44 protein-coding genes, 1 tRNA gene, 1 pseudogene and 1 riboswitch are annotated in these 54400 nt (G+C 50.8%); of the genes and pseudogenes, 1 reads left to right on the top strand and 45 read right to left on the bottom strand.

The annotated features are described in order from the left end of the window. The coding region (locus KKC1_RS10695) for an Ig-like domain-containing protein (RefSeq protein WP_238134281.1) at positions 1–2313 on the bottom strand (2313 nt) is incomplete at its 3' end. Positions 2314–2424: 111 nt separating this feature from the next. Beyond that, a pseudogene (locus KKC1_RS17570) lies at positions 2425–2622 on the bottom strand (Ig-like domain-containing domain); the annotation flags it as partial. Positions 2623–3505: 883 nt separating this feature from the next. Here KKC1_RS17570 and KKC1_RS17080 point away from each other — a divergent pair. Next, the gene (locus KKC1_RS17080) at positions 3506–4891 is read left to right on the top strand and encodes a helix-turn-helix transcriptional regulator (protein WP_088554448.1); all 1386 of its coding nucleotides are present in this window, start codon (positions 3506–3508) and stop codon (positions 4889–4891) included. Between the two features lie 484 nt (positions 4892–5375). Here KKC1_RS17080 and KKC1_RS10680 read toward each other — a convergent pair whose 3' ends face one another. The 43 genes from KKC1_RS10680 to KKC1_RS10470 all read right to left on the bottom strand — a co-directional run. Beyond that, the gene (locus KKC1_RS10680) at positions 5376–8249 is read right to left on the bottom strand and encodes a cytochrome c3 family protein (RefSeq protein WP_192868199.1); all 2874 of its coding nucleotides are present in this window, start codon (positions 8247–8249) and stop codon (positions 5376–5378) included. A gap of 551 nt (positions 8250–8800) precedes the next feature. Then, positions 8801–9457 (bottom strand): response regulator transcription factor, encoded by a 657-nt coding sequence (locus tag KKC1_RS10675; protein WP_088554445.1) that lies wholly within the window; start codon positions 9455–9457, stop codon positions 8801–8803. Further along, positions 9429–10889 carry a sensor histidine kinase gene (locus KKC1_RS10670; RefSeq protein WP_088554444.1) on the bottom strand — a complete coding sequence of 487 codons (1461 nt, stop codon included), beginning with the start codon at positions 10887–10889 and terminating at the stop codon, positions 9429–9431. Before KKC1_RS10670 ends, KKC1_RS10675 begins: the two co-directional genes overlap by 29 nt. Positions 10890–11017: 128 nt before the next feature. Next, a tRNA-Pro gene (locus tag KKC1_RS10665) sits at positions 11018–11094 on the bottom strand. A gap of 104 nt (positions 11095–11198) precedes the next feature. Further along, entirely contained in the window at positions 11199–13076 is a 1878-nt protein-coding gene (locus KKC1_RS10660; protein WP_088554443.1) for a sigma-54-dependent Fis family transcriptional regulator, read from the bottom strand. A gap of 30 nt (positions 13077–13106) precedes the next feature. Continuing rightward, positions 13107–13331, bottom strand: a complete 225-nt coding sequence (locus tag KKC1_RS10655; protein WP_088554468.1) for a MoaD/ThiS family protein — start codon at positions 13329–13331, stop codon at positions 13107–13109. An 11-nt stretch (positions 13332–13342) separates the two neighbouring features. Beyond that, a complete protein-coding gene (locus tag KKC1_RS10650) occupies positions 13343–14443 on the bottom strand; it encodes a radical SAM protein (protein WP_192868198.1) in 1101 nt (366 codons plus the stop codon). A gap of 67 nt (positions 14444–14510) precedes the next feature. Then, positions 14511–16304: an aldehyde ferredoxin oxidoreductase family protein gene (locus KKC1_RS10645; RefSeq protein ID WP_088554441.1), complete on the bottom strand. Its 1794-nt coding sequence runs from the start codon at positions 16302–16304 to the stop codon at positions 14511–14513. A gap of 729 nt (positions 16305–17033) precedes the next feature. Next, entirely contained in the window at positions 17034–18197 is a 1164-nt protein-coding gene (locus tag KKC1_RS10640) for an iron-containing alcohol dehydrogenase (protein WP_088554440.1), read from the bottom strand. A 650-nt stretch (positions 18198–18847) separates the two neighbouring features. Beyond that, positions 18848–19327 carry a hydrogenase maturation protease gene (locus KKC1_RS10635; protein WP_192868197.1) on the bottom strand — a complete coding sequence of 160 codons (480 nt, stop codon included), beginning with the start codon at positions 19325–19327 and terminating at the stop codon, positions 18848–18850. A 60-nt stretch (positions 19328–19387) separates the two neighbouring features. Further along, positions 19388–20674, bottom strand: a complete 1287-nt coding sequence (locus tag KKC1_RS10630; RefSeq protein ID WP_088554438.1) for a Ni/Fe hydrogenase subunit alpha — start codon at positions 20672–20674, stop codon at positions 19388–19390. Beyond that, positions 20671–21441 carry an NADH-quinone oxidoreductase subunit B family protein gene (locus tag KKC1_RS10625; protein ID WP_238134279.1) on the bottom strand — a complete coding sequence of 257 codons (771 nt, stop codon included), beginning with the start codon at positions 21439–21441 and terminating at the stop codon, positions 20671–20673. Before KKC1_RS10625 ends, KKC1_RS10630 begins: the two co-directional genes overlap by 4 nt. Further along, positions 21425–22279, bottom strand: coding sequence for an FAD/NAD(P)-binding protein (locus KKC1_RS10620; RefSeq protein WP_088554436.1), 855 nt, complete (start codon positions 22277–22279; stop codon positions 21425–21427). The genes KKC1_RS10625 and KKC1_RS10620 overlap by 17 nt, the downstream gene beginning before the upstream one ends. Before the next feature lie 4 nt (positions 22280–22283). Beyond that, positions 22284–23342 carry a 4Fe-4S dicluster domain-containing protein gene (locus KKC1_RS10615; protein WP_192868196.1) on the bottom strand — a complete coding sequence of 353 codons (1059 nt, stop codon included), beginning with the start codon at positions 23340–23342 and terminating at the stop codon, positions 22284–22286. A 320-nt stretch (positions 23343–23662) separates the two neighbouring features. Continuing rightward, on the bottom strand, positions 23663–24340 hold the full coding sequence (locus KKC1_RS10610) for a response regulator (protein WP_202820040.1): 678 nt from the start codon (positions 24338–24340) through the stop codon (positions 23663–23665). 13 nt (positions 24341–24353) lie between these two features. Then, positions 24354–25442 (bottom strand): sensor histidine kinase, encoded by a 1089-nt coding sequence (locus tag KKC1_RS10605; RefSeq protein WP_088554434.1) that lies wholly within the window; start codon positions 25440–25442, stop codon positions 24354–24356. 275 nt (positions 25443–25717) lie between these two features. Continuing rightward, entirely contained in the window at positions 25718–26005 is a 288-nt protein-coding gene (locus KKC1_RS17075; protein ID WP_272946670.1) for a CC/Se motif family (seleno)protein, read from the bottom strand. 81 nt (positions 26006–26086) lie between these two features. Beyond that, entirely contained in the window at positions 26087–27142 is a 1056-nt protein-coding gene (locus KKC1_RS10595) for a copper amine oxidase N-terminal domain-containing protein (protein ID WP_088554432.1), read from the bottom strand. Positions 27143–27201: 59 nt separating this feature from the next. Continuing rightward, entirely contained in the window at positions 27202–28443 is a 1242-nt protein-coding gene (locus tag KKC1_RS10590; protein ID WP_088554431.1) for an aspartate kinase, read from the bottom strand. Positions 28444–28469: 26 nt separating this feature from the next. Next, complete coding sequence (gene thrC, locus KKC1_RS10585; RefSeq protein WP_088554430.1) at positions 28470–29519, bottom strand: threonine synthase; 1050 nt, start codon at positions 29517–29519, stop codon at positions 28470–28472. Further along, positions 29519–30817: a homoserine dehydrogenase gene (locus KKC1_RS10580; RefSeq protein ID WP_088554429.1), complete on the bottom strand. Its 1299-nt coding sequence runs from the start codon at positions 30815–30817 to the stop codon at positions 29519–29521. Before KKC1_RS10580 ends, thrC begins: the two co-directional genes overlap by 1 nt. A 19-nt stretch (positions 30818–30836) precedes the next feature. Then, complete coding sequence (locus KKC1_RS10575) at positions 30837–31325, bottom strand: ACT domain-containing protein (protein WP_088554428.1); 489 nt, start codon at positions 31323–31325, stop codon at positions 30837–30839. 342 nt (positions 31326–31667) lie between these two features. Beyond that, positions 31668–32777, bottom strand: coding sequence for a homoserine O-acetyltransferase MetX (gene metX / locus KKC1_RS10570; RefSeq protein ID WP_088554427.1), 1110 nt, complete (start codon positions 32775–32777; stop codon positions 31668–31670). A 62-nt stretch (positions 32778–32839) separates the two neighbouring features. Next, entirely contained in the window at positions 32840–34117 is a 1278-nt protein-coding gene (locus tag KKC1_RS10565; protein ID WP_088554426.1) for a homocysteine synthase, read from the bottom strand. Positions 34118–34235: 118 nt separating this feature from the next. After that, positions 34236–34353, bottom strand: a riboswitch (SAM riboswitch). A gap of 95 nt (positions 34354–34448) precedes the next feature. Beyond that, entirely contained in the window at positions 34449–35525 is a 1077-nt protein-coding gene (locus tag KKC1_RS10560) for a DUF763 domain-containing protein (protein WP_088554425.1), read from the bottom strand. 128 nt (positions 35526–35653) lie between these two features. Further along, positions 35654–37132 (bottom strand): stage IV sporulation protein A, encoded by a 1479-nt coding sequence (spoIVA, locus tag KKC1_RS10555; protein ID WP_088554424.1) that lies wholly within the window; start codon positions 37130–37132, stop codon positions 35654–35656. Positions 37133–37356: 224 nt separating this feature from the next. Then, positions 37357–38391: an NAD(P)H-dependent glycerol-3-phosphate dehydrogenase gene (locus KKC1_RS10550; protein ID WP_088554423.1), complete on the bottom strand. Its 1035-nt coding sequence runs from the start codon at positions 38389–38391 to the stop codon at positions 37357–37359. Between the two features lie 20 nt (positions 38392–38411). Further along, a complete protein-coding gene (gene plsY, locus KKC1_RS10545) occupies positions 38412–39011 on the bottom strand; it encodes a glycerol-3-phosphate 1-O-acyltransferase PlsY (RefSeq protein ID WP_088554422.1) in 600 nt (199 codons plus the stop codon). A 48-nt stretch (positions 39012–39059) separates the two neighbouring features. Next, entirely contained in the window at positions 39060–40373 is a 1314-nt protein-coding gene (gene der, locus KKC1_RS10540) for a ribosome biogenesis GTPase Der (protein WP_088554421.1), read from the bottom strand. A 3-nt stretch (positions 40374–40376) separates the two neighbouring features. Beyond that, on the bottom strand, positions 40377–41732 hold the full coding sequence (locus KKC1_RS10535; RefSeq protein ID WP_088554420.1) for a DUF512 domain-containing protein: 1356 nt from the start codon (positions 41730–41732) through the stop codon (positions 40377–40379). Positions 41733–41802: 70 nt separating this feature from the next. Further along, on the bottom strand, positions 41803–42270 hold the full coding sequence (locus KKC1_RS10530; protein WP_088554419.1) for a DUF3189 family protein: 468 nt from the start codon (positions 42268–42270) through the stop codon (positions 41803–41805). Then, positions 42267–42743, bottom strand: coding sequence for a DUF3189 family protein (locus KKC1_RS10525; RefSeq protein ID WP_088554418.1), 477 nt, complete (start codon positions 42741–42743; stop codon positions 42267–42269). The genes KKC1_RS10530 and KKC1_RS10525 overlap by 4 nt, the downstream gene beginning before the upstream one ends. 12 nt (positions 42744–42755) lie before the next feature. Then, complete coding sequence (locus KKC1_RS10520) at positions 42756–42953, bottom strand: capping complex subunit for YIEGIA (protein ID WP_088554417.1); 198 nt, start codon at positions 42951–42953, stop codon at positions 42756–42758. A gap of 35 nt (positions 42954–42988) precedes the next feature. Then, positions 42989–43879, bottom strand: coding sequence for a YIEGIA family protein (locus KKC1_RS10515; RefSeq protein ID WP_088554416.1), 891 nt, complete (start codon positions 43877–43879; stop codon positions 42989–42991). A gap of 19 nt (positions 43880–43898) precedes the next feature. Then, positions 43899–45200 carry a stage II sporulation protein P gene (spoIIP, locus tag KKC1_RS10510; RefSeq protein WP_088554415.1) on the bottom strand — a complete coding sequence of 434 codons (1302 nt, stop codon included), beginning with the start codon at positions 45198–45200 and terminating at the stop codon, positions 43899–43901. Further along, the gene (locus KKC1_RS10505) at positions 45181–45948 is read right to left on the bottom strand and encodes a DUF1614 domain-containing protein (RefSeq protein WP_088554414.1); all 768 of its coding nucleotides are present in this window, start codon (positions 45946–45948) and stop codon (positions 45181–45183) included. Before KKC1_RS10505 ends, spoIIP begins: the two co-directional genes overlap by 20 nt. Positions 45949–46102: 154 nt before the next feature. Further along, positions 46103–48319, bottom strand: coding sequence for a bifunctional 4-hydroxy-3-methylbut-2-enyl diphosphate reductase/30S ribosomal protein S1 (locus tag KKC1_RS10500; RefSeq protein ID WP_088554413.1), 2217 nt, complete (start codon positions 48317–48319; stop codon positions 46103–46105). Between the two features lie 243 nt (positions 48320–48562). After that, a complete protein-coding gene (cooS, locus tag KKC1_RS10495) occupies positions 48563–50488 on the bottom strand; it encodes an anaerobic carbon-monoxide dehydrogenase catalytic subunit (RefSeq protein ID WP_238134278.1) in 1926 nt (641 codons plus the stop codon). A gap of 194 nt (positions 50489–50682) precedes the next feature. Then, entirely contained in the window at positions 50683–51339 is a 657-nt protein-coding gene (locus KKC1_RS10490; protein WP_088554412.1) for a Crp/Fnr family transcriptional regulator, read from the bottom strand. 119 nt (positions 51340–51458) lie between these two features. Next, positions 51459–52052, bottom strand: coding sequence for a lysophospholipid acyltransferase family protein (locus tag KKC1_RS10485; RefSeq protein ID WP_088554411.1), 594 nt, complete (start codon positions 52050–52052; stop codon positions 51459–51461). Then, positions 52052–52726 carry a (d)CMP kinase gene (gene cmk / locus KKC1_RS10480; RefSeq protein WP_088554410.1) on the bottom strand — a complete coding sequence of 225 codons (675 nt, stop codon included), beginning with the start codon at positions 52724–52726 and terminating at the stop codon, positions 52052–52054. The genes KKC1_RS10485 and cmk overlap by 1 nt, the downstream gene beginning before the upstream one ends. 42 nt (positions 52727–52768) lie before the next feature. Then, entirely contained in the window at positions 52769–54061 is a 1293-nt protein-coding gene (gene aroA / locus KKC1_RS10475; RefSeq protein WP_088554409.1) for a 3-phosphoshikimate 1-carboxyvinyltransferase, read from the bottom strand. 25 nt (positions 54062–54086) lie between these two features. After that, positions 54087–54400 (bottom strand): ACT domain-containing protein (locus KKC1_RS10470; RefSeq protein WP_143288736.1); only part of this gene is annotated, 314 nt, incomplete at its 5' end.

Raw genomic sequence — 54400 nt, 5'->3', positions numbered from 1 at the left:
GGCAATAGGGGTTCCTCCCGGCGGGGCGACGGTAACACCATTCAGATTCTCGCCCGCCTGGACAAGCTCGTCAAATTCTACGGTTATTGCAACGTTAACCGGGACTCCCGTAGCGCCATTCCCAGGTGCTTTTTCGACAACCGTGGGCGGCGTGGTGTCGGGTGCGGGACTGACGATGATCGATAGCTGCCGGGTTGCAGTCGCGCCGCTCTGGTCAGCGACCTGGACCGTAAAGCCCCAGTTGCCTGCCGACAAGGGCGTGCCCGAAATCTGCCCTGAACTGCTTAAACTCAGCCCGTCCGGCAGGCTGCCGTCAACCAGGCTCCAGGTATAGCTTCCCACCCCGCCGGCAGCCGCGAGTTGGGCGCTGTAGGCTTGCCCCTCCGCGGCCGGCGGAAGCTCCGCAGTGGTTATCGCAAGCGGGATGACTTGATCACCTGTGGTGAACCTCCAGGAGCCTGCAAAGGAATTCCCCTCACTGTCGGTTACTATACCGGCCGAAATTGCAACCTCGTACGTTGTAGCAGGTCTGAGGTTATAAGTAGGGTCTATCACCAACGTATCATTATTGATAACTGTGGTTTGCACTCTGGCAACCTTATAAACTATTTCATAATAGTCCTCGGGGTTGGTAATGTTTATATAACCCTGGTAGTTGTCGCTCAGTTGTACCGGTTCTTTGAACACGATAACGATTGGCGCATCTACGGCCACACCGGTTTCGTAAGGCACCGGGCTGCGAGTGACCACCGCCGGGCCGCTGCCCGTATATTCTGTAGCCACATTTAAGGAAAAGTTCCTGTATACCGCCTGGGTCCCGTTGCTGGCCTCCAGGGCGAAGCTAAAGCTGCCCGCCGCGGTAGGAGTACCGTACAGGGTTATGCCGGATAAAATCTCCACCCCGTCAGGCAATGAACCGGAATAAAGGGACCATTCGAGGATACTCCCCACATTAGGCTGCATGGGTAATTCGGCCAGGTACTCCAATCCGACATAGCCGTCACCCAGCATGGGCGCGGCAATGTCTAGTTCTCTGGTAATCTCTTCGCCCGCAGACTCTGCCACCAGCCAAGGCTGGAAGTCGATGCTCCCGTCAACAGTATCACCATAGTTGATACCATCATGACTTGGGCCGTGGGGGTTACCCCAGAAATTAAGCGATGCTTCCACCTCGTTCGACCCTTCGTGGTCTATTCCGTAGCCGTTGTCGATTATATTGTTCCATTTTACTTCTACCCTAGAACCATCTGCATTCGGTCCCAACTCAATACCGGCACCTGTGTTGCCGGAAATAATGTTTTTCTGAATATAAACGGTTCCTCCTGTATGCTCATCCACATACACGCCATCTATACAACCGGAAATTATATTGTTTTCGATGTACACAAGCCCATCCTGCATGCCGGTAATCGAAATCCCGTGAGCGGCCCCGGTAATGGTGAAGCCTGTTATCCTCCGGGTCCCGTAAGAACCCGGCACCGGCTGAAGGGTGAAGGCATCACCACTCGCAGGGTGGATGATAGTAGCTTCCGGACCGTTGACCGAAGTGATGGTTACATCCTTGGTGATCACAACATTCTCGTTATACGTACCATCGTGGACGACAATGGTATCGCCGTTCCTGGCCGCCTGCAGCGCACGAGTTATCGTTCCGTAGGGGTTAGTATCACTGCCGTCTCCTTCCGTATCACTGCCGCTATCATCCACATAGATTACTGCGGGAGGAATTGCTGCGGTGGTAAAATGCAGGAGCTCGAAATTCGAAGTGTTGTACATGTTGCCCACAGTGTCCTCTACGGCCCATGTTGGCAGGTAAAGGGTATACTGTGTAGAATGCTCAAAAGTAGCGTGATTAATGGTGAGGGTATTCCCCTCGATTACACAACTGATCCCCCCCACCATATTTCCGTCATTGTCCCAAATTTCAATAAGATTAAGTTGATCTCCCTCCCGGACAGGCTCGCTGAATGTTATTACAATGGGTTCATCCACCGCAACGTCGACTGCCCCATCATCAGGCGAGGTGCTGGCGACAATTGGGGCTTGGTTATCCACGTAGGCCCAAGCTAAAACCTCGTCCATCCCGTCATTGTCGGGATCATAGGAAACGGTAAAGCTGTCATTGTATGCGGTGACGCCCAGAATATCGTTGCTGTCATCCGAACTTCCTGACGGGGATGACAGGCTGAAGCTGCCTGTAAACTTGCCGCCGCTACCGAAAAGGCTTACATTGATAGGAGCTGATGGCCAATTGTCGCACGCTACCTCTACGGTAACACTTCCGCTCCCCTTTGCCTCGTCGTATAGAGTCACGTAAACGGTTTCATAGGACTTATAGGTATCCCTGTCAAGCTCCATGTAGACCGTCTTGAAGCTCCACGTCACCTCTGCATTTGGGTTGCCTGCCCGGTCCACGACCGCCCCGGCAGGAACAGTTACAGTATAGGTTTCACTCCAGGCCAAGGATGAATATAACGTAAGAACCAGCGTGTTGCCGCCGATAATCTCCTTAGAAGCAATGTTCTGGTAGTTGCCGTAATGATCGACAATCCTAATATTGCCGGATTCACTACCCCAATTAATCGGCTCGTCAAAAACAACGTTTACAGTGGAAACACCCGGGTCTACCCCCCTCGCATCCCTAAGGGGGGATAAAGAAGTGTATTGCGGAGGATCGTCATCGACAGTTGCGGTATCACCGTAATTAGCACCATAAGTAACGAAGATTATGTCTCCATTGGTGACCTGCAGCTGATCGCTAGTATCGTTTGACCCGCTAGCAACGAGAGTAAAGGTTCCCCTGAAAGAACCCGTGGCGGCATCGGTTTCGGTAAGCCGGACCGTAATGCCGGCTGCATCGCTTGTGCTGGTTACCGTAATGTCCACCGTCTCCACTGCCGAATTATCTCGATTGGCAGAGAAATCTGTAACACTTACGGTAACCGTGGAGCCTGTGTTGTAATACTCTTTGTCAAGCTGTACCGTAATGTTCTGGGCTACCGCTTCCGGCGCGCCGGCTGCGAGAATGCCCGCCACAAGGACAAAACCAACAAGGACAACTAACCACCCGTAACTTTTTCTTTGTCGTCGCACTTGGCGATCCACCTCCCTGATTCCTGGTTACTTGAACATAGGGTTTTTGAACTGCGGGGTCCCGGCCTATCCCTTATAACCCCTGATAATGGTTAAGGTAATCCCCGTCTAACGTTCAGCGCCTTCCGGTACCCGAAAAGATTGGAGCAAGGAGAATACCGGTACAGCTTCCCCGCCAGACAGGCAAAACTTCCCAAGTATTATACGGCGGCTTCTGTTTCATTTCAATCACCCTAGGGGGGTGATATTGAGATAACCCCCGGGGTGATTTTTCGAATTTTCCAAAAGGATTCAGGAAACTTCTGTCAAATATATCGGATATATGGATACATGAGTACAGGTTGTTATTTTTTTCATGCCTGGTCGACAATTTCTATCACCCTACGGGGATACGTAGTCTGGGGTGTTTTCGTTGAAATCCAAGTGTCTTTCGATCAAGACCTTCTGGCCTCTGGCGGCAACGTTAGGTTGCGTCTATGGTTGTGCCATCACCTTTCCCGTGTTTGGACCTGCACTGAAAGCTTCTGTTAAGGATTCCAGTTTTGTCCCTTTAAGCATCAATGGCCTGCTGTTTTTATCACTGGGGCTCATCCCGAAGCCGGGAACGGTGTTAAAATGGGAACGACACTCGAACTACTACCTAGTGCTGGCAGCATTAGGTGTAGTTTTGAGCAGCCTGTGGTTCCTGTTGCCTTCTCCCCTCAGGTTCGTTACCACCGGATTGCTAGGAATGGCACTGGCCAGAATAGTCGTTTTCTGGTCCCAATCATTTTTAACCCGGATCCCTGCTACATCTAGGGGTTGCGTTTTGGGGTTTTCCCTGTTTCTGGCCTACTTAGCGCTTTATCTTTTCACCGTTACCATTCCGGTACTTAATTCCGCTCTGGCTCCTGGCCTCTCTTCCCTCCTGGTTCTAGGTTCCGCATTTTTCCTTAAATTTCCGGGCCGCCCTTCAAGCGACCGGGCCCTGTTGGATCAAAAAAAGACCACTCAGGGTATGTCTCGTCCCATCCCCCGTATCAATAAATGGCGCCTTTATGCCGTGATTTTCGGGATTTACATTACCGCAGGTATTACCTACGCCGGTGTCTATCCTCGCTTTGAACCTTACGCCGAAATAGAACGTTTTTACAATGTGCTGCCTTTCATGGCAACGGTTTTCCTGGCCGGAATGCTGGCAGATGCGGCGGGTAGAAAGCTCCTCCTCTACCTCGGCCTTGCTTCGCTAGGCGTTTCCTTTACCTTTTTCGCCACTGTAAAAGGAATCCCGGGGTATTTTCTGACGCAGACAGCACTGCAGTCAGGTTGGGCTTTTTTGGACCTTTTTGTCTGGGTCATCCTGGCAGATTTGGCTGCTGCCAGCAACCAGACCGAACAGTTTCACCACGGCCTAAGCGCTATGCTACTGGGTGTGCTGCTGGGTTCGCTTGTTTCCCTTCTTTTGGTCAACCTTACCGTGTCGCCAGCATTTCTAACCGTCGTGGCGCACATACCTCTCTTTATGGTCGTGGCCTTCCTATGGGCGATTCCCGAAACTCTTTCCCGGCAGCCCAGCTCCCCCGATATCAACTGCGTGGACATTTCGCTTCTGGAGTGTTTTCATTCCCTGACCCCCCGGGAGCTGGAAGTAACCCGGCTTCTGTTACAGGGAAAAACCAACAAAGAACTCTGCCAGGAACTTTCCATTTCTCCCAATACCGTTAAAACTCACCTGCGGAACATCTTTCGCAAGACGGGTTTCCCCAACCGGGATCATATGATTAGGGAAGTTGAAAAGCTCCTTGCTAAAAGAAACTAATCCGGCCTGGCCCCACCGGGATGCAGGCCAAGCTCCAGAAGGGGTGAGCTTAACCCGTGCCAGAATGCATAAGCCCGGGGAAAACCCCCGGGCTTTGCTACTGCGTTTCTTCGAATATCAACAGCAGGTGCGAACCTGCACTATACCGCACGAACACGCTTCTCAAGAGCAGTTGGCCTTTCTCAACCAGTCCTTCCAGCGTCTCATTAATACTACCTCCAAACAATTTGTCTCGCCCTTTGAATTTTTTCCTGAATTAACCATGCCGACACTCACAATAAACCACAACAGCCCGTTTGGTAAAACCATTTAGAGTAGCATTTTCCCCCACCAGTTTGGCCCAAACCATACCCATGAAAAGACAAAAGGGCGGCCTGTCTCTAGACCGTCCCATTCAAGTCAAGAACCGTCCCCGGCTTGAACGTCCCCGGCTTGAAAAATTAAGAGCACACCCCAAAAAGGGTGCGCTCCTATGTTATACGGCTTATTCAATGGGTCCCGGATTGCTTTCTTGAGCTCCGTCAACTGTATCGTCGGTATCTCCATCGTTGTTCAGGTCATAAATACTGCTGAAAGCGTGAGAGCGAATATCCCACTTGTTGGCGCTCTTGGCAATCCGCGGCATGTAGGCGTCTACATCTACGAAGGTGTCGTGGCAGGAAGCGCAGATGGATTCCGCAGTGAACTTCAACTGTATTCCGTCAGTGTACTGGTCATGGGCGCTGTGGCAGGTAGCGCAGTCCATAATCTGGGCGGCATAGTGTTCGGACTGGATGAAGTCGATGTACTGCTGGTGGTGTCCCTTGCTGAAGTTATTAGCCCACAGGTGCTTACTGTATGAGCCGTCTCCCGATGCATCACTCTCTACCTTCAGGTCGCTTACAACTACCGGATTGCCGTCCTTATCAAATACTGTGTAGCTGGCCTTGGTAAAGGTAATCGGCTGGTAGTTTGCAACAATCAGAAGTTGATCCTGTCCGGGTACGAAGCCGTATGCGTCGGAACGTCCTGCATAGTTGCGGTTGCTACCACGGATATGGCACTGACCGCAGACGTCCAGCTTCTGGGCCAGGCTCAGCTTGGCCGGGTTGATGATGTTTTCCGGAGTAGGATACTTGACGTGGTTAGCGCCGGGTCCGTGGCAGGCCTCGCAGGTAATACCGGTGTCACGGAAGTACTGGTCTTCTATTGTAGGATCGTAAGCCGTATTTACAGCGTCAATGTTAATACCGGTGGCGTGGCAGGAACCACAGCCGACATCCCAGTCTTTATCGTCGGTAATAGCCTTGTAAGCTGCCCAACCGGCGGTTGTGCCAGCGTACCCGGTGGTCCACATAACCGCGTTACCGCTACCGACTCTTAGACCGTCGTCCACACCGTCGCTGCTCCAGCCATTGCTCTCGAGGAGGCTGTCCTGGAAGACGTAGCGCTGCTTCCACTTGACACCAAGGGTATAGAGTACGTTGTCGGGAGTAATCGCGCTTCCCGTTCTGCCATCGATGGACGGATCGGCGAAGCTGCTGGTGGCCCAGTTCTGCAGGGCTTCTGGACGGAAGTTGGTGAAGTAGGTCCATTCGGTGGCGTTTCCGTTGGCGTCAACGGTTCCGATGTCCGCCGCGTCAACACCCGCTGCCAGCAGTTCAGACTCGGTAGGAGTACCAGTCTCAACAGGCATGATCTTCTGGGTGTGCTTGACCCGGTTGACCCAGCGGTCAAAGGCATCCTGATCGTAGGCCATTACTATACTGCTGGCATCCGGCCAGGCGCCGCTTGTCCACTTGACGTATACCTTGAATACGTCAGTCTCGTGCTGTTCTTTGTAAGGTGCGGCTTGCTCCTCATGACACTTGGCACATTCCTTCCAGCCGACATAGTTGTTAAACGCCAGGGTAGATTTCTGCGCATACAAGCCGTTTTGGGTGGTGGCAGTAGTTGTTACGGACATTCCAGTGTTAGCAGCATATCCTTCGTTGCCGTCGCCCTTCTTATGGCAGGTCTCGCATACGCCCATGTTGGGCTTCCGCTTCAGGGCGGAGGAACCGGCAATTTCCTTGAGGTTCTCCAGCGCGATGTCGCTGCTGGTGCCCGGTCCAACAGTAGCGTTCCAGTAATCCTGGTCAACACCGTGGGCCACGTGGCAGGTCAGACAGGTTACCCGGTTGTTCTCTTCAAAGTCCAGGCCGGGTTCGCTACCATGCCAGTTGAAGCCCACTTGGTGACGGTAAGCTTCGGAATAGGTACCGTTCAACATTTCACCGGAACCGTTGGGCTCTGTATCAGTGGTATCCTTGTAGACGTTCTCCGTATTGTAGTCGGTATGACAGGCGCCACAGAAAGTGTTCAGGCCGGAAATATGGGTTACGCTTTCCGTAGCTTCCAGGTAGTTACTGATGATCATCTTGACCTGGATGGCCGGTGTACCGTAGACCCGGTCGCCAACACCGCTCAGATCTACGCCAGTAATTACGGTGTAGCCGTTGCTGTTGTCTACCTTAGCTCCCCAGCTCACCTTGCCATTGTCATACACATTTACTCCGTACGGATAGCCCTTAATCAGCAGGGCAGGTTCGCCGTTGAAGTACACTTTGTAGCCTACGCCAGTCTCATAGACCACACCCGTGGTGGTTGCATCAATGGTAATGGATCCCAATTCACCCAGGTAGGTAAAGCCTCCGGCGGGCTTTCTCGCCGTAGCTACACCGTTCGGATCGGGATGCAGGATCCGCGCGTTGCCGCCCTGTCCGTGCGGGCTGTGGCAGCTCTCGCAGCCAAATTCGGTAGCCCACTGGGTAACAGTCTTGCCGTACTCGGTAGTTCCGGTAACCGCAACGGTGCTACCGCCGGGTGCAGCCGAGATCTGAACCGCACCGGTTACGTTGTGGTTGGACAGGTAAGCTTCCGCGCCGGTACCGAACTTACCGCCAAACGTCCGGGCAGTCGTATTCCCGATGTAACCATCCTCAACATTGTAAGTGGTAGTTACCGTACCGTCGTGGCAGGCCATACAGGTTTCATAGACGTTGTACCACTGCAGCAAAGAGGGACCTACCGCGGTGTGCGTTGCGTGACAGGAAGCACACGCGTCGGTGTCCTTAGAATAGTTACTGTGAATCCTGTAGTTGGCCGGTGCCTGTTCGTTAGGCAGGTAGATTTCAAAAGGATAATTGGTAGTACCGTCACCGCTGAACGCGTCCTTGCCCAGGTTGCCTACACCGTTATACACATATTTGCCCGTGGAGGTGTAGTACGACGTGCCTGTAGCAGGGTCACGGTACTTCGCCTGCTCTGCCCAGGCAGCTCCCGCGAAGACGGCTACCAGCACCAAGCTCAGGACCAGAGCCAAGCTCAGTCTTCGCATTAACTTTCCTCCTCCTTTATTAATTGGCGGCGCTTCGTCATGCCTGTTTCCGCTACCCTCCCTTCCCGGCCCGATTGACGAAACACCTTTTATGGTAAAAGCGGCCTGCGGCCACTTTACCATCAATGGCTAAGAGATGTCCCCGAAGGAGGAACATTTACATTCTTTTTTCGGTTTTCAAAGAACTGACAAATGTATGCGGAAAATTGTGAATTATGTCACTTGGGGAAGTTAATTAAATATGGCTTGCTACAACCACTTTCTATTCTAGCATCCTTGTCCCACATTGCGCATTGGACAAACTGCCTGAATTTGCCAGGCCTTTGGTAACCACCTGTTCCTCCCCATGGACATCCTTTCTTTCCTTCTAGCAGGTATTTTGGTCCTACTTTCTTAGGGCCTAAAGTCCCTTATTTATGTCTAAAACCCGCGAAATAAATACCCAGCCGGGAAGATCCAATGAGATAGCGGGAAACCGGACAACGGGAAAGGGGACAGGTACCCAGCTTAAGCAAAAAAAATCCCGCTAAAGCGGGAACTAGGATCCAAGATTACTTGAGGTCATTCAAGCGCAGCTTTTTACGCACCGCAAAGGCGGCCGCCTCTGCCCGGTTGCTCAAATCCAGTTTGCTTAGGACTGCGCTGACATAGTTTTTTACTGTTTTGGGGCTGAGGAACAACTCCTCGGCAATCTCCCGGTTGGTTTTCCCCTCAGCGATTAAGGCCAGGATTTTTTTCTCCTTCTCATTAAGAACGGCTAACTCGTCTTCCTGACTGCCGGCCGCGTTTTTCATCATCTGCAGCACTTTCCCGGTAATGGACGGGTCGAGGAGAGATTCGCCCCTGCCCACTCGCTTCACGGCATTTATCAACTCCGTGCTGGAAATCTGCTTCAGTATATACCCGCTGGCACCGGCCATGATAGAAGCCATGATGGCTTCATCATCAGAGTAGGAAGTGAGCATGACCACCCGGGTGTTGGGGTTTTCCGAAAGAATCTCCCGGCAGGCTTCGATGCCGCTGCCTTCGGGGAAGCGCACGTCCATGAGGATTACATCCGGAGAGTACTGCCGTGCTTTTTCTATTGCTTCCTCCGGGGTAGCCGCTTCCGCCACCACTTCCAGACTCGGGTCGCTGCGCAATATATAACCTAGACCCACCCTGACCATTTCATGGTCATCAACCAGCATGAGTTTTAGCCGTTCCATTTTCTTCCCTCCAGTACGGAATAGTTATTTCTATTTCGGTTCCCTGTCCTTCGCTGCTGACGATCCTCAGCGTACCCTTCAGGCTCTTTACCCTCCGGGCAATATTTTTTAATCCTTGCTTTCCTTCCTGTTCCGCCCTGGTAAGCACCTCGTCTACATTGAAGCCCTTCCCGTTATCAATAATTTTCATCTCTACCTGTTCCGGTCCCAGCCTGACCCGGATTTCAGCTTTGCTGGCCCGGGCATGTTTTTGAATGTTGGCTAAAGCTTCCCTGGCGATGTGATACAGTTGATTTCGTTGAAAAGGGGTTAGCTCACGGCTGTCAGTTTCTTCTACGATAAGATCCGGCGCCACCGTAGAAGTGACGGCGAATTCGGCTACCAAGTCCTGGAGTTCCTGCCGCAACTGGGTATCCCTGAAGTAATAATTGGGCAGGTCCATGATGTAATGTCTTATATCCCGGATGGTTTCATTCAGCTTGTTGATGGAAAAGTTAAGATGACTCAAGGCAGCCTGTACCTTTTCCCCTTTAGCAAGCAGGTTCTTGCAGTGCTCCAGCCGCAAACCTATGCCATAGAGGGACTGGATGGTTCCGTCATGTATCTCCCGGCTGATGCGCTCTCTTTCCTTTAAAATTGCATGCCGGGTTTCCGCCTCCTCAATACGCTTGCGGCTTTCTACGTCAAAAATTTTCAGGATGCGGATAATACAGAAGGAAATACCGATACCGCAAATGAGCCGGAAAAACTGTACGGGCAAACCGGTAACGGCCATGAAGGATTCATAATTCAACCAAGAGGCCGGAAAAAAATTGCTCTTCGGAACGATCAGTCCTGTCAAGAAACCATAAGCCGCAAAATATATGGAAGCCCAGCGCATACTCTCAGTCAGGAAGGGCATTTGGAGCTTCTTGAGTTCGGCCACCTGGAGGTAAAGACCGTAAGCGGACAGCATAGCCGCCGGAAAACCCAGCATATAGCGGGCCAGCGCACTCATCCTACACATCCAATCAACAGGGTCAGATAAAACCCCATACAGGGTGACAACAGATACGCTCCAAATTATAAAAAGGGTTACCGGAACCGCTTCCAGCCATCTGGACAGGCCCAGTGTGTGTATCAGAAGCCTGACCCCGAAGAAGAACAGGGCCAGATAGGAAAAGGCCAGCAGGACATGCGCCCCGATCCTTAGCTGCAGGATGGTTTCGGGACGGTATATTTCCCGCCAGATGGGCAGGAAAGCCGGCGTCCAGTCGGCAAGGCCATGTAACAGGCCGAAAATACCTAGAAGCCATAACGGTCGCGCAAGGATAAAGTTGCTACCGTTCTTGTTCTTGATAAGGATGGCAAAACCCATCATAAAATAGACCAGGCCGTAGACAAAATAAATCAGAGGAAAATGCAGCTTAACAGCCTCATAAACCAAATTCATGTGTTCAGGCTCCCGTCCAGTTAATCTTATTTATGTAAATTGGACAAAAATCTTTATAATCCTACTTAAAAGGGCGTAAAGCCTAAAAATTAAAAGGACAGGCCCTTAAGACCTGTCCTTCTACCCTATGGTCGGAGCGACTGGATTTGAACCAGCGACCCCCACCACCCCAAGGTGGTGCTCTACCAAGCTGAGCCACGCCCCGACATGCTCCACTTGTGTCGACAAACTATATTTTAACGGGTGCCGAGCCAAAAGTCAAGGCCATAGACCATCAAGTTTCTAGATGGACCAGAGTTTCGTTTACCGTCAGGGTTTTATTCCTAATTCTTTCATCTTCCGATATAAAGTGCTCCGCCCGATACCTAAAAGACGAGCAGCAGGGGCAATCTTCCCCTCGGTTTGGGCTAAAGCCTGCAGAATCGCCTCCCTGGTTTGTCGCTTTAGCAGGGACTGCTGCATACCTGCCTCAGAGCCAGCTGCATTTTTTATTTCGGCAGGTATATCTTCTACCGTCAGGAGAGGTCCGTCTGCCATGGCGACCATGCTTTCAATACAGTTTTTCAGCTCTCGAACATTGCCCGGCCAAGAATAGGCAAATAAATACGTATATACTTCCTCTGCTATCCCCAAAGGTGGCTTCCCTAATGTCTGGCAGGTTTGGCGAACAAAGTAAGGCACCAGATCCCATATATCTTCCTTTCGGTAGCGGAGAGGAGGTACATCAATGGTTATCACTTTCAGCCTGTAGTACAAATCCTGACGGAATAACCCTTCAGCGACTAGGTCTGATAAGTTCTTATTAGTAGCCGCAATAACCCGAACATTAATTTTGCGCGCCTTGGTGTCTCCAATTCTAAATACTTCCGCTTCCTGCAGCAGCCTCAGCAGCGCTGCCTGCGCATTGAGAGCCATATCGCCGATTTCATCTAAAAAAATAGTACCTCCATCGGCCAGCTCAAACTTTCCCGGCCGTCCGCCGCGCTTGGCTCCTGTAAAAGCCCCATCGGCATAGCCAAAAAGTTCGCTTTCGATCAAAGTGGAGGGTAAGGCGGCACAATTAACGCCGATAAAAGGACCTTCTCGCCAGGGGCTGGCTTCATGAATGTAACGGGCGACGATCTCCTTTCCGGTCCCGCTTTCTCCCTGAATGAGCACCGTAGATTTGGTCTGCGCCGCTTTAGCCGCCCTCTCAAAAACTTTCCTGGTTATTTCACTGCGTCCTACCCATAAAGGCGTTTCCGCCTCTTTTTTATCGGCTGGATTTACTTGCAGTACCCCCACAACGCCCACCGTATATCCCTCATCATCTGTTACTTCACGCAGCCGCGGCCTGATTCTTAGGCCCGACTTCTTTTCCACCTCAAGCTCCAGATCCCCGCCATCAATTTTCCAGTTCTTGTTCCCACAAAAAACATCTGAAGCCGGGCGGCCGATAATTTCTTCTCGACGGCGACCCAGCAACTGAGCCCCTGCCCGGTTTATTTCAGTAATTACTCCGTCCCCATCGATAGCTATAAAACCTTCACGCAGCATCTCTGCGGCCAATCGAATTCCTTGCTTGCAAAAACGAAAATTACGTTTGAGTTCTATAAGCTGCAGATTCTGTTCTATCATCCTCGCTCCCATGACGACTATTTCTAATAAACGTTCTTTCTGGTTCGCTGCTTCACCGGAAACATCCAGAACTCCTACAATATCGCCTCTGGAATTCCGCAGCGGTGCCGCCCAGCAAGACAAAAAGTGATTCTCCTGCACAAAATGTTCCCAGCCCCGCACCTTTACCGGAGCCTTTTCCGCCAGAGAAGTACCAATAGCATTTGTACCCTTAATATCTTCCCGCCAGTTGGCTCCGGGAGACAGATATACCTGCTGGGCCTTGGTCATAAAAGGAGGATCTCCCAATGCTTCCAGGATATATCCTTCGCCGTCACAAAGTAGCACCATGTAATTTAAGCCTTTTAACAGGCGAAAGACATAAGGCAAAACCGGTTTTCCCGCTTGAATTAAATCTTCCTGGGCCTGGCAGCGTTCCCGTAACCGGGGTTTGGATAAAATTTCGTTGCTACCCACACGCTGGTAATCAACTTCCAACGCCTTGCAGCGCTGCCAGGACCGGTAAATTGTGGGATCGACTTCATCTACCGGCCCTTCACCGGTGACAAAACGCCGCCAGACATCGCTCATATTTATACTACCTCCAATTCCGTGGCTTTCTTACCCGCCTCCCAGCGGCGGAAACAGGGATAAAGTATCCCCTTCACTCAACTGGTAATCCAGTTGGGCGTGGCGACCGTTGACTAAAATCAAGGCCGCTTCTTCCTCAGCAATGTTCAAATCTTTAATTACCTCACCGACGGTGGTCCCGGGATTATATTCCCTGGTTTCCACCTTAAACCTTCCTGTACGCAACGTAGCAAATAATTTTACCGTTATTTTCACAATACCACCTTCTAAGGACATAATATCATACCTCTGGCCCAAAGACAATCGCCGCAGGCGGGCCGCCCGCCATCGCAGTCTCCTTCCGCCCGGTTAACGACATCACAACCGTCGAGCAGCTCGCAGTCAGGGCAGGAAGGATATAGACTATTGGCCACCCGATAACGAAACTCCAGGTAATCTTTCTTGCTCCAGATTTTTTCAAGGCTTTCGGTTGTCAATTTACCAAAATGGAAAGGTGCCACATCTTTGGTGCGACCGTAAAAATATTCTTTACAGCCATGCAAAAAGCGATAACATGGACTCACCCTGCCATCCCAGCTAATTACCGTACTTTGCCCCTCCACGAAGGCACAATGGCGTTCAGTTACCGGCCGGTGCTTGGGGAGTTGCAGCGAAACCCGGTGAAGCAGGGCCAGGTTACGGGCTTTAGCCAGTATTGTCTCGTCTTTTTCTGAAAGTTCAGGATCAAACAACGCCTGGCCGACCTGTGCCGGTGTTGTAACCATTAAATGGCTGACCAGTAATTTTTCTACATGGCATTGAGCGGCCAACTTGATAAGTTCCGGTAATTGCTCTTTATTTTTCTCTTGCCAAACTGTTTCCCACCACCACGTAACTCCCGGTGTTTCCCGGATGGTATGGCCTAGTTCCAATAGTTTCCGGCTAACTTCGCCCGCTTCCGTCCCTCTAACCCGTTGCTGCACCGTTTTGTCCGCCCCATCCACGGAAACAATTATCCTCTCGACACCCAGCTTGGCCAGCTCTACGATTTCCACGCTCGTCAACAGCAATCCATTGGTTGTCAAAACAATTTTTCCCTGGAACGCAACACGCAGACGGCCCAGCCACTCCCAAAAATGACTGTGTAATAAGGGTTCCCCCAGACCACCCAGAACTATCTCCTGCAAATACTGGAATCGGGGTAGCTCGTGCAACAATTTAGAAAAGATGATTTCTTCCATTTCGCCTTGGCGCCCGGGCCAACTGTGGCGGTAACACATAGAGCAAGATAAGTTACACCGATTGGTCAGTTCCACGTAGAGTTTGCGTAAGGTGGGCCCGGGTTTGAAAACCACTTCCCAGTCTGTGTTGCTGTATGGTCGAAACATCATACTCCACCTTTTGGGAAAAAAGGACTTTCCAGCAGGAAAGCCCTCATTTCCATTTCTGAATTTTTTACAGCCCTAAAGCCTGTTTCTTTTCAGAAGTAGGAACACCAGTTTCGTCCCAACCTCTTATTTGATAGTAGGCCGGCAGCAGTTCTGACAGGCGGTGTACATGCCCTTTAGAAGGACCTTCAGGAATGGGTTCTTTTAGCAACCGCTCGGGTAAGGTATCATCCTGGGCCCCGTAACCTTCCTGCAGGTTGAAAATCCGTTCATTATTCCAGATCCGTTCTCCGCAGGTCAACAGTTCATCAACGTCAAGGTTCAACCCGGTAGCTGCATTGTACAAATCAGCGTAGTCTTGGGCACTAAGGGCAAAGGACGTGAAGAGGCACAGCCCCATACTATCAATAACCGCCGTCAAGTCCTGGAAGGTCTTAACCCACTCGGCCTTACCCTCCACGGCAAAGCGGTCCAGTTGTTCGGGAACACCCAGTACCTCAGGAGATATCATGTAGCCCCGGACATGGCAGCCGCCCCGGTTAGAAGTAGCGTACTGCAAACCATGGCCCTGCACACCCCGCGGGTCGTAGGCAGGCAGTTCCTGCTTTTTCACCGTCATGGCCACCTCGGGATGACCGTACGCTTCGCACAGCCGGGCAGCGCCCAACGCCAACTTGGCACCAAACCCTTCTCCTAGACCCATCTTTCTGGTCCATTCAACAATGGCTTCGCCGCTGCCCCACTTCAGTTCGGGCCCGTCTAATTCTTCCGGTTTGATATAACCCCGCTGGTAAAGTTCCATAGCCGCGGCAATGGTAGCGCCGGCAGAAATAGTATCCAAACCCATTTCATTGCACCAGTTGTTGGCCTTAATTATCGCTTTAAGGTCAGATACACCGCAGTCGGAGCCGTAGGCCCACACCGTTTCATATTCCGGGCCGCCTCCTTCTTCTCCGTCAACGCGGCAGTAGCGGCCACAGGCGATGGGACAGCGATAACAGGGATCCCTCTTTACCAGATATTTCTCCGCCAAGGTTTCACCGGAAATTTCATCGGCCGGGGCAAAATAGGCTTCTTGGAAGTTCTTGGTGGGGAATATACCGTTTTCATTGATCACATTTACCAAGACGGCAGTACCGTAAGACGGCAATCCTTGGCCGGTTACCGAATGCTCTTTGATCTTTCTCATAACACCGCTAACTACTTCTCTAAACCTATCCGGTTGGGCTAATTCTACCTTACCACTGCCCCGTACCACTATGGCTTTTAGGTTTTTCGAACCCATCACTGCACCGACTCCCGAACGGCCGGCGGCCCGGTAGCGGTCATTCATCACCGCAGCAATGGGGGAAAGGTTTTCCCCGGCAGGACCGATGGTCAGAACGCGGGCTTTTGGATCACCCACCTCCTCCAGCAATAAGTCGGTTGTTTCACCCACCAGCTTGCCCCAATACTTGGCCGCCGGCCGGATTTCTACCTGGTCGTCCTTGATGTAAATATAAACAGGTTCTTTGGCCTTTCCTTCCACAATTACCATATCATAGCCGGCAAATTTAAGTTCTGCTCCCCAGTACCCTCCCGAGTTGGAAGAAGCTATGGTGTTGTTGAGGGGGGATTTGGTCACTACCATATAACGGCCGGAAGTAGGAGCAGGGGTTCCGGTCAGCGGACCGGTAATGAAGAAAATTTTATTTTCCTCACCGAGCGGGTCAATACCGGCCGGAATCTCCTCGGCCAGCATTCTGCCGCCGAGTCCCCTCCCTCCAACAAACGCTTTGGCTTTATCGACAGGCAGAGGTTCAGTGACAATCGACCCTGTAGTGAGGTTCACCCGCAAAATTTTTCCTGCATATGCATTCATGTCGATCTTCCTCCTTTTACTATTTACTATAATTCTATACTCTCCCGTGTTAAAAGAAATTACCAAGCTCTTCTGAAAAATTATAATGCACTTTTGTAGATTTGGATCACATCATCCGGCGTTGCCTTCCGGGGGTGGTGAAGCTCAGGCATCTTTCACAGCATTCTAGACCATGGCAAGAATATCTTCTTCTTTGGTTCCTAATTCCTTGAGACCGCCAGGAATACCTATATCCCGGGACAACTGCCTGATGGCTTCCAGGGCTTTGTCCGCGGCTGCCCGCACAGATAAGCCTTCAATATTTTCACTTATAGCTTCAGCAATATCTAAGCCTTTTCACCTCCCCCAGCAACTTTGCCTGCTCGCATGCCCCTTAAAGCTGACACCCGCATAGAAAAAGGCGTAAACCTGGTCAAGATATCCTTAATTTCATTGTTGCAAAAACCATGCCATTATTTGCAGTTCTCATAGTTTTCAAAATTCACGGCCTATTTTTTCGATTGCTTAAGCCTCAAGAAATATTGTCCGGGGCAACAACTGTTTTATAATGACACATCCGCTTCCGCAAAGTGTTTCATAATATTACATTATTCCGCTGTTCCTCGAAAAATTCCCAACTACCCCGGTACATACCGCGAAAACAGGGTATGGCCCGGCTTGCGCCCGGGCCATACCCTGCTCTCGATTTTTGAGCTTTGACGGTTTGGCTGCTTACTAAATTTTGGGAAATTATAGTGCGTTTTTGTAGATTTGGATCACATCATCCAGTGTTGCCTTCCGGGGGTTGGTGAAGCTGCAGGCATCTTTCATAGCATTCTGGGCCATGGCAGGAATATCTTCCTCTTTGACTCCTAATTCCTTGAGACCGCCAGGAATACCTATATCCCGGGACAACTGCCTGATGGCTTCCAGGGCTTTGTCCGCGGCTGCCCGCACAGATAAGCCTTCAATATTTTCACCCATGGCTTCAGCGATATCTGCAAAACGCTGGGGGTTGGCGATCAAGTTGAAGCCTTCTACGTGAGGCAACAGAACAGCGTTACATACGCCATGGGGCAGATTATAAACACCACCCAACTGGTGAGCCATAGCATGGACATAACCTAGCCCGGCATTATTAAAAGCCATACCTGCCAGAAATTCGGCATAGGCCATCTTATCCCGGGCTTCAAAATCATCACCATTGGCCACCGCCCGGCGCAAGTACTGACTGATCAGCCTGATAGCCATCAAAGCCGCAGAATCGGTAACAGGAGTAGCATCAGTGGAAACGTAAGCTTCTACTGCATGGGTTAAAGCATCCATCCCTGTTGCCGCCGTTAAGGAAGGAGGCTTCTTCATCATTAACAAGGGATCATTTATGGCCACGTTAGGCGTGCATCGCCAATCGACAATAGCCATCTTTACCTTGCGTTCAGTATCGGTGATAATACAGAACCGGGTCATTTCACTAGCCGTCCCCGCAGTGGTATTCACTGCAATCAAAGGAACCATCGGCTTGGTAGATTTGTCTACTCCCTCATAATCCCGAATGTTGCCGCCGTTAGCAGCAACAATGCCTATACCTTTCGCACAGTCGTGGCTGGAACCGCCTCCTACCGAAACTATGAGATTACAACCTTCTTTTTTGAACAGCTCCACCCCATCATGAACGTTTTTATCAGTGGGATTGGGCTCAGCCCCCGGATAAATTACTACCTTAACTCCTGCCGCTTCGATAATATCGGCAATTTCTCGCGCCATACCAATTTTATCCAAATAGGCATCGGTTACTAGTAAAGCCTTTTCACCCCCTAGCAACTTCGCCTGCTCGCCTACCTTTTTGTGCGCGCCTGCCCCCATGAGGTTGACTGTAGGCATGAAATAACCGTGAACTCGGTGGACAATAGCCATGTGAATCCTCCTCCTTATTTTTTAGTTCTGTTGTTTAACTATCTGCCCCAAGGGCTTAAATAACCTTTTGTGAAAGTGTAGACATGAACATGCTGTTTGTTAAAAATAATGCTGAAGAGCCTTCTATTTATTCTTTATCACCTCCTGTAACCTAGTATTAATATTTATTGTCCTACTAATGCAAAAATCATGCCATTATTAGAGTTATCAGAGTTAAAAAAAAGCAGCTCGGGCTTTTTTGAAACCAACAGAGCAAAAAAGTGTTTCCCGGAAAGACAAAACGTTTTATAATGGTGCAGTCTCCTTCAATTAGTGTTTCATAACCATACACTTCCCACCTATAAAAATTCCTCGGCCAACCCGGCCGAGGAATTTACCATCTTCCTCCAGCATTACCCTTCTTCCGAGGGTGAATATGCCCCGTAAACAGGCAGGTTTTCCAGCTCCCGGAACGTCGCTCCCCTGCTCCTTCTCAACCGGTTACTCAACAGCGATTCACATGATAAAAATTGTATCAAACACCCTGAGTTCTTTCATTGCAATTAGTCCTTAAAGACTCTGTTGCCAGTTATTTACCTTGTAACCATATTATGCTACTACCGGACATAAACTCAATGCACCTTGTGTAGGGCTCGTACTTCTTACAAAGGTCAGTCCGCAGACGGGCAATTGCTAATTTCCGCCATCACGGCTTCCACTGCTTTTGGAACGGCAGCCGCTACTGAAGGTGACAGTTCCGTCCTCCATGGGGCTTGCCGCTCCACCTGAATTCCGATAATTATGATCTCCTTCGGCATTCGTTCAGGTTCCAGCCGCCACCCTAGGTTTAGGGTGTAAAGCAGATCCATTCCATGCAGTGAACACCCAATACGGGCGTGGCGGGGCAACTGGCTTCCATTAAATCTCAAAACCGTCCCCGGCCTCTCACCGGCCACCACTGCATCCACGATGATGGCCCGTTGGGTATCACGGATGAGATCCAAAAGGCGCAACCCCGGAACACCCGCTTCGATTACTTTTACAGCAGGCGGAAGCCGGCGAGAAAGCAGCTCTCGCACCACATGAATTCCCACTCCGTCATCGGAGGCCAGCAAGTTGCCGCATCCTACCACAACTTGTGCTTCGAGCATAACCATTCCTCCAGTCCGGAAATGCCTTCGAACCGAGCGCCTTGGGCAGGGAGCAGGTTCTTATTGTCGCTTAATCTCCAATCTCAGGAAGTGAGTAGAACAGGAAAAGCAGGGGTCATAATTACGGATGACCATTTCGCACTTCAGCCTGGCTTCTTCTTCGGGCAAATTAATGACTCTCGGTACATATTCCCTCAAATCCTGTTCCATATTGTTCACATTATGGGCAGTGGGCGTAACGATATCCGCCGCCTCCACCAACCCCTCGTCATTGATGCGATAACTGTGGTAAAGAACTCCCCGCGGGGCCTCGGTAATCGCAAATCCTTCTCCGCCCTTGACTTCAAAGCTCCGGTCTTCTTCTACCGGATCAAGCCGCTCAATGATTTCGATGGATTCGTCTACGCTATGCACCAATTCGATAGCGCGGGCAAGGGCGCTGTAAAAGGGGTTGAAGTTTGGAAACTGCACACCGGTTTCCAGAGCAGCTTTTTGGGCATCGGGAGAAAGCCGGTCGAAGTTCAGGTTAACCCGCGCTAACGGTCCTACCAGGAAGGACCCGCGCCCCACGATGTACGAATGAAGGGCATTCGAATGGGGCACATGCTTCTCCTTGATATGATTTCTGTACTGCCAAACCGGGATGTCCAGCCCTTTGGTAGAGACCAGCCTTCCTTCATTAATGGCATACTCATTGGTACTTCTGAGAGCCACGTGTTCGCAGTCCCGCGTTAAATCTGGCACCTGTAGCGAGCCGATAAGTTTGACCGTTTCCAGGGCATCTTGTTTCGCCTGCTCCAGACGCAGCAGAAAGTCCCTCAGCACCTTCCGGGACGGCACCTTGGTAAATCCGTTTACCGCAGCCGTGACCGGGTGTACCTCGCGCCCGCCGATGGCAGCGGTAATATCATTACCCAGGCGTTTCATGCGCAGCGCCCGCTCCACCACCGGTCTGTAATCCTCCACCATGGACAGGGCGCTTTCGTAACCTAGAAAATCAGGTGCTGCCAGCATATAAACGTGCAGGGAATGACTTTGAATATACTGGCTCAAGGCTAACAGTTTCCGCAAATCCCGGGTTTGCTGGCTCACTTCAATGCCCAGGGCATCTTCGATAGCCTGTAATGAAGTTATCTGGTGTGACACAGGACAGATGCCGCAAATACGGGAGACCAGTTCGGGTACCTCTTCAAAGCGACGACCCACCAGGAACCCCTCAAAGAACCTTGGCGGCTCAAAAACGTTTAGCATCAAGTCCTTTATCTTTCCGTCGGACAGAGTAATCTTTAGCGCCGCCTCACCTTCCACCCGCGCCAGATAATCGACTTGAATTCGTTCCAGCGTCATACCGCGTCAGCTCCTTTAGCAAACTCGGGATTCATACCGGCAAACTTGCGAAACTTGAGAACGATATCCCGCTTGTGCAGCCCATACTCCTTAAAAGTCTCAGCAAGGGACTCAGGGTTAGGATCGTTGGCCGGGCCGCGGCATCCTTCGCACGGTTTCTGGTGCGACGGGCAAAGGGCCCCGCACCCGGCAGTTGTCACTGGCCCCATGCAAGGCTCGCCCTTAGTTACCGCCAGACACACGTTCTCATGTAGCTTGCACTCCACGCACACGCTGTGCGGCCGCAGGTACGGCCTTACCCCCAGTAGTATACTTTTTATAAATTCTACAAGCTCGTCTTTACTTACCGGACAGCCTTTCAGGTAGGCTTCCACCGGAACATAATTATCGATTCCGTAGGCAGTGGTAGAATGAATGGCCGAAAGGTCTTCATAAACTATACTTTCTACCACGCGCTGCGGCTTCCAGTTCTTAATGGAAGGGATGCCGCCAAAACACGCGCAAGTTCCGAACGCAACCAAAATCCGGCACTCTTTACGGGCCTGCTTGAGCCTGGCGATCTCCTCGCCGCAGGTTACGGCACCTTCCACCAAGCCGATGTCATAGGGACCAGGCTTGTTATCCCGTTTGGCCATCACGAAATAATGGATATCCACCGCTCCCAACAAATCGAACAGGATAGGTTCCAGGTTAACAATTTCCAGCTGGCAACCGGCACACGAGCTTAGCTTATATACGGCAACGGAAGGCTTATTCAATCGCCACACCTCCCAACGTTTCTTCGGGAAGGGCCGCTAGTTCCGCCAGGGCAAAAACAGGGCCGTCTCGGCAAACGAATTTGGGCCCGATTTGACATTTGCCGCACTTGCGTACGCCGCAGTTCATCCTGCGCTCCAGGGAAACGTAAATTTGTTGCTGGTTAAATCCCCGCTGTAACAGGTTCTTCACTACGAACTGCATCATGATTTCCGGACCGCATGTTAGAACCAAGGTATTTTCAGGCGTACTTTCCATCTCCTGAAAAAGTGTCGTTACTACGCCCACCCTGTGCGGCCATTGCCTGTCTCCCGTTATCCGGTCCACCGTAAACAGGACGCGAAATCTGTCCTGCCTGGACCAATCCGCATACTGGTCGGTATAAAGCATGTCGTTCGGTGTACGCGCACCGTAGAGGATCTCCACTTTTCCGAATTCCGCCCGGTGTTTTATCAGGTGTAAAATGACGGGACGCAGGGGCGCCAGCCCAATTCCTCCGGCAACAATAAGCACGTTTTTGCCCTGCATCAAGTCAATGGGCCATCCCGTACCGTACGGACCCCGCACCCCGACGATAGCTCCTTCTTGCAACGTTGCCAGTTTATTAGTCACGTTGCCCACATGCCGCACCGTGTGCTGAAAGCTGCTCCGGTTGTCGGGATCAGAACTGATGGAAATGGGAGCCTCGCCAATGCCGAAAATGGTAATCATATTGAACTGGCCCGGCTGAAAGAAGTAATCCGCCTGTATATTTGCATCTTTGAAAGTCAGCGTGTAAGTAGTAGTATCATGTGTTTCTTTTTTGATTTCCTTAATCACGGCAGGTTCCGGTCTAAATGGGTTGAGCATGCCCCTATTCCCCCCTCATACGCACGATGATTTCCGTAATATCAATTTTTTTCACGCATGCGGAAATACACCTTCCACATCCGACACAGCCCAAGGTCCCGAACTGGGGCTCGTAATAGAGAAGCTTATGATAAATCCGCTGCTTGATGCGCGCATCTCGGTCCCTGCGGAAATTGTGGCCAAGGGCCACCTGCGCGTATTCCAACAGCATGCAGCTGTCCCACTCCCGTTGCCGCCTGCCACTTTTCAGGCTTAAGTCGATCTTATCTACCACGTTATAGCAAAAACAAGTGGGGCAGACCATAGTGCAGGATCCGCAGGCCAAGCAGGACTTAATTAACTCCTCCCATATGGGGTGACGGAAATTTTCTTCCAATAATTCGTGTAAACCCTGGGTAAGCAACCGCTTGCGAAACTTCTTGCGCGCATTGTCCAGACGTTTTTCTTTTTCCACCATCTTTACCCGGGGGGCAAGCGCCAAACCAGTCCGCTCCACGATGCCGGTTCCGCTCTCACTGCCCACTTCCACTAAGTAGCTGCAACCCAGATCCGTAAGCAGGAGATCGTACCCCTCCTTTAGTGAGGGTCCCGTGTCAAGGGAATGGCAGAAACAGTTTTTTCCTACCTGCGTGCAGTTCAGGGCAATGATCAAGGTCTGTTCCCGGTGAGCCATATAATACGGATCCGGATACTCGCTTCCGTAGGCCTTATCCAGAATACTAATGGCATGGACATCGCAGGGGTGAACACCAAATAGGACCTGCCGCTTATTTATCCTTTCCTCCTCCGTGATTCCCCCGTCTTCCCGGAAGGAAAACAGGGTCTGGAAAGGTCGGTGCAACACTTTTTTCGGCGGCAGGATGGTGGTTTCATAGTCAAGTCGCACCTGTTCCGGATCACGAATCTCACTAAAAACAAATTCGCTCCCCTTGGCTACAGGGCCAACCACCACAAATTCTTCCATCAACTGATCTACAAAATCATAAAGATGATCCTTAGGCAAAAGCGCCAGCGATCCGATTCCGATACGCTCGTTGAATCCCAAATGCTTTGCAATGGCCAAGGCTGAAAACACCTCCTGATAATGCATCGTTTCCCCAATCACCTGGTCGGATCCGCCTTTCCCCTTACCGCCTCCCCTCCTGCCAGCCGCCTTATCGCCTCGACAACATAAAACTCTATGCGGAGTATCCTCGGGCCGGAACTTAAGCGTCTGCAGCATGTGAAAATAGGCACAATCTCTTTTGCAAAAACTCCCTTTCTTGCTGATATTTAAGGCAGGACCTTTTTTTAATAATATGGTAGCATACCAAACCCGGGCGATTACAGAACCAAAAAGGGCTATTTTTATAGTCCTTTTGGGCTATACCTAACACCACGAGATTACAAGATATGCTGAACCAGTCCCTGTTGCACGGCGTGTACGGCTGCTTCAGCGCGGTTTTTGGAGCGCAATTTTTCCATTATCTTCCGCAGGTGGTTCTTAACCGTGTTTTCGCTGATGCACAGAGCCTCGGCAATTTCTTTGTTGCTGGCGCCCTTTACAACCAGTTGCAATACCTCTTTCTCCCTGGGGGTGAGCAGTTCGCCGGGACTGCGCGAGGCGGCGAAGATCGTACCGTTGGTACGGGCAGTCCTGGCCGCTACGCTGCGGAGTAACCGACCCAGTTCTCGCGGAAGGCAAGGTTCTTCTCCCCGAGCCACTCCCTGCAACAATTCAAAAAGCTGCCTAGGTTCCATGTCCTTCAGCAGGTAACCTTTGGCTCCAGCCTGCAGGGCCTGCAATAAGTGCTCATTATCAGCAGAAACGGTAAGGATTACTATATTTACATCTGGGAGTTCCTCTAGGATCAGCCGTGTCGCCTCCAAACCATCACAGTGGGGCATGTGAATATCCATGAGGATTACGTCAGGCTGCAGGCTACGGGCCTTCACCACTGCCTCATACCCATCGCCAGCCTCACCAACAACCTCAAATTCCTTACGGTTTTGCATGAGCGCCATGATTCCTTTCCGGATCAGCGTATGGTCGTCAACCAAGAGGATTCTCAACTTTTTCACCCGCAGCCCCTCCTCAGGATGGATTGGCCAACAACAGCGAAACTTCCGTACCGCGCCCCGGGCTACTGCGAACTTTCAGTTCTGCCTCAATGCTTCGAGCACGCTCCCGCATGGTCCTCAACCCTAGGTTTCCGCTTTGCTGCTCTACCCTGGAAAGGTCGAAGCCACGCCCGTTATCCCGCACCACAAGGACGAACCCATTATCCTCTACCGCACAAGAAATTAAAATACGGTCGGCCTCTGCATGCTTCCATACATTGGTAAGGGCCTCCTGTACGATACGCAACACCTGTATTTTGGTATGTAAATTGAAATTTAGCTTTTCCGAATCCCGTAAGTCAATGCAGACATCAATACCGGTACGCGATTGAAACTCCAGCGCATACTGGTAAATTAGCGTTGCCAGTGACGCGCTCAATGCCCCGGGAGCGCGCAAACTGTTCATACTCTCCCGCAAATCCTGGTAAGCCTTGCGGGCAACCTGCCAGAGTTCCTCAATTGTTAACCGAGATTCGGAGATGGTGCCGTGAATAAGCCCTTCCCGCAATACCTCCAGTTTTAGAACTATATACGCAAGGGTTTGCAGCACGCCATCATGAATTTCCCGGCTGATACGGTCCCTTTCCTCCAGCACCGCTGAAGCTATTCTTCTATCATATTCCTGAAGCTGTATGGCAGTATCAGTAAGTAATCGACAAAATGGTTGTACCAAATCTTCCCTACCCGGAAGAACTTGGTCCGCCGACGCATAGAGTACACACGCCACACCCAGTCTGCTGTTTTCCAAATCCAAGGGGAGGGCTAACGCCACTTTAAACCACTCGGCCAGGCTATGATGCTGCTCTTCCAACGCCTTAATTTCATACCACAGCAGTTTTTCTTTGCCCATCTCCGCATCCAAATAACCTGCGAGAAACAAGGCCGCTTGATATATATCATCGAAGATATTAACGGCAGCAGCCAGAAAGAGGTTCTCCCCTTTTTGCTCTCGCAAGGCAACAAATCCCGCTTTTCCACCAAAGGTTGCTACCAAGCATTCCAGAGCATTTTGTAACGCAGCAGCACCGCATCCCCAAATACTGGATGCCGCTCGAGAGGGCATTTTATACCTCCAGTATTGTCATAAACTTAATTTTCGAAAAATTTGTGAAAAAATTCACTATATACTTATTTGTCTTTTTCGTCGCTTTTCAACAATATCCTTCTAAAAATTGTCTATAGGTTAAAAGTCGTAATTTTTCAACAAATAAGCTAAAAGCCCACCTTGAAACACAAGGTGAGCTTTCCTAACTTGCGGCATTGAAAAAACTACTAAGCCCAGGTTTGAAGAGGCACCCGGTTGTCGGGGGGCTTTATCGCTACCATCCCCTTGATAATTTAAACCTGCAGCCCCGATACCTCCAGTTGCTTAAAGAAGGCTATACCGCGCAAAGATATTTCCAGCCCTTCCGGCTTTACGGTGATGTTCCGGGGAAGGTAAACGTTTATTCCTTCGGAAACCAGCTTCTGATACGACTTGGAGTTGTTAGGCGTACCTGCGAACACGGCAGGAATCATCTGCGTCCCGCATCAGCCACCACCGACTTTCATAATATCAATCGTAACCTCTCCGCCTTTCTGCAAGATATATTTCTTGGCTTCCTCGGTAAATTTAACTTTCGGCAACGAAATCTACTCCTTTCGCTATTACACAAATACTTTTTTTATATTTTACTCATATATTAACCATTCGGTCAAGATTTTCGATTACCTTATTTTACCAAGGTCAAAATCAAAGGTAAATTTTTCTCCCTGGGAAGACAGTACTACCAGCTTCACAGAAGAAGCGGTATCTATACGGCGGGAAGAAAACTCCAACCGGATCTTAACCCGGTGCCGGTTGCCGCTGATAAATTCTTCCTCGGTTCTTTGGCCAACGGGAACTATCCGGTTATCACGCTGTTCCAGGTAAGCCCGGTACTTGACCGGTGCCTCGCTTTTCTTCCGGTTAAATGAAAGGTAAAAGATCAACTTATCCCGGTGTTCCGTCAAAATCTTTTCAATTCCCTTTTCGGTTAGTGAGCGATTGGTTTTGGCTGCCGTGCGAGCCATTTGAGCCAGGGCGCTGAAGGCGGTTTCCAGCCGGGCTACGGGAGCATCGGCCTCCTTGCCTGCCCTAACCGTCCATTCCCGGAAAAAACTCGTAAGTCCCGCATACCGGTAGGCCCTGCCGTAGTTAATCGCTTCCCGGATAAAGGGCTCCCGGAACCGGCTGTAAATACTTTGCGGCTCTACGCGCAGTTGGTTGCCGGAACTGTTAATAAAAACACTACCACTGGCGTCGTCCCATTTCACCATGTAGCCCAGGCCTTCGCTGAAAAACCTGAGAGGTGCATACGTCCGGTTATTTATCAGCACGGGAGGTATCTCCAAGGAAAAGGGGCGGCCGTTGCGAAAGGCGGTAAACTCGTTTGCAATCAGCCTTATTTCATCCTCTCCCCTGGTGACTGTAATGCTGCGCGTATCCTCTTCCCAGCCTACCCGGGCACCCAGAAATTCCGCCAGCACCCGCAGAGGAATCATGGTACGTCCCTCACAGCCGGGGCCTTTGAATACTAGAGCCGGAGGATAAAAATAAACTCTGGCGCCATCAACGTATACCGGAATTTCATGCGTCGGGTCGGCAGTATAAAAGCGAACCTTACCTGCTTTACTGCCGGTGATATATACCCTTACCGATTCCTCTCCCCCGGCTACCTCTGGATAGGTTAAGAAAAGGCAAAAAATAAAAGCCGAGAGCCACCACCAATAAATTATCCGCATAACTACCACTCCCGTAGATGTATATGTGCAGGGGCTCCCGGTTAGTACTGTTTAAACTGTTACGCGGTAGCCTGGTTATCTTTCTCCTTTGCCTCCAGGCCAAATTTTTTGTGCAGAGCTAGAACTGCCTTTTGGATTTCCTGGGCATCGATAATACAGGAAACCTTGATTTCCGAAGTACTGATCATCTGAATGTTGATATCTTCCTCGGCCAGCGCCTCAAACATGCGGGCCGCCACACCGGGGTTGGTGATCATTCCGGCTCCTACGATGGAAACCTTGGCCACTGAATCATCGTAGCTAAAACCGCTGGCCCCAATTTCCCCTTTTATTCTCTCGATGATGCCCACAGCCTTTCTCAGGTCGTCTTTACCAATAGTAAACGAAATATTATTTATTTCGTTGCGCATCTGGCTTTGAACAATCATATCCACATTTATGCTTTCCCGAGCCAGGGCGGAGAACAGGCGGCAGGCAATTCCCGGCCGGTCGGGAACATCAAAAACGGTAATCTTAGCCACATTCAGGTCATGGGCTACCCCACTGACTACCATTTCCTTTTCCATGTCACTTACCTCCTCCACTATTGTCCCTTCGTTATAGTTAAAGCTGGAACGAACGTGCAGCCGGACGTGGTATTGTTTGGCAAATTCCACCGCCCTGGGCTGCAGGACCAGAGCTCCCAGACTGGCCAATTCCAGCATTTCATCATAGGAAATACGGGATAATTTTCTCGCAGAGGGAACCAGACGGGGATCGGCAGTGAAAACGCCGTCTACATCGGTAAAGATTTCGCAGACATCTGCCTTTAGAGCAGCAGCGATGGCTACGGCAGTGGTGTCGGAACCACCCCGGCCCAAAGTGGTAATTTCATTATCCATGGTAATGCCCTGGAAGCCGGCAACTATAACTATCTTTCCTTCCCCCAGTTCCTTCAAAAGGCGATCTGAACTTACCTCCAGAATTTTAGCCTTCGTATGAACATTATCCGTTAGTATGCCTGCCTGGGGTCCGGTCAGAGATATCACCGGGTAACCTAAAGCCTGAATGGCCATGGCCAGCAGAGCTATCGACTGTTGTTCTCCGGTAGCCAAAAGCATGTCCATCTCCCGATCCGGAGGATTTTCCGTAACCTCTCTTGCTTTGGATATCAGTTCATCGGTAGTATCTCCCATAGCCGAAACTACCACTACCACCTGGTTGCCTTTCTTGTAGCATTCAACCACCCGCCGGGCAACCCTTCTGATTTTTTCCGCGTCAGCTACTGAGCTGCCGCCGTATTTTTGTACCACTAATGCCATAGCTCCATGACCTCCTCACTTCTTCATCAACCTAAGACAATTTCCAGTACCGCTTCCTCGTCCACCGGGACCGATACAGGTTCCGTTATCTGTTTAATAGCAATATCCGGATCTTTCAGCCCGTGGCCCGTCAAAACGCATACCACTTTATCCGTAGGCTTGAAGTACCCTTTACGCGCGTATTTAATTACCCCGGCCAGGGAGGCGGCGGAGGCAGGTTCGGCAAAAATACCCTCCCGGCTAGCCAACAGGCTCTGCGCCTGCAGTATTTCTGCATCGCTGACACAATCAATGAATCCGCCCGACTCTTGGGCAGCGTTAACCGCCCCCTTCCAGCTGGCAGGGTTGCCGATACGAATGGCAGTAGCCACCGTTTCCGGTTTCGGCACTACTTCGCCCCGTACAATGGGAGCGGCACCCTCCGCCTGAAATCCAATCATTCTGGGCAAAGACGCAATTTTACCTTTCTGATGGTACTCCTTGAAACCTTTCCAATAGGCAGTTATGTTACCGGCATTTCCCACGGGAATAGCCAGGTAGTTGGGTGCTTCTCCCAGTTGGTCGCAAACTTCGAAAGCAGCGGTCTTCTGTCCTTCAATGCGGTAAGGATTGATGGAGTTCACCAAGGTAATGGGATGCTTTTCGGTTATGCTCCGGACAATTTTTAAGGCGTCATCAAAATTACCCTGCAGCGCAATAACCCTTGCGCCGTAGATTAAAGCCTGGGCCAGTTTACCTAAAGCAATGTTGCCTTCGGGGATAACCACACTGCATCTCAGGCCACAGCGAGCCGCGTAAGCCGCTGCTGCCGCCGAGGTGTTGCCGGTAGATGCGCACATGACGGCCCGGGAACCTTCTTCCAGCGCTTTGGCCACCGCCATGACCATACCCCGGTCCTTGAAAGAACCCGTGGGGTTCATACCTTCGTATTTGAAGTAAATTCGGACACCTAGCTCCCGCGAAAGGTTCTCGGATTTAATGAGAGGGGTATTCCCTTCATTCAAAGTAATCAACGGTGTTTTATCAGTAACCGGCAGGTATTCCTTGTATGCTGCCAGAACTCCCGGCCAGACCATTAGTCTTCGCTCCCTTCTACTCTAATAACGTTACCTACAGAATCAACCGTGGATAAATTCCGGATGATAGTAAGGGCATCCCTGAGATTTTTCTCCTGTACTTGGTGGGTAATCAAAACAATCTCTGCCCAATCCTCTTCCCGGCGCTTTTGAATAACCGAAGCCAGGCTTACGTCCATATTTCCGAATACACTGGCAATGCCGGCCAGCACTCCCGGTTGGTCCTTCACCTTTAGACGCAGGTAAAATTTAGTCTCAACTTCGCCAATAGGTTTGATCCTCTTCTGGGTAAAACAGGTGCAGGCAATCCTTCCCGTTACACCGAGATTCAAGTCCCGGGCAACTTCTATAATGTCGCCTACCACGGCGCTGGCAGTCGGCAGTTCTCCGGCACCCCTGCCGTAGAACATGGCCTCTCCCACGGCATCGCCCCGGACGAAGACGGCATTGAAGACATCGTTAACCGCAGCCAGCGGATGGCATACCGGAATCAAAGCCGGGTGAACCCTGACCTCCACCACGCCGTCCTTTTCCCTGGCGATACCCAGCAGTTTAATAACATAGCCGAGTTCGCGAGCGTACTCTATATCTTCCCTACTGATCTCGGTAATGCCTTCTACATAAACATCCCGGAAAGTAACCCGCGTACCAAAAGCTATCGAGGCCAGGATGGCTATTTTGCGGGCCGCATCGTAGCCTTTCACATCGGCCGTCGGGTCGGCTTCGGCATAACCCAGTTCCTGGGCCTGCTTCAGTACCTCCTCAAAATCGCTGCCCTCAGTGGTCATTTTAGTAAGAATGTAGTTGGTAGTACCGTTAATGATTCCCATTACTTCCTCAATGCGGTTACCCGCCAGGCATTCCTTTAAAGGCCGAATAATGGGAATGCCGCCGGCTACACTGGCCTCAAAAAACAAGTCGGAACTGTGCTCCGCAGAGGCTTCAAAGAGTTCTTTCCCGTATTCGGCAAGCAGGTCTTTATTGGCCGTAACCACATTTTTACCGCGGTGGAGGGCTTCCAGTACATAGTCTTTTGCCGGCTCAATGCCTCCCATCACCTCGACCACAATATCAATATCCTCATCTTCCAGAATGTCCTGGACTTCGGTAGTAAGAAGGGAAGGGTCGACCTCCACCCGCCGCGGCTTGTTGATATCCCGTACCAGAATCTTTTTAACTTCTATTTTTTTACCTACCTTTTGTTCAATGTCGCTACTGTTTTGCGTGAGGACCTTGAGTACTCCGGTGCCTACCGTACCCAGGCCCAACAGACCTATCTGGACAGAATCTTTGCTCACCTTCAGACCTCCTTGCAATTCAGCTTTGCCCCACTATTTCTACCTTTTTTACTCCGTCGAGATGGCGCAGCTTATACAATACGTCCTCCAAATTTTCCCGGAGTTCCGCCGTCTCCAGGGATATGGAGACATGAGCCAGTCCCTGGAGGGGGATGTTTTGATTAATGGTGAGAATATTGCCCCTAGCACCGGCAATAGTGTTGAGTACTCGTGAAAGCACTCCCGCCCTGTGTTCCAGGGTGAGAGATAGAGTGACTATTTTCTCCTGGGCCGCCGTATAAAAGGGAAAAACGCCGTCCCTGTACTTGTAGTAGGCGCTGCGGCTCAGTCCCGCCTTGGCCACTGCTTCATTGACCGTTTTGGCTTCGCCCTTATCGAGGAGCATTTTAACCAGAGCGGTCTTTCGTATGGCTTCCGGCAGGATGCTCTCCCTCACCAGGTAAAACCGTTCTCCTCGCTCCGCCGTAGATAATCCCCCCTCGAGAATGTGTTTACGGAGAATATACATCCATCCTCATACGGTAGACATTATAACATGACTCGACCGGGGGAGCAATAGTTTTCTATTTGTGCGTCTATTGTTCACAATAAATTGGAGGAGGTCGCCTTCGCCTACATCCCCCAGTCCCCAGCAAGTGGCTCTATTGTTCCCGGCGAAGCGACATTAAATCGAGCAGGAGCCAAACTTGGCGAGAGCGAGGCCGGAGGCGGGCCCGAGCGCAGGAGGCGCGAGGCCGGCAACCTGAGCCAAGGATGGCGAATTTGCCGGGGAGCCCGCCGCAGGTCGAGATCGAGCCCTAGTTTGGCCTGCGCAGATTTCCGGAGCGAGCGGGAACAATAGAGCCCTATTTTATATACTCTCGAGAAACCCCCGGATTATCGGAGTCATCATATCAAACTCAATGAGGAAGGCGTCGTGGCCGTAAGGAGAATTCAGTTCCATATAGTACGCGGGCCTTCCTGCCTCCCGCAGTATTTCGGCAACTTCCTTTTGATAGTGAGGCGGGTAAAGGATGTCCGAACGGATGCCTATCATCAGACATTTGGCCCTGATGCGTTGTAACGCTTCCTTGTACGAAGGGTAGCCCCGCCCCACGTCGTGGAGGTCCATCGCCTTGGTTAGATAAAGGTAGCAGTTGGCATCAAAACGCTTAACCAGCTTCATCCCCTGGTAATGAAGATAATTTTCTACCTCAAACCGGCTGTTGAAGGAGTAGTAGCCCCCGTTTTGTTTGCCGTTAAAGGCCCGACCGAATTTAAAGTTCCATGACTCATCGCTCTTGTACGTAATGGTCCCGATCATGCGGGCCAGGGATAAACCTCGAGCAGGGACTTCCCGTCCGTAGTAATCCCCGTTGTTCCAGTTAGGGTCCATGATTATGGCCTGACGCTGCACTTCATTATAGGCAATGGCCTGGGCGGACAGGCGTCCGGAGGTGGCAATAGGTATCACACTATCCAAAAAATCGGGATAAGTTACCGCCCACTCCAGGGCCTGCATACCCCCCATCGAACCGCCGATAGCACAGACAAGTCTCTTAATTCCCAGAGTATCCACCAGTTTCTTCTGCAGCCGAACCATGTCACGGATGGTAACCACCGGAAAGGACATCCCGTAAGGTTTACCTGTTTCAGGGTTGACGGAAGCAGGCCCCGTGGTCCCGTAACACCCGCCCAATACGTTAGAACAAACCACAAAGTATTTGTTAGTATCTATGGCTCTTCCCGGCCCCACCAGGGGATCCCACCAGCCCGGCAGTTTGTCCTGGGGATCATGTTTCCCGGCTACATGGGCATCTCCGGTAAGAGCATGAAGTACCAGCACCGCGTTGGTACCTTCAGCATTCAACTGGCCGTAAGTTTCGTAAGCAACGGTAACTTCCGGAAGTCGGGCACCGCTCTCTAACTGAAACTCGCCAAGGTTGACATATTTAGTTTCCACAATTCCTACTGCAGGCATGTCGGTCACCTACCTTAATTAAGAGAACGCCGCCCGTCTTAGGCAGCTATCTCTGCAGACGACTAACCGTTTAACGCCTGGTCTAAGTCTTCCATCAGGTCATGCACATCTTCCAGGCCGACAGAGAGCCTAACCATATCCTCCGTAACCCCGGAAGCAATCTGTTCTTCCCTGCTAAGCTGCTGGTGAGTAGTGCTGGCCGGGTGGATTACCAGAGACTTGGCATCTCCTACGTTGGCCAGGTGGGAGAAAAGCTTCACTCTCTCGATAAAGGCTATACCTGCCTCCTTGCCTCCTTTAATGCCGAAGGTGAGAATGGCCCCGCACCCCTTGGGAAGGTACTTTTTCGCCTTTTCGTAGGAAGGATGTTCAGGTAGCCCAGGGTAATTAACCCAGCTTACCTTAGGATGTTCTTTGAGGAACTGGGCTATCTTAAGGGCATTCTGGCAGTGGCGTTCCATCCGCAGGGGCAGCGTTTCTAAGCCCTGCAGAAACAGGAAAGCATTAAAGGGGCTGAGACAGGCACCTATATCCCTCAGTAGCTGCACCCGGGCCTTAAAAATATAAGCCAGGTTCCCCGCCGCCTCGGTATATTTCAATCCATGGTAACTGGGATCCGGTTCGGTCAGTTCCGGAAACTTCCCGTTGGTCCAGTCAAATTTACCCGAATCAACGATAATTCCTCCAATAGCGGTTCCGTGCCCTCCGATAAACTTGGTTGCCGAGTGGACTACTATGTCCGCCCCGAACTCAAAGGGACGGCACAGGTAAGGGGTGGCAAAGGTATTGTCAACTATGAAAGGTATCCCCGCTTCATGGGCAATCTGGCTCACCGCTTCAAAGTCAATAATGTCCAACTTGGGATTACCAATAGTTTCGGCATAGAGCGCCCGCGTCTTTTCAGTAATGGCCTTGCGGAAATTCTCCGGGTCGGAAGGGTCTACAAACTTGACCTTAATTCCCAGCTTGGGAAGGGTTGTCGAAAAGAGATTATAAGTCCCCCCATAAAGACTGCTGGCCGACACGATCTCCTGCCCCGCCCGGGTTATATTGGCAATAGCATAGGTAATTGCCGCCTGCCCTGATGCTGTGGCCAGCGCGCCGACGCCTCCCTCCAGGGCAGCAACTCTTTTCTCGAATACGTCGGTAGTCGGATTCATCATGCGGGTGTAGATATTGCCCGGTTCCTCCAGGGCAAAAAGCCTGGCGGCATGCTCCGTGTCGCGGAACACGTAAGAAGTCGTCTGATAGATGGGAACGGCTCTGGCTCCGGTAGTCGGGTCCGGCTCCTGTCCCCCGTGTACGGCAAGAGTGTCAAAACGAAATTTGCTGTTCGTCATTTTGTTTCCTCCTTTTTTTGAATTTAGCTATTCCCAGGCGGGATACCAGCCTAAAAGGCAATTAAAAAAGCCTCTTCTGAGATAAGAAGAGGCAGCTTGGCATTTTTCCAGCTTACCCCTCTTATCTCTCAGGAAGATAACCTTCCTGCAGGAATTGGCACCTTTCTCGCTGACCTCTAATGCGAGAAGGTTGCCGGGTTTCATCGGGCCAGTCCCTCCACCTCTCTCGATAAGAGTTGAAAGCCTCGTATGCAGTTTTTAGGTTATAGTGAATTTTACTATACAGCATTTTATAGTTAATGTCAAGATATGACCGAACAGACAATAAAAATTATTTTTCCCAAAATTCCGCCAGAGCATTTAACTTTTTAAGCGCCTGCAGTTTATCCGAACGCCCTATTCGGGCTTCGCTCAGACTCCTGCGCAAAATTTCAATTGATTTCTCATACACTTTCCGGTCCACGGGAAACGGGTGGCCGTCCTTCCCTCCATGGGCAAAAGAATATTTTACTGGGTCGCGAAAACTACTTTTAGCCCCATAGGTTACCTCCGCCACAAGCGCCAAAGCGCGAATCGTCTTGGGCCCAACCCCTTCCACACCCAGAACGGCTTTAAAATCCTCCGGCTGCCGTTCATAGATTTGGTAGAGGATTTTATCCATATAGCCAGCGCGGGGGATATGGTGGGATTGAGGCAGGTCCAGCTCGCGAAGGCGGTTTAACTCCCGGAGGGTACGGGAGGGATGGTCCCTTGCCAGTTCGGCAATGACTGCACGAGCTTTGCCGCTCTCTTCAGCTACCATATTGAGAACCCGCGTTCGCCGGTCGCAGCATATGGCCGCGTGAGGCTCGCAAACAAAATCCTTTACTGTCTCTCCCAGCCAGTGATACCGGCGGGCCCAGCCGGACCGTTCATTCATTCCCTGCTGTACCACCGCCCACTGCCCGTGGGCAGTAAAAATAAATACATGGTGATAGAGCTGGTAACCGTCCTGTAACGCGGTATTATCCACCTTGGCGGCCATTCGGCTGGAGTAGATCAGTGTTTCCGGCGAAACTTCAAAGCTATATTTTTCGGCATAAAAAGCTATTTCTTCCGGCGTCTTGCGAGATGTTCTTCCCTTTCCCCCGGCAATAAAGACGCCCAAATCCTTTTGCCGGTCCCGCAATCCTTCCTTTAAAGCGCCCAGCACCGTTGTCGTCAAACCGGAAGAATGCCAGTCAAACCCCAACACGCACCCGAAAGCCTGAAACCATACGGGATCGCTCAAGCGCCGCAGTACCTCGTCTGGGCCGTACTCGTATACAATTACTTCTATGATGGCCGAGCCCAATTCCTTCATGCGGTCAAACAACCAGCGGGGACAACGTCCGCCGTGTAAAGGCAACCTGGCCGTCCCGGTTCTCATTTCCTAATCACCCTAGCAATTAAATTCGCATGGTAATTTTTAAATTCTTCACCGTTCATAGATTCCCTTTTCTTGAATGCCTAGTATGGATTACCATAAAAACAAAAAAAGCCGGTGTTAACCGACTTTCATATAATGATACATATCAATCCGCCGCTTCCTTCATTGGCGATTCTTTCCAAGGTTTCCTGTAGTTTTACCCGGGCGTTTTCCGGCATCCGGTAAAGCTTGCCCTGTATTCCCTCCCGTACCAGTTCGTGAAGAGACTTGCCGAAAATATTGGTTTCCCAGATTTTCTGGGGGTTTTCTTCAAACTCTTCCATGATGTACTGGACCAGTTCTTCACACTGCTTTTCGGTTCCAATGAGAGGGGTAATTTCCGTAGTGATATCCGCCCTGATCAGGTGGTAGGAAGGAGCAGTTGCTTTCAGCTTGACGCCGAACCGTCCACCGGACCTGATCAGTTCCGGTTCCTCCAGTACCATCTCGTCCAGACTGGGACTAACGACTCCGTACCCGGTAGCCCTGACCTCGTTAAGACCATAAGCCACTTTGTCGTATTCCCTCTTCGCTACACTCAGTTCTTTCATCAGCTTTAACAGGTCATGATCTCCTTTAACTTCGAACCCGGTTATCTCTTCCAGAATTTGATAGAACAGGTTTTCTTCCGCCGTCATTTCGATTGTCGCCGAACCATTGCCGAGGTTCATATTTTTCAACTGTACTGATTTTACATTTTCCGTATTAGCGAGTTCTTCTACGGCTCTATCAATATCACGGACCCGTTCTACCTGCACTACTGCCTTCCGAACGGCTTCCTCAAGCTTGTGGCGCAACCAGTGGGTAGCCTCCAGTTGCTCGATCCACTTGGGAAGATTAATGTTGACTTCATTGACCGGAAATTCATAGAGAATTTCTTCCAGGATGTTCAATAAGTCCTCAGTGGTTATCTCAGCCACGTTAACCGGTATGACTGGCACGCCGTGTTCCTCTTCGATAGAATGAGCCAGTTCCACCGTCTCCTGGTCATAAGGATGAGTCGAGTTCAACAGTACCAGAAAAGGTTTGTTCAATTCTTTCAGTTCGCTGATAACTCTTCCTTCAGCTTCTTCATAATTGGTCCGCTCTATACCGGTAATGCTGCCGTCGGTAGTAACCACCAGTCCGATGGTAGAATGATCTTCGATTACTTTCCGGGTACCTACTTCTGCCGCCTCCTGGAAAGGAATTTCGTGATCAAACCACGGCGTACGTACCATGCGGGGTCCTTCTTCTTCGTAACCTAAAGCTCCGTCTACCGTATAACCAACACAGTCTACCAAACGCACCTTCATCTTTAACCCGTCTTTGACGGTTATTTCCACCGCTTCGTTGGGAATAAACTTTGGTTCCACCGTCATAATGGTGCGCCCGGCCCCGCTCTGAGGCAATTCATCTACCGCCCGCTGGCGGTCACTGGCCTTCTTGATGTTGGGGATCACCAAAAGTTCCATAAAACGCTTGATAAAGGTTGACTTGCCTGTCCGCACGGGACCTACCACGCCCAGGTAAATGTCTCCCCCGGTTCGTTCGGCAATATCCCGAAAAATATCGAACTTCTCCTCCATTTCCCTCTCCCTCCTTGAGAATAGTTTTCCTCCGCCCCAGCTAAACTCTAAACGAGAAGGCCGCGTTTCATCCCTCCTTCATCCTGTAAACTTACAACTATAAACCGCCGCAACTGGTGTATTTCTAATTTGTACCATGTTTTAACATTACTATTATATGAGCTCGTTTCATGATTATTACCGGCTGAATTAAAAAACCCGGAGCTTTTTCCACTCCGGGCGGTCTACCAGTCCTGCCGGTTCACAACTATTTCTTCCACCTCATGGGTTCGGGTTCTGAGCATCAGTTTGGACACGGCCTCACGGGGATTTAACCCTTCAAAAAGTACCTGATAGGTCTGTTCCGTGATGGGCATTTCTACCCCGTATTTTTGTGCCAGGTGATACGCGGCCTTGGTAGTACGAACTCCCTCTACTACCATTCCCATACCGGCCAGAACCTGATCCAGAGGTTTTCCCTGGCCGAGCTGAATTCCGGCCCGGCGGTTCCGGCTGTACAGGCTGGTACAGGTAACTATCAAGTCACCTATCCCGGCCAGGCCGGCAAAAGTCAGGCTCTGTGCCCCCATAGCCGTTCCTAAACGAGCAATCTCCGCCAGACCCCGGGTCATTAAAGCAGCCCGGGTATTATCTCCAAAACCAAGGCCATCGGAAATCCCTGTAGCCAGGGCAATCACGTTTTTGAGAGCTCCCCCCAGTTCTACTCCGGTCACATCAGGGTTGGTGTAAACTCGCAGATTAGGAGCCATGAAGAGATCCTGCACGTATTCAGCAACCTGGCGGCGATGAGAGGCAGCCACCACCGCCGTCGGCAGGTCCCGGCTGACCTCTTCCGCGTGGCTGGGACCCGAGAGGACGGCTATATTATTATGAAGCTCCACAGGTAATTCCTGTTTCAAAACCTCGGAAAGGCGCATCAACGTTTCTATTTCCAACCCCTTAGCAGTGTTAACCAGTACCGTTTCTTTCGTTACGAACGGTCTAACCCGGCGTACCGTCTCCCGGACGGCATGAGAGGGTACGCTGAGTACAACGGCAACGCATTGCATTAGGGTCTCTTCCAGGTCGGCAGTAATTTTAATGGATTCCGGGATTACAATTTCCGGCAGATAATGAGAATTGATCCTGGTAGTCTCGATCTCCCTGACCACCTCCTGCCGCCGGGCCCACAAGGTAACTTCATATCCTTTCTTAGCCAAAACAATAGCCAGGGCCGTGCCCCAGCTCCCTGCCCCGATAACAGCTACTCTCTCCCGCACTTCTGCTGCACTCCTTTTAACTATTTCAAACGTTTAACCCGCTCACCCAGCTTGTACTCGGTGCCGGCCAGCAGACGCCGGATATTGGGACGGTGCCGGTAAATCACCAGGGCTGCCGCCAGAAAACCGAAAAGGACGTAGTACCACGGTTCCCTGAAATAAAGCATTAACAGGGGAAGCGAAGCAGCAGCCAGAATGGAACCGAGGGATACATAACGCGATAGGAGAACAGTCAGTGTCCATATTATGAAAGCGGTCAATACTACTTTGGGTGCCATGGCGACCAGGGCGCCGGCACCGGTAGCCACTCCCCGTCCTCCTTGAAATCTCAGGAAGGCCGACCAGCTATGCCCGGCCATGACAGCTAGGCCGGACAGAATGGCCAGGGGCGGCCCTCCCACGGCCTTACCCAGCAAAACAGCCAACAGTCCTTTGGCCGCATCTCCCAGCAGTACAGCCAGTCCCGGCCCGGTTCCCATGGTGCGAAAAGCGTTGGTAGCACCTACATTGCCGCTCCCATAACGCCGGATATCAATTCCTTTAACCCAGCGACCGACCACGTAACCCACGGGTATGGATCCTAAAAGATAGCTCACCAGAAGCACAATCAGGTATTTCACTTGAAAACCTCCCAGCTCAGCGCCACCGCTTATTCTTTATATTGCTTATTATTCTTTCTTGCGAATAACCAGTCCTATGGGCGTTCCCTCAAAACCGAAAGCCTCCCGAAGCTGGTTTTCTAGGTAACGCCGGTAAGAGAAATGAAATAAATCGGGATCGTTTACAAAAAGAATAAACCGGGGTGGCTTTATCCCCGCCTGAGTGGCGTAAAAAATTTTCAGCCGCCGTCCCTTATCAGACGGAGGAGGATTCAAATGGGTTGCTTCGTCGATTATTTGGTTGAGGGTACTGGTAGGAATGCGCCGCGCAGCCTGCTCAGCCACGCGGTTCACCAGTTCAATAATCTTGAAAACGCGTTGTTTGGTGAGAGCTGAGACATATATGGTAGGAGCATAGTCCATAAAGGAAAGTTCTCGCCGGATTGCTTCTTCATACCGGTTCATCGTCTTGCCGTCTTTTTCCACCAGGTCCCACTTGTTAACCACGATAACTGCTGCTTTCCCTGCTTCATGGGCGTAACCGGCTATTCTTTTGTCCTGTTCCGTTACTCCTTCTACTGCGTCCAACACTACCAGCACCACGTCCGAACGATCGATCGCCCGCAGTGAACGTATTACGCTATAGCGCTCTGTTGCTTCCGAAATCCGCGCTTTGCGCCGGATTCCGGCCGTATCGATCAGAACGTATTCCCGCCCGTTAAAATGGAAAACGGTATCAACCGCATCCCGAGTCGTCCCCGGAATTTCGCTGACTATTACTCTTTCCCTTCCCAAGAAACAATTGACCAGAGACGATTTGCCCACGTTGGGCCGGCCTACTACGGCAATCTTGACGGCATCTTCTCCGTAAACTTCCGGCTCAAGGGCAGGAAGATTTTCTACCAAGCGGTCTAAAAGGTCTCCGATATTAAGCCCGTGCGCCGCCGATACGGGCAAGGGATCTCCCAGGCCCAAGGCGTAAAAATCATATATGGGTGGATTTTCAAAATTTTCTACCTTGTTGGCCACCAGAATAACCGGTTTGTCAGTCCGGCGTAAAATGTCCGCTATGGCTTCATCATCGGGATTGAGACCTTCCCGGGCATCCACCAGAAATAAGATGACGTCCGCCTCCTCGATGGCCAACTCTGCCTGCCGCTTAACCTGAGCGGTCATGGTATCTTCCTCATTCAGAGAAGTAATACCACCGGTATCTACCAGGGTAAACTCCCTGCCCCGCCAGTCGGCGTCTCGATATAAACGGTCTCGTGTTACCCCCGGTATATTTTCCACAATGGCCACTCTCGCGCCGGTAATTCGGTTGAAAAGGGTAGATTTGCCTACATTAGGTCTTCCTACAATGGCTACTACCGGTTTGGCCATAAGTTAGACCTCCTCAGAGGTGAATATGCTTTCGCTTCCCAGTATCTTTTCTATCAATTCTCTTGCTTCCGGTCCCGCAGTCTCCAGTATCGCGCCGGTCTTGTCAGCCACCTGGGCTACCGTTAGCCCGTCAAGAAACAAGTCTTCACCCTCTCGCAACATTATCCGAGGAATAATAACCACCTCATCATCTTTTATTATATGCCGGTTTTCCTTCAATCCCCGGATGAGGTCGGAACCGGTCAGCAATCCGGCTACAGTCACGGTGGGACCGAAAAAGCCGTTCTCCAGGGCCAACACCCGGGCTTCCAATCCCCGCACCCGCTCACTTATTTCCTGTACCATGTTTTCTAAAAAAGGAGCTGCCAACATTCCGGTAATGATCACTACCTTGCGTGGTTTTGGGAGTTCCGAAGGTAGGCTTTTTTTTGTTTCCTCGTAGCCGTCTAGGAATAGCCGTACCAGACCGACTCCGTTTTCCAGCTGGGGAAACCCTTCGTAGTGTTCGGCGGGAGGTAAGGCAACCCCTGCTTTCAGATAGAATTCATCCGCCAGAAATACCAGGTTACTTCCCCTTCGCCGCCGGAATGCCGCTTGAAAAGATTTGACCTGGTTTATAATTTTCCTGGCTTCCTCCGCCGAGTAAACCCGTAATTCAGTTAACCCTTCTCGAAAGCAGGTCAGACCTACGGGAACCACGGCGATCGATCGTACCGCCGGCCATAGACTTTCCAGATCCCGCAAGGTACGCTCCAATTCTTCCCCATCGTTTATCCCCGGGCAGAGTACTATCTGCGTATGCATTTCTATATGAGCTTCTTTCAGTCGCTGTAGCTGTTCCATAATGTCCGCCGCCCTGGGATTGCCCAGCATTTGGGCCCGTAATCGGGGATTGGTGGTATGCACGGAAATGTAGAGAGGGCTGAGACGGAGCCGCACGATCCGTTCCCAATCCCGAGGAGTAAGATTGGTCAGCGTAATAAAATTCCCGTGAATGAAAGAATGACGGTAATCGTCATCCTTTACATAAAGGCTGGTTCTTAGATCAGGAGGCATCTGATCCACAAAACAAAATATACATCGATTACAGCACCTTCGGATACCATCAAAAGTGGCCTGGTCAAAATCCAACCCGAGGTCTTCGCCGTATTCCTTTTCTACCTCCAGTAGCCAGGTCTGTCCGTTTTTCTTTTTAATTTCTATTTCCAGTCTTTCATCGGCGGTCAGATAACGATAATCTATTATATCCTCCAGGTTATGGCCGTTAATGGATAAAATCCGGTCACCTGGTTCTACTCCTGCTTCTTCTCCGATACTGCCCGGGTGAACGACAGTAATCACTGCTCCCTGTTTCGGCAACTTAAAACCACCTCATTTAATATTTCTCCATCATTATCCACCATTAGTCGAAACAAGTCAAGGGCCAGGTCTAAACCGGACCTGACCCCAGTTCCTCTTTTACCCGCATCACCTGCCGGACACAGTTGGGGTATACTTGGCAAATAGCGTTTACCAGGATAGATCGTCCAAGCGCCCGTAGTCCCAAACGCTGCAGGTAGCTTCCCAGTTTAATCCCAAAAGTGGCGTACTTTTGGGCATCAACCAGCAACAGGTCGTGGGCAGGTATGCCGCATAAATTTAAAAAGCCACGGATGGTTTTGGGGGCCAGCAGTCTTTCGTTACCTACCGCCATAGTAAAAACTTCATGTCCCTGTTCATCACGTCCTACAAAAAAGGGCGAACCTGCTTTTGACGCCGGCAGCCGTAAGTCAAACCACTCGATTCTGTTAACCTGTTCGGGTTTTATCTTGACCTGTGCCGGGATATGCCCCAGGTGAATGGCCGCCATCAACGCCGCCAAATGAACGCCGGTGCTGCAGTAATAGATTATTCTCACTGTGCCATAACCTGCCCCGAGCGCAGCTTGGTTTTTAAGGTTTCAACCATGTTGGCAAAATTGGCAAAAGCCTGCTGGGTTCCCCAGATAACCAAAGGTCTTCCCAAGCGAACCAATCCCAATCGACGGGAAAGAAAGCCCCCTACCACCATCATCCAATTAACGTAAGGCATGGTATCCACCAGGATTACATCTTTCCCGCTGACACCGTAGAGCCGTCCTATACCGTACATCATCGGTTCAAACATTTCGCCCAGGTTTCGTTTCCCCACCACGTAAACCTGATTGCCAAATTCATCCGTTCCGATATATTTAAACTCCCCATGATCTTCTTTTTCCTGACCGTCAAAGTAGGGAACCTGCATCAGCTGGTCTCCCCGGGGAATGGCGCTGGAGGATAACAGTCCTACGTGAATGGCTGCCGCCGTTACTGAGGAATGAGAACCGCCGAAACAGTGGTATATAATTTTCATTCGCACCCACCTCTACTGTTTGACAATTATAATCATTCCGTTTTCCAAGTCATGAGCCATAGCCTTCAGCAGGCGGCTGAGATAAAGAGCCAGCCTTTGCTGTTCTTCTTCGTTATCAACAATAAAAATGGGGGCGCCCCCCGCTACTTGGTGTTTTACACTATCCAGAGCTATAATGGCCAGTATATATTGAGTTAAACCAACTTGCACGACATATCTTCCTTACCATAAGGTTTACATCATAGTCAGTCGGCGGCGCAACGTCCCGCCTTGGAACTGAGCGGCCGGGTTTTGGCACTCTCCAGTACCGGTACCTTTTTAATGGCTTCGATAAGACATTCCATATCTTTTTCCACCGGCAAAATAAATAAACCAAGGGCACCGGTATCAATGTCCTTGCGTACCAGAGGTGTCCACTCCTGTTCCCCAACCTCTCTCTTGGTGCCCAAAAGGCTGGCAGCCACATGTAAGATGGCCTGACGCTGCCCGGCATTGTGCAGAGTCGCCCTGGCGTTGTCATCCTTGGGTTTGATAAGAACCCCGAGTCCCTCAGCCAGTATCTTTTCCCGGGATGCTTTTAGCCCCACATTCATAATGACGATATGATCGACTTTCAAAAAAGCGCCTTCGAAATGTAGCCGGGCAGGGACTACTTCCGCAATATCACCTATCATTCGGCCCCGCATCACAAAGGTGTTTAAGAAGATACAGATCAAGCCTGTTAAAACTGCATAGGGCCAGCCGGCAAAATAGTTAGCTGAACTGGTGGCGAGAGCAGTTACCATTACCAAATAGTTGCGGGCTTCGAATACTCGGGCTATACCTTCGATGTAATCCAGTCCCCTTCGTACCAGTGCTGCTTCTTCTAGTTGAGTCAACATTTCTCTTTCCATGTTGCGTATTTCGCGAAATTGCTGAGCAGCAAGCGCCAGAAAGGTAACTGCTGTAAATTCCTTTTCTGCCAGTGCTGGTATGGCTACTGACCCTAATGCAGCCGCGATAAACCCCAAAGATATGTGAGTTACGGCTCCGTGCGGGTAGCTGGGATACTGCCGATAATCAATCCGGAGCATGTATAACCGGGCCAGGGTACCAAAGGCCAGACCTATTAGGACAGTCAAACCGTACTTTTCCATGGCCTTTTCTGATTAAAGCCTAATCCTTTTGAAACTCGGCTCTTTCATCATTGGTGTTAACGTTGGCTTCTTCGTATTTATCCCGAACTTCTTCAATGCGGAAGGCTTTCCGATTGATTCTAGATTCCTGAACGTTATGCCGCCTGCGGTTGCCCCTCATCTTAACCAGGGCATTGGCCCACTCTCCCGAAACAAACTGCTTCAGTTTTTCCCGGGCGCCGCTCCAACCCCCAGCGCTGATCAGAAGAAATATCCCTCCTCCGACCAACAGTATGCCTATTACCCAGGCCAGCGATGACCAGTCACCCCGGGTACTGGGCGGACTCTTGGGTATGCCCGTAGGACCCGGTCCGGTACGGGAAGGAGGAGTATTTATCCCAAGTACCTTGGGGATGGCATCGGCAAAAAGGGCGGCACCGTTTTGCGCCCGGTCTCGGCTGTTGGTGTGGGTCCCCACTTCAACCAAGATGGAACGAGGGGACAGGTCCTGGTTGTAGTTACCTTTAGCCAGAAAAATACCGCGCACCAGGCCTGGATGGGTTTTATCCAAATAGGCCTTTAAGCGCTTGGCAAATTCCAGGTTGGCCGACATGTTAGGGTTTTGACGGCCCACTACCAGGCGAACCTTGGTCGCAGGCGTCCCCTTGACGCTGGTCTGGTAGAAGTCCGGATTAGGCACTCCGTCCCGGTGAACATCTATTATGACAGACGGTCTTTTTTGCAGCAGGCGAAACGCCGTGCGCCGGGAGCGCTTATAGGATTCGGAATCATGAGGCTCATGAGGGGTGGTGTCGTGAATGGTATTTACGCCCAGCTTCTCCAGTTTGTCTTCTAAAGTAGCCCCTACTTTGAAAATCCCCCCTCGGGCCGGTATACTGTGCGTACCGTCGGTAGGAACATAAGACTCATCAGAGTGGGTATGATATATGGCTACCAGGTTTTTGGCAGGCTGTCCTCTACCCTGCACTACGGCAGCCTCTTCCCATTCCTCTTTCCAAACTATTTGCTCTTTCCCCACCATTTCCGCATAGGCGGTGTCCCCCTCAATCCGCTGGACACGGTAACGGCGGTTATCCTCGGCTATAAATTCGTCCCCTACATAAACCTGGCGGGCAGTCATGTCAATTATTTCTCCTTTTTCATCAACTACGGTGAAATAACCGCCATCGTCCCGCTCAACTTCAAATACACCTATTTCAGGCAAATTGATAACGGGCCGGTAAGCCGTTCTAGCGACCGGATAACCCGCCAGCAGAGCTATTCCGGCAACAATCATCACTATACCCGTCACTATTAGCTTTCTACTCAATTTTTTGCTCATTTCTTTCACCCCCTCGTTCAGTTTCCGGTTTGCGCGCCGGCTCCGGCCCCCCTGCTACTTTAGCGGAATTAATGTCCTTTAACCCTTCAACCAGATCCTCGGGACGTCCTTCGGACTCGGGGCCTCCTTGAAGCCGTTCTCTCGTTTCCCCCACTATTTCAGCCAGCAAAACAGCGAACAGACCGGCAAGGACCACACCGTCGAAAATACCTGCTCCACCTATACTCACCCGGCCGGGAATGGCAGTGGTTAGATAATAGATGAAGTCAACAACATCAAGACTTAGTACACCTAAAGTAGCGGCAATAAAAGCAGAACGTCGTGACCTACCGGCCAGGTAGGCTATAGCTCCCGCCACAATAGGATAAATATACAGGGGATCAATAACATCGTATCCCGCCTGCCAGGGATCCCGAGGCATGAGATAGCGGTTTATATAGAAGACGACACCTCCTGCCAGAACGGTAGCTACCAGAGCCCGGATCCATTCTTTGGCTGTCCCTGCCTTCCACAGCAGGTATACCGCAACCAGCAGCGGAACCAGGCCGCCGCCTACGTTAAGGGAAGCATTAACCCGGGGTACCGGCAGAGGAATATTGATGAAACTTCCTACGATCATAGCCGCCACAATGGCCAGGGCAGCCTTGTCAGACAACTGCAGACGGTCCAGCACCCTCTGCGCCAGGCCAAAATATATCAGTACCGATACTATTAACAAGGCAATCATACCTACGGGAAAACCGGCCATACTACCTCTCCTTTCAACGTTGATTACAATGCTAGCTTGCCCCGATTTTTTACAAATATACAAAAAAAGACCCGGCCAAAGCCAGGTCGTGAGTCTAACGAATACGCGTTTTCGTAACAATTGTTCCCTTTTTCGCTTTTCCCGCAAAGAAAAATTACTGCTCGTCTTTCGCTTCCTTTAAAATATCCCCCACCAGCTCACCTATGGTTACTCCCGTTTCTTCCGGTTCACGCTTAGCCTTAGTGTTTTGCTTTTCTGCTGCACTCCCCTGAGCTTCTCTCAAGCTTAGGCTCATCCGCTGGGCTTTTTCATCCACGCCAAGCACCTTAACTGGAATCTCGTCGCCCACCGATACTACATCTTCGGTTTTGGCCACGTGCCGGTCGGCAAGCTGAGAAATATGAACCAGCCCGTCTATTCCCGGTTCCACTTCCACAAAGGCTCCGAAGGGAGCGATTCGTACTACTTTGCCTTTCACTACCGAACCTACCGGATAGCGTTCAGCAGCGGTATCCCACGGGTTGGGCTGTAATTGCTTCAGGCCCAGGGAGATTTTGCCTGCTTCCCGGTCTACACCGAGAACTTTGACTTCGATTTCCTGCCCTTCTTGCAATACATCTTTAGGATGTTCCACCCGGCCCCACGATAACTCGGAAACATGGAGCAAACCGTCCACTCCACCCAGGTCCACAAAGGCGCCGAAATCCGTCAGGCGTCTAACTATACCCTTCCGTACCTGCCCTTCCTTCAGGCTGTCCCAGGTCTCCTGGCGTTTCTTTTCCAATTCTTCTACCAGAATTGCTTTACGAGAAAGCACTAGTTTTCTTTTATCACGATCAAGTTCGATTACTCGAAGCTTCAGTTTTTGGCCGACAAAGGCACTCAGATTTTCCACATAACCTATATCTACCAAAGAGGCCGGTAGGAAACCTCGAACGCCTACATCTACCAGCAGGCCGCCTTTGACTTCCTCGATTACTTCCCCTTCAACATCCTCTTGCTGCTTAAAAGCTTCTTCCAATCGTTCCCAAGCCCTTATACGGTCTGCCCTCCGCTTGGAAAGTATAGGATGGCCTTCCTCGTTTTCCGGCTTGATTACAAAAACCTCTACTTCCTCTCCTACCTCAACCACCTCGGTAGCACTGGTTACCGGACGGTAGGTAAGCTCTTTTAAGGGAATAATTCCTTCCGATTTGCCTCCTACGTCAACCAGTACCTCATCATCAGTAACCTGTACTACCGTACCCTTGATCAATTCACCCCGGCGCAATTCGCGCATATTTTCAGCTAGATGTTCTTCCACCACCGCACTATCTCTATATTCAGCAGCCGGAATCGTTTCGGTTGCTTGCCTCTCTTCCTGATCCTGCGGGGCTTCCTCCGCCGGTTCAGCCGGTTCTTCAACGGCTTCTACCTTTTCTGCCGCCTCCAGCTCACTTCCTCTATCCTGCATATCCCCTGTTTCTGCCGCTGGGACTGCATTCTCCTCCGCGTTTTCCGCGACCGGCTGAATTTCTTCCGCATTTTTTTGCTCTTCCTGCTTAATTTCCGTCATCCTCGTTACTACCTCCTCAATAATCCAGTCTGGTGTTGAAGCCCCAGCCGTGACTCCAACCCTCTCTTTATTTTGTAACCAAGAAGCACACAACTCATCAGCCCGTTCTATGTGATAGGTGGGAGTTCCGGTTTCGCTGCAGATCCGTGCCAGCTTACGGGTATTGGCACTTTCTTTTCCCCCTACCACAATCATCAAGTCCACCTTCCGGGCCAGCTCAGCCGCAGCCTGCTGCCGCTGGCGGGTGGCGTGGCAGATGGTGTTGTGTACTACCAGGTTTTTACTCTTTTTCTTCAGTACCTCGACTACCTGCCGGAAATTTTGTTCCGATTGGGTAGTCTGGGCAATTACTCCGATCTGGGGATAATACCCCAACTTTTCTGCTTCCCGCGCATTCTCTACTACTATCGCCCTGCTACCCGTCCAACCTACTATACCTATTACTTCCGGGTGCGACCGGTCACCCACCACCACCACCTGATAGCCCCGGTCGGTCAGTTCACCCGCCAACTCTTGAGCCCGGCGAACGAAAGGACAGGTAGCGTCCACTACCCGGAGTTTACGACTCTTCGCCTCTTCCAGGACCTCCGGGCTCACTCCATGGGAACGGATGATAACCCCGCCGGTTGTGATCTCCTCTAGACTGGTTACGGCTTTAATACCGTTTTTCTCCAATCTATTTACTACCTGGGGGTTGTGGATGATAGGACCCAGGGTATAGTAGGGTAGATTTTCATTCCCGGCCTGTTCGGCCAGCTTGATGGCCCTTTTAACACCGAAACAAAAACCGGCGTTCGGCGCCAGAATAATTTCCAACGTTTAAATCACCCTATCTCCAACCCTTCATTTTTTTCTATAGTCTGGCGCTTTTCGTCAAACATTATTTATTTTCGTGAAAACTTTAGAAATTCCTGCACACATGTTGTATATTAACTCCGGCAGTCGTCTCTTTTGAATATAGATTTAATTCTTTTTTATTCTAGCGAAATTTAAAAATCCCTGCTAAAACAAAAAAAAGGCCCGCAGATACCTCAGCTGGCGGACCATAATCCAATCAAACTATGCTGAAAGCCCTAAAGCTTTCCGTTTCCTGTTAATCCTCTCCAGTAATTTTTGAGCCGCAAGTACCGGGTCTTCTTCTACTATCAGCTTTCCTCCGAACAGTTCCTCCATAGTTAGCCCGTATTCTCCGGCACCTGCCGTCAGAGCTTTGCTCACCAATTCCGAGCCCCCAACAGGCGGTTTTACTCCTACATGCACGTCCACCCCTTGGGTCAGGAAATACGACCCGATGGCAATAGCCTTCGGATGGTGGGTTTCCGGTGAGGACGCGGCTACGGGCAACCGAGAAACTTCTACACCTAAATAATCGGCTACGGCTATTAATAACTCATCAATACGGGAGTTGTCCACACAGCTTCCCATGTGCCATGCCGGAGGCAGTGCCGGCAGATCCACCAATCCGCCCAGAGTTTCCATCACCCTCCGTAATCCTGACCCGCAATATTCCACGCCTTGAGGAGACATGAGACCGAACTTAGCCAGTGAATGGGCAGCGCACCCGGTACCTACTATCAGTACGTTGTTACGCATTAAATATTTAGCAACTTCTGTGTTGGCCCAATCCTGTTTTGTTCTGGGATTAGTGCAACCTACCAAAGCCACGATACCGTAAATATCTCCCTTTTCCATAGCCTCCACCAGAGGCTGCAGAGGCCGCTCTTTATTAAGCTTTTGCAGAAGGCCGGTAATTTGTTTGGTCGAAAACCCAGCGTAGACCTCTATTTTGTCCTCCGGTATACGTATTCTTGCCTCGTCCCTCTGCTGATACCTGTCCAGAGCCAGCCTCACGATTTTCTCCGCGGCATCATCAGCAGCGCGAGGATTAAATTCTATATGAATGGCACCGGGAATTTTAACATAAGGCATGGTGGTGATTACCGCCGTATGGTAGCAGCCAGCAACCTTGGTTAATCCAGGCATTATACACTGGGCATCCACCACTGCCGCGTCTACAGCCCCTGTGACGATGGGCAGTTCCTGGCTGGCAAAATTGGTAGCTACCGGTATGCCCCGCCGCATTAAGACTTCATTCCCGGAGCAACAGACACCTACTACGTTAATTCCTTTAGCACCTAATTGCAGGGCCTCTCCGTGAAGTTTTTGAGCCCATTCCACCACCTTTTCGCTAAGCACGGGAACATGGCCATGGACCATTATATTAACATATTCCCTTTTAATTACACCTAATTTATATTCAGACCTCACCAGTTGGGGTGACCCAAATAATACGTCCTGCAAGTCGGTAGACATGTGCAGGCCTGAATAGCCGTCCACTAGTGCAACGGTAAGAATACCCTTCAGGAGGTTAACTGGATCAGCGTCACAACCCATAGCCTGACGCTTAACTGCTTTGGCAATTTCCAAGTGGGCGTTAACAGGCAATATACCCAGTTTTTCCCATTTAGCTACCGTTTTATCCTGCGCCTTTAATTTTAGCCAGTTGAGAACCCCCTCCTGCTTTTGGAAGTCCTCTAAGGCCTTTAACGCAACTTGTTCGGCCACCTGATTAACAGTCAATCCATCCGTATCAATGCCCAGGCCGGAAGCCAAGCTGTAAAGTTTTTCCTCATCGGCAATTTTGTACGGAGCTTGACCGCGGACAGCCTTCAGCAAGGTCAGAACTACCTCTCTGCCGTGTTCAGCGTGAGAAGCCGCGCCTTCCACCACCGTGGCCAACAGATTCCGGGCCACAATGCTGTCGGCGTCAGCGCCGCATACTCCTAGGGCTGGCCCCTTGCCGTTAAGGCTAATCCGGCAGGGTCCCTCTAAACAGCCTTTACAACAAACCCCTTCCATTCCAAACTTGCACCGGTTGTTGGCGGCATCGGCTCGGTCAAAGGCAGTTTCAATGCCTTCTTCCCGAGCCTTAACCAGCATTTCCTGTACCCCATAGTCTATGGTTCTTTCCTCCGGCTTCCTCACCTTCTACCCACCTTCCATGTTATAGCAATTTACCGCCCTCAATTTTCATAAATTTAAAATTTGTTGGTTTTAAGTTAATTTAACGAAAAATTATTCTTAAATTCTGTCACCTAGGCGACATTTTTCGACATCTTAGGTGGCAAAAGTTGGCCAAAATAAAAAAAGCCCTGACTTTTCCAGTCAGCGCCATGTGTTTAAATTCGTTTTAGGAGATCCAGATTTTTAATCAACCATTTCTTACGTTTCTTCCTTTCCAGAATACCTTTATCCGCCAAGTCATTGAGGATCCGGGATACGGTCTGGCGCGTACTCCCCACCATGAGCGCAATTTGTTCGGTAGTCAACCCTAAATCCACTAGAATTCCCTCTTCTGTTTTTTCTCCCCTTTCCACAGCCAAACTGATAAAAAATTCTACCAAACGGTGGGTTACTTCTTTAAATACTAAACCTTCAATAATGTCAATAGAGTTACGCAAGCAATCGCCCAGTACCTTAACCATCACTGCCGTTAAATCCGGTTTGTAGCGAATGATTTTGGCGAACTCCCCGGTTTCAATGGCTAAAATTTCAACTTCTTCCAAAGCTCGAGCAAAACTCCTGGTGTGGGTACTATAAATATCTCCCGGTTCCAAAATGGAGAGAGTAAATTCCCGCCCGTCTTCATAAGTTAAATAGATTCTAACCTTGCCCCTAACTACTATGTAAACCAAATTTTCCGGCTGGTCAGGAAAAAACATAACTGTCTCCGGAGCAAAGGTTTTTTTGGTAAAACGCTGCATGATTTCCTTAAATTCTTCCTGTTGCAAGGTTGCGAGGATATTTATCTCAGTTAGTTTCATTCTGCCGACCATAAGTATCCCGCTTCTTTCCCCTGGTTTAATATATCCTGGAAAAGAGTTTTACTACTCAAAATAGGCGTCTCGTTTTAAAGGCCAGCACTCCCTTTACATCAGCTTTGAAAACATAAAGCTTAACTATTCAGTCCTTTGAACACCTCTTCTCTCACCTGTTCCATTATCTCCGCCAGTTGAGCGGAAGACACCTTCTGCCCGTACAAATCCTGGAAAACAAGAGGTTTGCCGATGACCACCCGGACCGTAGGACGAAACCTGCGCAAAATCTGCCTGCTTCCCTGTAAGGCTACCGGAACGATAGGAACCCCTGCTTTTAAAGCCAGCAGGGCCGCTCCCGGCTGAAAGGGCAACAGTTGTCCCGTCTTGCTGCGGGTTCCTTCGGGAAAAAGACCCAGTACCTTGCCTTCTTGAAGCAGTTGCAGCCCTGCCTTCAAGGCGGCCCGGTCCGATTTACCCCGTTTTACCGGGAAAGCTCCCAGTATCCTTATTAAGGGTCCCAGCAGCGGTATCCGAAAAAGCTCTTCCTTGGCCATGAAATGGATTTGGCGGGGCAAGGCTACTCCCAACACGGGAGGATCCCAGTAACTAACATGATTGGCTACCACCACAACCGGCCCTTGTGGAGGCAAGTTTTCCTTTCCTACCACCTGCCACCGGCAACAAATACGGAAAAATAAAAGCACTATTTGCTTGGCTACCGTATAAAACATTACCGGCCTTCCTCCATATGCTTGAGGATAATTTCCACCACTTCCTCCGGCTCGAGGTTGCTAGTATCTATTTCCAGCGCTCCGGGCGCCTTAATTAAAGGTGCTACCGGCCGCCGGCTGTCCATGGCATCCCGTGCAGCCATTTCCTTTTTCAATTGTTCGAAATCCGTATGAATTCCTCTGTCCCGCAGTTCCTGCCAGCGGCGTCGCGTCCTTTCTTCCAGGGAAGCAGTCAAAAAAAATTTGTAATCAGCCCCCGGAAGAACATAACTACCGATATCTCGTCCATCCATAACTATTCCGCCTCTTTCTGCCATGCGCCGCTGGAGCTCTACCATTCGCGCCCGCACCCCGGGCACCTTTGCCACCCGGGATACCTGGCGGGAAACTTCCGGTTCGCGGATGGCACTTGTCACATCCCTGCCATCGCAGTAAACCCGGATCTCCGTGCCGTCCTGCGGTACAAGAAGAATTTCCGTCTCTTCAGCCAGCCCGGTTACCGCTCCCTCATCTTCCAGGTCGATCTTACGTTCCAGGGCCTTTAAAGTCAATGCCCGGTACATGGCTCCCGTATCTATGTAAAGGTATCCAAGCCTTTTGGCCAGCATCCGGGCCACCGTACTTTTGCCCGCCCCGGCAGGACCGTCTATGGCTACAATTGCTCGGCTTTTCATTCTATCCCTCCGGGGATATTTTACCACAAAAGAGATTCCCCGTCACCTTGCACTCTGTAACTGTTTAAGAACTCTGGGGAAGTCGGGGAAGGAAATCTTAATACTTTCCGCTCCTTTAATAATGGTCTCTCCCCGGGCAACCAGTCCGGCTACGGCCAGAGACATGGCGATACGGTGATCACCGTAGCTGTCCAAAATCGTTCCCTGAAGCGGTCTTCCTCCCTCGATCACCATGCCGTCAGGCAGTTCTTCTATTTGAACGCCCATTTTCCCCAACTCGGTAACCATAGCTCTTATGCGGTTGGATTCTTTAACCTTCAGTTCCGCCGCGTCTTTGATAACCGTGCGGCCTTGGGCCACCGCCGCGGCAACGGCCAACACCGGTATTTCATCAATAAGGCGGGGAATCAAGTCCCCCTGGATGGTTGTGCCTTTAAGATAACTATAACTTACCAGCAAGTCTCCGTAGAGTTCGCCGGCGGTCTCTCCTGTTTCCAGCACCTGTATTTTGGCTCCCATGGCGGAAAGGGCATCCAGGATACCGGTGCGAGTGGGATTGAGGCCAACGTGACGGAGCAAAATCTCACTGCCGGGAACTATACTGCCTGCCACCAGGAAAAAGGCTGCCGAACTGATATCTCCTGGAACTACCACTTTCTGACCAAACAGCCGGGGCCTTCCCTGCACGGAAACCCTCAATCCTGCTTCCTCCAGTCTCGCCCCGAAAGCCCTCAGCATTCTTTCCGTGTGATCTCTAGATTTAGCCGGTTCTACTACGGTAGTGATTCCTTCACTGAAAAGCCCGGCCAAAAGAATCGCCGACTTAACTTGGGCACTGGCCACCGGAGAATGGTAGGTTATCGGTCGAAGGCTTCCGCCTACCACCGTGAGGGGGGCCAAACTGGCCTGCCGGCGGCCAAAAATCCTGGCCCCCATTTCTCGCAGAGGAATGGAGACTCTATCCATAGGCCGCCGCCTCAAGGATTCGTCTCCGGTGATCACGCTGTATACCGGCTGCCCGGCCAGTATCCCCAGCAGTAGACGCATGGTAGTACCGGAATTTCCAGCCTCCAGCACCTGAACAGGTTCCACCAGCCCTTCCAGACCAGCACCCCGCACTATCAGGTTTTTCCGATCCCCTTCTTCTATTTGAACCCCCAGGGCCCGCATACAGTTCACCGTTCGGAAGCAGTCGTCAGCCCTCAAAAAGCCTTCAATTTCGGTAGTACCACTTGCCAAGGCCCCTAACATTACAGCCCGGTGAGAGATAGATTTATCACCGGGCACTCTAATTTCTCCCTTCAGACTACCGGATGGTTTGACTTGCAGTTCCACTTTGCGCCCTCCTCAACCCTCCAAGTCAACGTCGTTTAACGATAATACCGTTATCCCGCAGAATGCGCAGTGCCTCTTCCACTGCTTCTTCGGTCTGAAATCCCAGGCGGATGGTCCCCCCTTCTCCTTCCCGCACCCGCAGTATTTCTATATCGATGATATTAATTCCTTCGTCACCTAGGAGCCGGCCAATTTCAGCAATCATGCCGGGCCGGTCCGGTACCGTCACTACCAGCTCGTAGACCGCCGGCAGAATACCCTTGAGTTTGCGCGGAATACTGGAACGAATTTCCTGGGCCTGACGAAAGATGCCGGTCAAGGTATCTTTATCTCCGGCCG

It is taken from the genome of Calderihabitans maritimus (assembly GCF_002207765.1).
GTDB lineage: Bacteria > Bacillota > KKC1 > Calderihabitantales > Calderihabitantaceae > Calderihabitans > Calderihabitans maritimus.
This window is presented reverse-complemented; position numbering and strand designations above follow the sequence as displayed.

Coding starts and splice junctions, on each gene's coding strand:
- KKC1_RS10565 (WP_088554426.1), bottom strand. CDS start 34,117: ATGACGAACAGCAAATTTCGTTTTGACACTCTTGCCGTACACGGGGGA.
- KKC1_RS10675 (WP_088554445.1), bottom strand. CDS start 9,457: ATGGAACGGCTAAAACTCATGCTGGTTGATGACCATGAAATGGTCAGG.
- KKC1_RS10590 (WP_088554431.1), bottom strand. CDS start 28,443: ATGGCATTAGTGGTACAAAAATACGGCGGCAGCTCAGTAGCTGACGCG.
- KKC1_RS10605 (WP_088554434.1), bottom strand. CDS start 25,442: ATGCCCTCTCGAGCGGCATCCAGTATTTGGGGATGCGGTGCTGCTGCG.
- KKC1_RS10515 (WP_088554416.1), bottom strand. CDS start 43,879: ATGGAAAAGTACGGTTTGACTGTCCTAATAGGTCTGGCCTTTGGTACC.
- KKC1_RS10650 (WP_192868198.1), bottom strand. CDS start 14,443: ATGTTTCGACCATACAGCAACACAGACTGGGAAGTGGTTTTCAAACCC.
- KKC1_RS10560 (WP_088554425.1), bottom strand. CDS start 35,525: ATGAGAACCGGGACGGCCAGGTTGCCTTTACACGGCGGACGTTGTCCC.
- KKC1_RS10630 (WP_088554438.1), bottom strand. CDS start 20,674: ATGACGCTGGAACGAATTCAAGTCGATTATCTGGCGCGGGTGGAAGGT.
- KKC1_RS10640 (WP_088554440.1), bottom strand. CDS start 18,197: ATGGCTATTGTCCACCGAGTTCACGGTTATTTCATGCCTACAGTCAAC.
- spoIIP (WP_088554415.1), bottom strand. CDS start 45,200: ATGAGCAAAAAATTGAGTAGAAAGCTAATAGTGACGGGTATAGTGATG.
- thrC (WP_088554430.1), bottom strand. CDS start 29,519: ATGGTCTGGCCGGGAGTTCTGGCAGCATACAAGGAATACCTGCCGGTT.
- KKC1_RS10645 (WP_088554441.1), bottom strand. CDS start 16,304: ATGAATGCATATGCAGGAAAAATTTTGCGGGTGAACCTCACTACAGGG.
- KKC1_RS10680 (WP_192868199.1), bottom strand. CDS start 8,249: ATGCGAAGACTGAGCTTGGCTCTGGTCCTGAGCTTGGTGCTGGTAGCC.
- KKC1_RS10670 (WP_088554444.1), bottom strand. CDS start 10,889: ATGAATTTGGTTTATGAGGCTGTTAAGCTGCATTTTCCTCTGATTTAT.
- KKC1_RS10490 (WP_088554412.1), bottom strand. CDS start 51,339: ATGGTCGGCAGAATGAAACTAACTGAGATAAATATCCTCGCAACCTTG.
- KKC1_RS10635 (WP_192868197.1), bottom strand. CDS start 19,327: ATGCTCGAAGCACAAGTTGTGGTAGGATGCGGCAACTTGCTGGCCTCC.
- KKC1_RS10595 (WP_088554432.1), bottom strand. CDS start 27,142: ATGCGGATAATTTATTGGTGGTGGCTCTCGGCTTTTATTTTTTGCCTT.
- KKC1_RS10660 (WP_088554443.1), bottom strand. CDS start 13,076: ATGAGCGATGTCTGGCGGCGTTTTGTCACCGGTGAAGGGCCGGTAGAT.
- spoIVA (WP_088554424.1), bottom strand. CDS start 37,132: ATGGAGGAGAAGTTCGATATTTTTCGGGATATTGCCGAACGAACCGGG.
- KKC1_RS10485 (WP_088554411.1), bottom strand. CDS start 52,052: ATGTTTTATACGGTAGCCAAGCAAATAGTGCTTTTATTTTTCCGTATT.
- der (WP_088554421.1), bottom strand. CDS start 40,373: ATGGCCAAACCGGTAGTAGCCATTGTAGGAAGACCTAATGTAGGCAAA.
- metX (WP_088554427.1), bottom strand. CDS start 32,777: ATGCCTGCAGTAGGAATTGTGGAAACTAAATATGTCAACCTTGGCGAG.
- cmk (WP_088554410.1), bottom strand. CDS start 52,726: ATGAAAAGCCGAGCAATTGTAGCCATAGACGGTCCTGCCGGGGCGGGC.
- KKC1_RS10505 (WP_088554414.1), bottom strand. CDS start 45,948: ATGGCCGGTTTTCCCGTAGGTATGATTGCCTTGTTAATAGTATCGGTA.
- KKC1_RS10575 (WP_088554428.1), bottom strand. CDS start 31,325: ATGTATATTCTCCGTAAACACATTCTCGAGGGGGGATTATCTACGGCG.
- KKC1_RS10620 (WP_088554436.1), bottom strand. CDS start 22,279: ATGCTCAACCCATTTAGACCGGAACCTGCCGTGATTAAGGAAATCAAA.
- KKC1_RS10525 (WP_088554418.1), bottom strand. CDS start 42,743: ATGAAAATTATATACCACTGTTTCGGCGGTTCTCATTCCTCAGTAACG.